The following is a 57,671-nucleotide window of genomic DNA, read 5'->3' as shown; positions in this document are numbered from 1 at the left end:
TAGCTCAAGAATCCTTGCCTGTACCCCAAAAAGCGAAAGAGTCCCATAATCATGATGCAGAACACGATCACAAACATCATACTCACGGGCAGGCAGAGTCAGTTCATGCTCACGTTCATAGCGAAGAATCTTTACGGCGAATTGTCAATCGATTATCACGCATAGAAGGACACATTCGCGGTATCAAAACAATGGTGCAACAAAATAGCCCTTGTCCCGACGTTTTATTACAAATTGCTGCCGTACGGGGTGCATTAGATAAAGTAGCCAGAATTGTTCTCGATGAACATTTAACAGAATGTATTGCTAGAGCTTCTAAAGAAGGCAATATAGAAGAAGAAATTGAGCAACTAAAAGCAGCTTTAGATAGATTTTTACCTTAATTTTTATCTGGATTCCCGACTTTTATGACAAATCGAGAATCGATTTTTGAGTAAGTTAAATTATAGAACTTTTGTACTAATTTAATCTCAAAGTTTTTTAAGTCTTGATACACCAATACTAATCGCACCTCCTTTATCTCGGAGGTGCTGTAGCTTTAAAGTTTGAGTATTCCTGCTGTAGTGTGATGTTATTTATTATAACTATATGTTTCACTGGCTAGCGTGAAGATTCATCTTTTAAGAGAATCTTTTATATCCAGCATACGGAGGTTAAATGTCAGTACTGAAAGCTACTAACAGCATTGAACAACGTTTGCAAATACAGCGTTTGCAAGCACCAACCCGCGTAGTTACATCTACGGCTGGGAGTGATGTGGTAAAGGGATTAACTCAAACACCCAAGACTTTACCCCCTTGTTATTTCTATGATGACAGAGGTTCTGAATTATTTGAGCGTATCTGTGAGTTACCTGAATATTACGTGACACGTACAGAAACGGCTATTTTACGAAGGTTTGCGGGTGAAATTGCTCGAATTACTGGCGCTTGCGAGTTAGTAGAACTGGGAAGCGGTAATTCTACCAAAACTCGTATATTACTGGATGCTTATCAGCAACTAGATTATCCTCTGCGTTATTTACCGATTGATGTTTGTGCAGGGATTTTGGAAAGTAGCGCCAAGCAGTTACTTCAAGACTATCCTTCCCTAGAAATTTATGCGCTAGCGGGAACTTACGAATTAGCGCTTGCACAACTGACTACCAAAAAATTATCTAGTAGGATGATTTGTTTTATTGGTAGTACCTTGGGTAATCTTAACCTACAAGAGTGTGATGTCTTCTTGTCCCAAATTAGAGCAACTTTAAATGTTGGTGAATATTTCTTATTGGGGGTAGATTTGCAAAAGCCAAAGGAGATTTTGGAACCAGCCTATGACGATAGTCAAGGAGTCACCGCAGAGTTTAACCTCAATATGCTGGAACATTTAAACCGAAGTTTTGAGGGAAATTTTGATACGACACAGTTTAAACACTGGGCATTTTATAATGAGAGTGAACAGCGCATTGAGATGCACTTGAAAAGTGAGCGATCGCAAACTGTCCAATTAAAGTCTCTCAATCTCACCGTTAATTTTGCCCAAGGCGAAACTATCCTCACTGAAATTTCTCGCAAATTTAACCTCGAAAGCATTCAGCAGCAACTCGCAGCTAAAGGTTTAATACCTGTCCAGACCTGGACTGATACAAATCAGTGGTTTGGTTTATTGCTATGTCAAGTGCCAGGATAAGTAATTAAGTTAGGAAATGTAAATCAAGTCCGGCTAATTGCTGAAAATATGCTTGGTATTGTCGGTAACAGGTAATTGGTCTTTCCCATTACCTGTTACCGATTACCAACTAATAAGGTGATACGCACCTAAATCAAATATTCTTGCGTCAGGGCTGTCCATAGTCAAGAGTCCAGAGTCAAAGGCTAGCTTGGACTGTGGACTGTGGACTTTTGACAACCTGAGTGCGAAATATACAATTTAAATGCGTAACAGCTTACAGATATTATTAGTGATTAATTTATAGGCATTTGCCAAAATAGAAAAACTGTTTTATCTCTATTTCTGTCATGACATTAATACTTCAACTTCGTGAGTCATACTTGTGGGTTGAGGAATAGGTAACCCATCGACAAGCATTCCTTCTATATGAAATTCAATAGCTTCTGTAATCAGTTGTTTAACTTCTTCTAAAGTTTCACCCACAGCTACACATCCTGGTAAATCAGGTACATAAGCACCATAGCTAGTTTCACCCTTTTCAATTACAACCGCGTAACGCATCAATCTTCCTCCAATTGCGCCTGTCTCCAAATATTTTTCAGAGTACCAATTGGTACATCAACACTCGGCTTGCCAGATACTGTTACTGTACCAGTTTTATCGGGATGCTTGAACTGTCTGTGACTACCTTTAGTTCTAGCTAAATACCAACCATCTGTTTCCAATCTTTTAATAACTTCACTAACTTTCATATTGTGTATACTCTAGATTCACATACTTAGAGAATACTCAAATATGATGCGCCTTCCAAACTAACCAATTACCCAATAGGACGATTACCAGGATTAACTGCATGAATAAACTCACTACCTGAGTTTGGTCTACCGCGTTTATAACTGGCTTCTTCTGGCTTACCCCATCCCAACTGTAAAACTATTTCTAAAAAATTAGAACTTTCCGATTTCCATAAAGTAGCCCATTCTGTTCTTTGGACAATTCTTTCTACATCAGACATAAAAATTAACTGATGTTGTTTATTATTATTAAAGCTTAAATATAAATCCATCCCGGCTGAGGCTTCATACCAAAATTCTAAGATGGAATTTTTAGCAGATTGCAATATTTCTAAATCACTACTTAAAGCAATTAGTTGGGTATCTACTTCTGGATAACGTAATATTTTGCCCTTTATTGAAATTTCTTTCCAAAGAATACCGGAAATTTGATATTCTCTTTGATAGTCATGTATGGCATTTTTAAAATCTTGATAGGCAGTAAATTTTTGTAGCCCATCTGTTCTGATAAACTGGTCAATTATAGGATTACCAGAAACTGTTACTTCTAATTTTAGACGCTCTCCTTTAAGGCAAGCTAGGCGTTCAGCCGCCAAAATTTGAATTAGTTCTTCGGTGGTATAAACCTTTGACATCAGAACACACTTAATTGGTCATTGGTCGTTGGTCATTAGTTCTAGTTTTTGACTGTTGACTATTGACTATTGACTGTTGATATTTCGACATTATCTCTTGGCATGATGGGGAATACAGTAACAGATATCACTAAAAATTTGGGCAGACCAATTTGGTCTACCCCCGAAGTTACTTGGCTAACTCACTACTGAACTCATTGAACGATCGCCTTTTTAATTGTACTGATTCTGTACGTGGTAATAAATCAAATACTTCTCGTAGTCTGTCATCGATTTCTTCAAAAGGAACTTGACCTTTCTTGTTTAAGACTACCTCACCGGACTGATTAAACACTACAACTTGAGGCACGCCTCCAGAATAGTAATATCCTGGTTCGGTGGGTTCGTAAGTCTTTTTGGATGAGATGGTATCCACACTGATGGGGATAATTTCTGCGGCTTTACCGTAGAATTCTTGTACCCGTGAAATTACAATGGCGTATTGTTTGCAATCGCTACTGTCATCCAAGTAGAATGCCAAAAATATTGGTTTATGTTCTGCTAACGATTGGGCTAAAGTAAATCTGGATGGTACTAACGATCCATTACCCGCATAAACCACGAACATATTGCCGTCGTATACATCATCGTTAATACCTGCAAAGGCTGGCTGTATTCCTACAATCAATAGACATATAAGCAAACACAGGCCTTTAAAAACCAACCGTCGCCAGTCAGCAATCTGTCTATGTAAAAAAGAAAACTCTATACTATTCATCAAAATGAACCTTACAAGCTACTGTTTGTCTTCGGTTTGTGCTGAATGAGGCAACCTGGGCTGGATATATAATTACGCCCGTATACTATTTTTTAAGATAGCGCCTAGTGGGATCTGTGGGGAATGTTGACTGTTGACCTTTGACCGTTGACTATGGACTATTGACGTAATTACTAATGACTATTAATAAATTAGGGTATGGATGTGGGAAATAAAATCAAAGTTATAGATAGGCTGCGGTTGGGTTTTGCGGTGTTGGTGGCGAAAAGTGTGACATTTTTAGTGCGATCGCTCCGTCTCGGTGCTGCTAGTGTATTACCAGGGTCTATTGCCCGGCGGATTGAACCCCGATTGCTGCAATTATTGAGTCAGCAGGTGAAAAATGGGGTCATCATCATTGCGGGGACTAACGGCAAAACCACCACAGCACTGCTGTTATGCACTATTTTAGAAAATCAAGGCTACCGTGTCTGTCATAACTCCACCGGTGCAAATCTAGAAAATGGGTTGATGACCGCGTTGCTAGAAAGCACTAACTTGGTGGGGACTCTAGATGTGGACTATGCCATTCTGGAAGTAGATGAGAATATTGTTCCCAGGGTCTTAAAACCACTCCAGCCACGAATTATCCTCTGTTTAAACCTGTTCCGTGACCAACTTGATAGGTATGGGGAAGTAGACACCATCAGCAAGCGGTGGACAAAGGTTATCTCGACCCTTCCCAGAGAAACGGTGGTAATTCCTAATGCTGATGACCCGACTTTATCCCTTCTCGGTCAACAGTTACCCCAAAAGGTTTTATTCTTTGGCTTAAATGAACCAGAACATTATTTAGAAGCCATTCCTCACGCTGTTGATTCTATCTACTGTCCCCAATGTGGACATTCTTTAGATTACCAAGGTGTGTATTTATCCCATTTGGGAGATTTTACTTGTCCCAGTTGCGGATTTACTAAGAGTCAACCCACTTTAGCCAGTAGGGAATGGTCACAAATTCTCGTTGGTTTGTACAACAAATACAACACCTTAGCCGCCACCACCGCCGCTATTGAATTAGGTGTGGATGAAACCACAATCAGAGATACTATTAATAACTTCCAGGCGGCTTTTGGTCGTGCAGAAGATTTAGTTATTGATGGTAAACGTGTGAGAATTTTATTATCAAAAAATCCTGTGGGGACGAATGAAACAATCCGCGTCGTCACTCAAAGCACAGATAAAACCACTTTATTAGTATTAAACGATCGCACACCCGATGGCACAGATGTATCTTGGATTTGGGACGTAGATACAGAAAAATTAGTAGAACGAGGAGGAACTTTAGTCGTGAGTGGCGATCGCGTCTATGATATGGCGCTACGTCTGCGTTATAGTGAAAAATCGGCGCATAGTAATCTCAATTTAATTGTCGAAGCAGATTTACGTCAAGCGATCGCCACAGCCTTAGAACACACCCCAGCCACCGAAACCCTGCACATCCTCCCCACCTATTCCGCCATGCTAGAAGTGCGGGAAGTCCTCACAGGTAGGAAAATTCTGTAACCCAGTCAACAGTCAACAGTCAACAATCCCCACAAATATGAATTCTCCACAATTAGAATTAACTATCGGCTGGCTATATCCTACATTAATGAGTACCTATGGCGATCGCGGTAATGTGATTACTATCGAACGTCGCGCCCAATGGCGGGGATATACGGTGAAAGTATTACCTTTAGACCAAAACGCCACAGCAGAAGATATTAAGTCTGTAGATGTGATAGTTGGTGGTGGCGCACAAGACAGACAGCAAGAAATCGTCATGCGCGATTTGCAAGGCGCGAAAGCTGACGCGATGCGTGAGAAAATCGACAATGGCACACCAGGAGTTTTTACTTGTGGTTCACCCCAATTATTGGGACACTATTACGAACCAGGCTTAGGACAACGTATTGAAGGTTTAGGAATACTTGATTTAGTTTCTATTCATCCCGGTGAAAATACTAAGCGTTGTATCGGTAATTTAGTCATAGAAGTTACAGCTAGTCGTCTAGCAAAAGATTTAGAGGAAATGACGGGAAGCAAAGCCTACTTAGTAGGTTTTGAAAATCACGGCGGACGCACTAAGTTAGGTAAGGTGGAAGCTTTAGGAAAAGTCGTTTATGGCTTAGGCAATAATGGTGAAGATGGTACAGAAGGAGCATTTTATCAAAATGCCATAGCAACCTATTCCCACGGGCCATTATTACCTAAAAACCCCTTTGTGGCTGATTGGTTGATTCAAACAGCATTGCGGTTAAAGTATCAACAACCAATTACTTTACAACCTTTAGATGATACTTTAGCTATGCAGGCACGGGAAGCAATGTTTAAAAAGTTGCAAGTTAACCCACCAAAACCATCTGCGGTAGCTAAAGTCTAATAATGTATTTTAGTGTTTTTTGGAAGTCTCCACTTCTTTTAAAATATTTCTAAACCAATACTCTAGGCGATCGCCCATTGCTTGTTGAGAATATTCTACCTCCGCCTGTTGGCGGCAAGCACGGCGATCAATTTTATCTAAGTTTCTTATCGCATTCACTAACCCATCAACACTATCTGGCTCTACTAAGAAACCCGTCTCACCATCTTTGACAATTTCCGTGAGTCCTCCACGACGATAAGCTATCACTGGTACACCGCACGCTAAAGCCTCAATCGCCACATTACCAAAGGCTTCTACCCAACGAGGCGTGACTAATAACGCCCTACATTGGCCTAATTCTTGTTGCAGTTCCTCTGTAGGCAAAAATCCTCTATATATGATGGGAGCGTCTGCGTATTTTTGACAAATATCCTGCCAGTATTCTTCATTTTGCTTGAATCCGAAAATTTTCAGGGGAATACCCGTAATTTTGGCTGCTGCGACCGCATCCTCTAGCGCTTTTTCTGGGGCGATTCTTCCTACCCAAGCTAAAAAATCACTCGGTTGGGCGCAAAATTGATAAATAGATAAATCCATCCCATTGGCTAGACAACGACATTTATCTGCAAAGGTGAATGTCTGTGCTTGAGAGAGGGTATGTACACCAATAGTTTCGGGAAAATTAGTTGCAACTTGCTCAATGATGGAATCCATTGCATCAGTCAAAGAACCCATACTGATTAAATGAGCGATGGGACAGCTAAAAAATGGAGTTAAATATAAAGGCAGCCAATCATAGGCAAAGTTGACAATCAAATCATAATCAGATTGCACTTGGTGAGCATAGTCCCACATATTCGCCAAGACAGAATTTTTTGGTAGGATAATCGGCTCATCACGAGTCTGGGTTTGCGCTGGTGTTTGCACTTGACCAGCAATTTCTAAAACAGGTACATTTTTCACTATTGACCCTTGAGGAGCAACGATTTTGACACTATGACCGCGCCGAATCATTTCGTGGGCAATATTGCTGAGAGTGAGTTCTACCCCACCACCAATACCTGAACCAATCGCACCCACAGGAGTAGATAACATGAGCAACTTTAGTAAGTCGCTTGGAGATGAAGTCATTTGATTGTAATTAATCGAATTTTTACTGATGTTATTAATAAATTAATTAGATATATCATTACCCATAAATTTTATCTCCATTTACGATAGCATCGAGCAGTAATATTATAAGGCTGAAACAATTCTAAGTATTTGGTTTGCAGAATTTTAAAAAATTGCTCTACTACTTGAGGGTCATCTACATGAAAGGGATACTCTTGATTAAACCCCTTAAAAAAACACCAGTTGAGTATAATCTTTCCTTCGTTGCTTAGAAGTTCGTGGAACTTGATTAATTGCAAACTGGGGTCTGGTAAATGTTCTAAAACATCAAAAGATATGATGGTGTCAAAATTTACTTGTGGCGGTATTTCAAGACAGAAAGTTATTTTTTCATTTAAACCCAATTTTTCGGCTCTATACTTTACAAAATCACGATTAATAGGATTAATATCGCAATAAATTACTTGCTCAACTTGAGGACAAAGAGCAGCACCAATGGCGTGAGTGCCAATACCCCCACCAAAATCTAGCACTCGACCCTGACTATAATCCGCAACCAAACGCAGGGTATCGCCTATATAATCTTGGCTAGTTAAATGCCATGCTCCCAATTCAAATAAATAAGATTCTCGTACTTTGTCACGATAAAAAGCAGTAGCTTTTTCCCAGTCAAAATCTTTGTAGCCCAATTCAGCCATTTGCTGCTGACTAGACTGTAACTTTGTTTCTAGTGTTTCTGCATCTATATTTAAAAACTCCTGTATATGCTGCTTTAAGTTAAATGAATTTTGCCAGTAACCATTTAAAAATGATGGCTTAGGTAGTGTTTGCATAACCTCTGTAATATAATAAATACAACTTACGTATGATACCTTATAAAGGTAAAATTATTTTATGTTTCTTATTTAATTTTTGAAATATATATACTGTCAGCAGTATCGACCCTATAGACTTGGAATTTTTACTTAATAATTGAGAATTAAGTTTACAAAAATCAAATATTATTCCTATATGTAGCGTTTACTAGTTTGCTGAGGTACAAACTTATCTATTTCCATCTGTGTAGCCTGCGGGAAGCAAGCTACATCTGCGGTTAATTATTCTTGCTTGTAACTTACTAGAATGAGAACCGCTATACTATATCAATAATTGAGTAAAATCTCTAAAACAACATGAATTACTCTAATCAATTGTCATGATAAATATTATTTCTGCATCCAGAATAATTAAATATTTTAAATTGGCTACACGCTATTTATTAATAGCATTTATTCTGATCATGTGCCTGATATTATCAGCTTGCCAATCGACAATACAGACACAATCAAGTGTTATCAATCTGACTCTTTGGCATGGTATTAATCCCCCCATTAATCGAGATGTATTTCAACAACTAGTAGACAAATTTAATCAAACTCATCCAGATATCCATATAGAATCTCTCTATGCGGGTCAGCTTGAACAACAAATACCGAAAGTTTTAACAGCAGTTGTGGGTAATGTACCACCAGATATTTTGTTTTTCAACCCACAAATCACTGGTCAATTGGTAGACTTGGCAGCTATTCGACCTTTGGAAGAATGGCTAGATAAATCACCACTCAAGGCAGAAATTATTCCTAATTGCTTTGGCGAGATGCAGTTAGAGGGTCATATTTGGTCAGTCCCTCTTTTTGCTGGGAATGTCGGGATTTTTTATAGACCGGATTTATTTAAGGCGGCGGGAATCACCGAATTACCCAAAACTTGGGAAGAACTCAGACAAGTTGCCAAAAAACTCACTATAGACCGCAATGGCGATCGCATTCCTGATCAGTATGGTATGCTCATGCCCTTGGGTAAAGGAGAATGGACGGTTTTTACATGGTTTCCCTTTTTATTAAGTAGTGATGGGACAATAATCAACGATAATCATCCTCATTTAGTTAATTCAGGGGCGATCGCTGCTTTACAATTTTGGCAAAATCTCATTCAAGACGGTTCAGCCAAATTATCTGCACCAGAACGGGGATACGAAGAAGATGATTTTGTGGCGGGTCGTGTGGCGATGCAGCTAACAGGGCCTTGGACATCCATTATGAAAAGTCAAGTTGATTTTGATGTCCTACCAATTCCTGTTAACCTTCATCCAGCCAGTGTCCTCGCCAGTGGCAATATGTTTGTGATGAAAACCACACCACAAAAAGAACAAGCAGCCTGGAAGTTTTTAGAATATATTCTCAGTGAGCAATTTCAAACGGAGTGGAGTATTGGTTCAGGTTTTTTGCCAGTAAATTTAAAATCCATTCAAAGCCCAGCTTATCAAGAAGCTATTCGGCAAAAACCGGCGCTGAGAGTTTTTCTGGAACAAATGGCTGTATCTGGTTCCCGTCCAATTATTGCTGGGTATAGTCGTCTATCAGAAAATTTGGGTAGAGCTATTGAGGCGACAATGTTAGGTGCATCCCCAGAAAGCGCATTGAAAAAAGCCCAAGCACATCTCGACCTTTTTTGAAAAGTTTAGGAATTGTTGATTTGGTGATTAGTAATAGTAAATATTAATTACTGATGACCCATTACCAACTCCTACAGAAATGAGTAGTGACAACATCATAAAACAAACTGGTATAAATCTTTCCTATGGGCTATTCTGAATTTTGACTTTTGCAAAAATTGCTGATGAAATCGACCATCTTACCTGAACCCCTCAAACCCGGAGATTTGCTGCGAGTTATTGCGCCTAGCGGTGCTTTAAGAGAATTTGCGGCTTTGAAGCAGAGTGTAGAAATTTGGCGATCGCGCGGTTATCGTATAGAAATTAGTTCAGATATTGATCATCATTGGGGATATCTGGCTAATAAAGATGAAGTACGTCGCCATCAGCTAGCTTCTGCTTGGGAAGACCCTAATTGTCGCGGTATTCTCTGCGCCAGAGGTGGTTTTGGTAGCACACGCATCTTAGAAGATTGGCATTGGCAAATCGACTCAGACCCAAAATGGTTGATAGGCTTTTCTGATATTACAGCTTTGCTGTGGAGTCTTTATAACGCAGGTATATCAGGTGTTCACGGCCCTGTACTCACAACCTTGCTAGATGAGCCGGACTGGTCAACTGAGCGCCTATTTAATTTGGTAGAAGGACGAACTATTGCACCCCTTAAAGGCTGTGGTTGGGGCGGTGGTGTGACTACTGGCATTTTGCTTCCTGGTAATCTTACGGTGGCTACCCATCTTTTGAGTACACCGATTCAACCTAACTTTGATGGCGTAATTTTAGCCTTGGAAGATGTCACAGAAGCACCGTACCGTATCGATAGAATGCTGACACAGTGGCGTTTAAGTGGTGTTTTGGCAAAAGTCAAAGGTATTGCTTTAGGAAGCTTTACTCGATGCGAAGCAGCCCCAAATATACCTAGTTTTAACACAGAAGAAGTTCTGCGCGATCGCCTGGCTGATTTGGGTATTCCCATTGTCTCCGACTTACCATTTGGTCATGGTGAACAAAATGCCAGCCTACCTGTAGGTGTACCTGTCACCTTAGATGCCAATCATGGAGTCTTGGATATAGTAACCTTTTAACTCTATTTATTTAAACTATCATTTAACCGAGTACCAGTATAATTGGGAACCCAGCCATCTGCTGCTGTGAAATAACGCACTGCTTTAAAACTTAAAGATGCGGTCAGGCTACACCAGTGTTCTACCCCAGAGGGAATGTGAAGATAATCTTGGGACTGGACTAAAAGCTGTACTTGGCTACCATCGGGTTTGACAAAACCAAAAATCATCTCACCTGCCAAAACGTATAATGCTTCGGGCGCAGTATGAGTATGATACTGGGCGTAGGTAGCTATTAAAGTCTGGAGAGTAGGCGAACCTGGATGGACATTCAGCAAATCACACCAAAGATAGCCATTTTCTTGCTGAATAAACTCAAATACACTGTTGTGTAAATCGACAATGTGACACTTCTCCTTATCTGTCAAAGCATCCTGTGTTAAAAGGTGAGGAAAGAGTATAGATGTACCAGGGTCGTAATGCTTTAAATAAATTCCCAGTGGGGCAAGTTCACGAGCTATTTCATCTAAATTGCTCTCAATTGTGCCGTCTTCCAATAACAAGGTCGCCATGACAGAATAACTAATTAAGTGTTAAGAAGAGTATACTTAACTTTAACTCATCTTAAAGCAATAAGCCACTATTCCCGATAGACATAGTGGAGTTACCCAATCCCCATTTCTCAAAAAATTTGTCAGCAGAATGATGTTCAATAATACTACTAGGTCTAATCTAGTACAAGCGAACTATAAAAATTAGAAAATGTCCGACTTAGTTTTATTTTGGCATCGCCGCGATTTACGTATTGCTGACAATATAGGACTGGCTACCGCTAGACAACGAAGCAATAAAGTAGTGGGGGTATTTTGTCTAGACCCGAATATTTTAGAAAGGGATGATGTTGCCCCTGCTAGAGTTACTTACATGATTGGTAGTTTACAGGAGTTGCAACAGCGATATGTGCAAGCAGGAAGCCAATTATTAATCCTGCATGGCGACCCAGTGCAAGCTATCCCTCACTTAGCAGAGGCATTGAACGCCAAAGCTGTGTTTTGGAATTGGGATGTGGAACCATATTCACAAACACGCGATCGCGCCATTATTGCTACCCTTAAAGATAAAGGTATCCAATGTCTTACCCACAACTGGGATCAAATACTCCATTCCCCAGACGAAATTCGTTCAGGTAGCAACACACCTTACACTGTTTACACCCCCTTTTGGAAAAATTGGGGTAGCAAACCTAAAGCTAAACCAGTAGAAACCCTGCACAATGTCGAAGGACTAACAGAATCTGAACAGGAACTTGCTCAAAAAGCGGGGGTAAAAGCCTTACCCACGGCGAAAGATTTAGGATTTTTCTGGGATGCAGACTTGGTAATTGCCCCAGGGGAAGCAGCAGCCCAAGCCAAGTTAGCAGAATTTACAGCCAAAGCCATCACCGAATATCAAGAACAGCGTAATTTTCCTGCGGTTAACGGCACATCACAGCTAAGTGCAGCTTTAAAATTTGGTGTAATTGGCATTCGCACTGTTTGGCAAGCAACTTTAGAAGCGTTGGAAAATAGCCGCAGTGAAGAAACTACCGCAGCTATCCGCACATGGCAACAAGAACTAGCCTGGCGGGAATTTTATCAACACGCTATGTATAACTTCCCAGAATTAGCTGATGGTGCTTACCGCGAAACCTTCAAGAATTTTCCTTGGGAAACCAACGAAGAACATTTTCAGGCTTGGTGTGAGGGAAAGACCGGTTATCCCATCGTTGATGCAGCCATGCGCCAAATGAACGAAAGCGGCTGGATGCACAACCGTTGTCGAATGATTGTCGCCAGTTTCCTGACCAAAGACCTATTAATTAATCCCCAATTGGGAGAAAAATACTTTATGCAGAAGCTGATTGATGGTGATTTATCTGCCAACAACGGCGGCTGGCAATGGAGTGCTTCTAGCGGCATGGATCCCAAGCCACTACGGATTTTTAACCCCGCCAGCCAATCACAAAAATTTGACCCAGATGCAGAATATATTCGTCAGTGGGTACCTGAATTGAGGTCAATGGATACGGAGTATTTAGTAACGGGTAAGATTACGCCTCTTGAGCGTCATGCTGTGGGTTATGTTAAACCAATCGTGGATCATCAAAAACAGCAGCAACTCTTTAAGCAACGTTATCAACAACAAAAAGCCACCAGTATTTAAACCAATTCGCAATAGCCTGCGGAGAACTCCTTGTGGGATAAGCTCTCTAGCCCTTCCAGTGCAGGCAAGATGCCTACACCACAAAAACTTTTTTATGCACTATTTAAGGGTTGCCATACCACTACAGATACTGAGGGCTTGCTGAAAAAAGAAACACAAGAAGACAATTTCTAGATTTTCAGAGCAAATAAATTTCAGCAAAGGGGCTATTAGCCCCTTTTTTTTTACCTGTTCTTAATCTGACTCATTGATGAGCATAATAGTTATTAATACTACTAATTAGTAAAATAAGTAAGTACATTTACGTGAATCACTGAAAACCCATAGTCTACAGTATTTGATCGATACTTGTGGAAAAAAAACAACCTAACTGAAGAATTAATATGGTATTTTGCTGAATTTTATATATTAAACTAAAATTATCAATTACTGCTAAAAATCAAAATTTCATTGCTAAAGCGCTGAATTGGCATTATCTAGTTTTATTTTCTAAAATGTATCTGATTGTTTCTGAATACAAGTGATTTCAGTATTTAACGAAGGTTTTTCATCATTACCCGAAAGCCGTAGATAAAATGACAGTACATTTACTGACAAAATATCAGCAATTTCATTTGCAGCCTCTAAAACGGATTTTAGTTGTCGAAGATAATGATATCAATAGGATGTTGTTAAGCGATTATCTGAGTTATAGCGGATATCATGTCCAAAGTTTATCTGATGGTTCCAATTTTTTCAAAACAATAGAGAAATTTCAGCCTGAATTGATTTTGTTAGACTTGAAATTACCAGATGTTGATGGATACTATTTACTTGAACAAATCCAGCAACAGCAGGACTTTGCCAGGATACCAGTTATTATTGTTTCAGGTTTTGCTTTTAAAGTTGATCAAGAAAAAGCTATCAAATTGGGCGCTCGTGGTTACTTTGTTAAACCTATAAATCTGAATGCTTTACTTATAAAAATTTCTGAAGAATTAGTTGTTAACTGCATATAGCTTTTATAGATTTATTTCGCTTTTTGTTTATTAATAAAATCTTCCATATTTTCATTTAAATTTTGTACAGAACTACCAATTATGTAAATTTTGCGTTGCACCTGTTCTAATAGCAAAACAGCAGATTGAAGTTCGTTCAGTGCTTCAGCCATAGCATTTTTGTAGTAAGTTTCAAAGTCATTAACATTCATGTAATTGGAACTCCAACAACTCTGTAAATATTTACATTTACAATCATATTCATAATCGAAAAAGATGTGAATCCGTTAATCTGCTTAATTTAAAAATACAAACTCTTAATAAAACCCATGAATATAAAAAGTGAGAATGAACTAAAAACTGGAATAATATCGGTGTCCGATATATTCTTTACTTTGTTAAATAATAGGTTACAGAATTAGACAATCATGAACAAAATAACGTTTTTTATATCGGTTGGATCTTTACTGAAACTGAATAAAAACTAGATTTACATTAGCTGTAAATGCCTTGAGGCAAGACTTACATGGTTGGAATGCTAAATAAAACAGTTTTCTGTAATTTAGTTTATGCAGTCTATGAAAAATACTGAATTGATAAATTTATATATTATGTGACAGTTGAATTAAACTATTTATTTTGCTTATAAAATAAAAAAATTGACGTAAAAGAATATGACATGAGATATAAAATCCAAAAATAATACATCTATAAAGCTTGGTATAAATATAAACTAACAATATAGTAAAGTCTGACTTTATATTTGCTTGATAAAAACCTGTATACTCAGCACAAAGCAGTAATTGTTCTTAAAATAGATATAGGTAAATTTGTAAGATTACCTGCTGGAGATTGTGACAACATCTGCTCAGATACTACCACTGGTGAAAGATCCAGAGCGTTTAGAAGCCCGTCTGTCCGAAATTCCACCGGAACCAGGGGTTTATTTCATGCGGGATGGAAGCGATCGCATAATATATATAGGGAAATCACGGAAATTGCGATCGCGGGTTCGTTCCTACTTCCGCGAAGGGTACAACAAAACTGAACGCATAGCCACGATGGCCAAGTTGGTGACAGAAATTGAGTTTATTGTCACCGATACCGAGGCTGAAGCCTTGGCGTTAGAAGCCAACTTAATCAAGCAGCATCAGCCATACTTTAATGTGCTGCTCAAGGATGATAAAAAGTATCCCTATGTCTGTATTACATGGTCAGAAGACTATCCGCGCATTTTCATTACCCGTAAACGACAACTAGGTAAAGAAAAAGACAAATATTACGGGCCTTATACGGATTCAGGTTTGTTAAGGGAAATATTACGTATATCTAAGCGGATATTTGCCCTCAGACAACGTCCACAGCCATTATTTAAAGACCGTCCTTGCTTAAATTATGATTTAGGTCGGTGTCCTGGTGTGTGTCAACAGCTGATTTCCCCAGAAGAATACCGTAAAACTGTGCAGAAAGTGGCAATGGTGTTTCAAGGACGGACTCAGGAATTGATTGATATCTTGAGTGAACAGATGGAGAAAGCGGCGGAGGCGTTGAATTTTGAAGTAGCAGCACGGATTCGTGATCAAATTGCTGGGTTAAAGTCTCTGACGGCGGAACAGAAAGTGTCCTTACCAGATGATACGGTGTCACGGGATGCCATTGCTCTGGCAGGTGACGCACAACACGCCTGCATCCAATTATTTCAGATTCGCGCCGGACAATTGGTGGGACGTTTGGCTTTCGTTGCTGAATCCCATGCTGAACCAGGAGCAATTTTACAACGGGTATTAGAAGAACACTACCAAACGGCGGAACCTGTAGAAATTCCCGCAGAAATTTTAGTCCAGCATGAGTTACCAGACGCTGAGATATTAGCCGATGTCTTAAGCCAGCGTAAGGGAAGAAAAGTGACAATCTTCACGCCCCAGCGCCAAGTTAAGGCAGAATTAATTGAGATGGTAGAGCGTAACGCCCAGTATGAATTGCAAAGAATGCAGAAATTAGGCGATCGCAATCACCAAGCAACCCAAGATTTAGCTACTATTCTCGATTTACCCGACTTACCCCACCGCATCGAAGGTTACGACATTTCTCACATTCAAGGATCGAATGCGGTAGCGTCCCAAGTCGTGTTCATCGACGGATTACCAGCCAAGCAAAATTATCGCCACTACAAAATTAAAAATCCCACAGTCACCATCGGACATTCAGACGATTTTGCCAGTTTAGCGGAAGTTATTCAAAGACGCTTTCGCAAGTATGCAGAAGATCCGCAATTATCACGGGTGGGAAACCCTGACTGGCCTGATTTGATTATGATTGACGGCGGTAAAGGCCAGTTATCATCGGTAGTTGCTGTTTTGCAAGAGATGAACTTATTAGAAGACTTGCGGGTGATTAGTTTAGCAAAGCGACGCGAAGAGATTTTCTTACCAGGGGAATCCCAACCCTTAAAAACTGATGCTGAACAACCAGGGGTGCAGTTGTTGCGACGACTGCGGGATGAAGCCCACCGCTTTGCTGTGAGCTTCCATCGCCAGCAACGCAGTGATAAACTGAAGCGATCGCGTCTAGATGAAATTCCTGGTTTGGGACACCACCGCCAAAAACAGATGCTAGCTCATTTTCGCTCCGTTGACTACATTCGCCAAGCCACACCCTCACAAATAGCGGAAGTTCCAGGGATAGGCCCACATCTAGCTCAAGCCATTTACGACTATTTCCATCCCACTCACGTTTAGTTCCCAAAATCTATCAAGAAAAAGTTATGGGTGGTGGATAAGCAAAACACTATCGCCCATCACTTATCTTTAATCTCTAGTATGGTCAATTTTGCTTCAACTATCTCCTGAGTGTATTGCTAGTTAAACATTAAGGGAAGCTTAAGAAAAATATTTTGTTACTAAAGATACAGTATTTTCTAGCTTTTGAATTTTGAATACAAGGATACCTTTTTTGTGTATTTTTTATAGATATTCATGATGGAACTCAAAGCATTAATATTGGGGATCAGTCAATATCCATGAAAAATTGTCTCAGTACACTAACTCAATATATCCCAAGTAAGATGGTGGAATTACGAAAATACTAGGATAATGGTTTAAGTCGATAAAACTGTTCAAATGTAAAATTTTAGTTAAATATACAACCATATTTATCTTTGGTTGTTAGGTTAGACAAGCCAAAAAATATTTTGGTTTCATTTAGAAAATAGCATCAAAATAGTTAAAACCAGGGATTTTTCAATGCAAATAATACAAAAAATTTACTGCCCCAATTGTGGTAGTAATGCTGAACGTTATTATATTACAGAGAGTGAGCTAACAAGAACACAATGTGCAAGTTGTGATTACTTGATGATCAGCTGCACCCGCACGGGCAAAGTGATTGAAGCTTATGCACCAGGTATTCATGTACATCGTTAAAGATTAAACTTTGTGGTCAGTTGAGAATAACAATAGACATTTGTTATCTCTTCACTAAAAATTAGGTTTTGCAAATAGAAAAAAGCCTCATGTCTATAATCTGTATCTCAAGGCTGAGTGAAAAAATAGATTGCTAACTTAATTTTACTTTTAGTAGTGCAGAGATTACAATCACTAACGAATATATGAATGTGGTTAAGTTAATTTATGTGGTGTGAAAGACTTAACCGCCCCATTTAAGAGGTTATTTATCAAGCAAAAAGAAAATTATTGGTAGCGACGTGAGGAGCGTCACCTGTTGGCACAGCTTCTCGCAGAGAAGGGAGGTTCCCTCCTTTTTAGCAACTGGCGTTGTCTTAGGTGCTGATTTCCCAGATGATTGGTCACTAAATAACTATCCTCGCGCCTAACTCATCGTCCCTGAGGCGGTGTGTTACAGCTAAATTTTCTTGTCTATCAATCCCAAATCCTTTCATATCTGAAACCAAAATACAGGCGTGCTTAGACTAGAATAGCGCCATAGATTTGGTTGCAGTTAAACGCAGATGCACGCAGAGAAACGCGGATATAAGTTTTGTTATTGCACTATTTTAGCCGTGCCTCGCCACTACAGATACTTACGTTTTTTGAATAATCAAATTAGATACCTATAGACATATTAAAACTTCGCACAAATGATTTAGGATTTCGATAATATTAAAGATACTAAATAGGCTTTTATTGACTAATTTTTTTATTTATAAAATACCGATTGTATTGTTAATTACAAATTAATAATTAATGGAAGTTTCTATTGCACATTTAGATATTTCACATATGCAATATAGTGAAATAGCTAGGAAAGATACATTATAAAATGCTTATCTTTGCTAGTGACAATATTTTTATAAATTTGTTGCAATTACTTTTGACAACTATTAAAAAAATCCTTAAGCTAATAGATAAGTCTCACCAAATAGCCGGACAACAGCAATTTTGTTAGGTAAATTAAAAATCGCTGTTGTAGCGTATCAATATGAACAAATCAATTCACCTCAATCATTGACTATAAATAATAGCCTCACCCAATTTGTTGATAACAGGGCTGATACTGGAGTGGCCGGAGTTCGCTTCGCAAATCTGATAAACAAATTCTGGTCATACGGCCTATTTTTATGTGAGTAATGTCAATCATTGAAGTTTAGCTGCGGTGCAGTAGATATGTCTAGGAGAGTGCAATGTTTGATTTTCTTACATCTTTGAACGACCACAATTTACCTTATCCAGATACGATACATCCCATCGTTGTTCACTTCGTAATTGCGATGGTATTGTTTGCTTTTACTTGTGATGTAATTGGTTATTTAACTGGTAAAACTCGCCTATTTGAAGTGAGTTGGTGGAATATGTTTGTGGCAACGATCGCCATTTTCGTGGCGATTATTTTTGGTCAGTTTGAAGCTGGTTTAGCAAAACCTTACGAAGTAGTTAAATCAGTCTTGAATCTACATACCTTACTTGGCTGGTCACTTTCAGGAATTATCGCCGCCCTAACAGCATGGCGCTACGTCATTCGTCTCCGCAACCCCCTAAAAATCCCCTTTCATTACTTGGTTGCAGGATTGGTATTAACCATGATAGTTGGCGTGCAGGTATATCTCGGTGATCAACTGGTGTGGATATATGGACTGCACACCGTACCAGTTGTTGAAGCGGTAAAGGAAGGACTTCTGCCATGAACTCGGAATTAATTGACCAATTAAACGTCCAACTAGGGGCAAATGGGCTACCTTACACAATCCCCATTCATCCAAACTTAGTGCATTTAACCTTGGGCTTGTTCATCATCGGCATTACCTTTGATATCGTTGGCGTACTCTTCCCTTGGGACAAATGGGTTTTCAAATTTTTGGCGATTACTGTAGAACGGGAAAACTTCTTTGATGTTGGCTGGTACAACATGGTTGGTTCCACCGTCATCACATTTTTCACGGTAGCTGCTGGCTTCTATGAAATGTTCCTCGCCGCACCATCAGCTGATATCAAAAGTACCTGGGGACTACAAGCCATGCAAACAATGCTTTGGCATGGAGTAGGTGGAGTATTTCTCTTAGGTCTCATTGCTGTGATGACCCTATGGCGGGCATGGCAACGCTATGTCTGGTCTGTGGGAGAAGTTACACAAGTGCAGTGGGGTTATTTAGTCGCAGGTGTAGCCATCATGTTTATCATGTACCTCCACGGCACACTAGGAGCGCAATTAGCTGCTGAATTTGGCGTACACAACACAGCAGATAGGTTATTGCGATTAGGCGAAGACCTCAACACTATCCTCAAGTAATTCTAGAGTCTTTGACCACTAACCATGACAATCCGTAAATTTTTCAACATCGTGAAATTGGTAATAGGCGCGATCGCTGTGACTATTACCAGTCTATGGATAGGTAAACTGGCTTACACCTGGTTACCACCCCAAGCGGCGGCTGAGTCCGTCTTGATTGATGATTTGTTCAGTTTCTTGGTAACTCTTGGTGCATTCATCTTCCTTGGTGTTACCTGCACTCTGTTTTACTCCTTACTATTCCATCGGGCGGCAGAAAATGACTACAGCGACGGCCCCCACATTGAAGGTAACATCACCTTAGAAGTAGTTTGGACAGCTATTCCCATTCTCTTAGTATTTTGGATTGCCACCTATAGCTACCAAATCTACGAACAAATGGGCATCCAAGGGCCAACAGCATTAGTACACCTGCATAACCCAATGGGGATGGAGTCAGCTTATGCTGCTACAGAGGATGGTTTAGCTGAACCGGAAGAACAGATTGATGTTCTAGCTAAACAATGGGCGTGGGTATTCCACTATCCCGAAAAGGATGTTACCAGCACCGAGTTACATTTACCAAGCGATCGCCGGGTAAAATTGGCGCTGCATTCTGAAGATGTACTCCACGGCTTCTATATTCCCGCCTTCCGCCTCAAGCAAGACATCATCCCCAACCACAACATCGACTTTGAATTTACCCCCATCCGCAAAGGTAAATATCACCTCACCGACTCTCAATATAGCGGCACATACTTCGCCACCATGCAGGCCAATGTAGTTGTGGAATCCCCTGAAGAGTATCACAAATGGCTGGCCAAAATAGCTACCCACAAACCCGGCACTGCCTACAACCAAGCATCTGCTGAATATGCACAAAGCATCACTCAGCAAGTCAAAACAGGTTGGAAAACCGTAGCACCAGCCCCCGCACCTTTAGTTAATTACCCTGGTTGAAAACCCCCACACCCCTACTAGTTCACCAACCCAAAATTGCTAGGCTAGGGCAAGCAGGGGGAGCAGGGGAAGCGGAGGGAGCAGGGGGAGAAAGAGATTGTTTGTGCTGCTATTAACCTTGCAAAGTTCTCTTGGCAGACTACTACACCCCCACACCCTTACACCCTTACACCCTTAAAACAAAACTTCACCCATGACAAACATCCCCATAGACGGCGTTAAACTCCCTGCGGGGAAGCCTCACCACCCATCTCCTGGAGGCTGGAAGGAATATTTCAGCTTTAGCCACGACCACAAGGTAATTGGTATCCAATACCTTGTAACCTCCTTTATCTTCTTTCTCGTTGGCGGTATCTTCGCCATGATACTGCGAGGAGAACTCATCACCCCCGAATCAGACCTCATCGACCGCACCGTATATAACGGAATGTTCACCATGCACGGCACTGTAATGCTGTTCTTATGGACATTCCCCTCACTCGTTGGACTAGCTAACTATCTAGTACCCTTGATGATTGGGGCGCGGGATATGGCCTTCCCTCGCCTCAACGCCGCCGCCTTCTGGATGGTTCCCGTAGTCGGGATTCTCTTGATGACTAGCTTCTTTGTCCCTGGTGGCCCGGCCCAATCTGGTTGGTGGGCTTATCCCCCGGTAAGTACCCAGAATCCCACCGGTAACTTAATTAATGGTCAAGTAATTTGGCTATTGGCAGTTGCTATTTCCGGTGTGTCCTCAATTATGGGGGCTGTGAACTTTGTGACTACCATCGTCAAGATGCGTGCGCCAGGAATGGGCTTCTTTCGGATGCCTTTGTTTGTTTGGGCAGTATTTAGCGCTCAAATTATCCAATTGTTTGGCTTACCAGCCTTGACAGCAGGCGCAGTGATGTTGTTACTTGACATTACCGTGGGGACTAGCTTTTTTGACCCCAGCAAGGGCGGAAATCCCGTGATGTTTCAACATTACTTCTGGTTTTATTCCCACCCGGCTGTTTACGTCATCATTTTGCCCATCTTCGGTATCTTCTCAGAAATCTTTCCTGTCTACTCTCGTAAACCATTATTTGGTTACAAGGTAGTGGCAATTTCTTCGATGTTAATTGCCGTAGTTAGCGCCATTGTTTGGGTACACCATTTGTATGTCAGTGGTACACCTGCTTGGATGCGGATGTTTTTCATGCTGACAACGATGTTAGTATCTGTTCCCACAGGTATTAAGGTATTTGCTTGGGTTGCAACTATCTGGGGCGGAAAAATTCGACTCAACACCCCCATGTTGTTCGCCTTGGGTGGACTAATTTTATTTGTGTTCGCCGGTATTGTCGGCATTATGCTTTCTTCTGTACCCGTGGATGTCCACGTCAACAACACTTATTTTGTCGTCGGACACTTCCACTACGTCCTCTTCGGAACCGTGACGATGGGTATGTATGCAGCCCTCTATCACTGGTTCCCCAAAATGACCGGCAGAATGTACTACGAAGGCTGGGGTAAACTACACTTCTGGTTGACATTCATCGGTACTAACCTCAACTTCTTCCCCATGCACCCCTTAGGTTTACAAGGGATGCTACGCCGAGTTTCTTCCTACGCACCAGAATATGAAGGCTGGAATATCGTTGCTAGTCTTGGTGCATTCTTGTTAGGTATGTCTACTTTGCCCTTCATCTTCAATATGGTGGTTTCTTGGATGCACGGTGAGAAAGCACCAGATAATCCTTGGCGCGCTATTGGTTTGGAGTGGTTGGTTGCTTCTCCACCACCTGTAGAGAACTTTGAAGAAATCCCCGTCGTAATTTCTGAACCTTATGGTTACGGCAAATCAGAACCATTAATTGCAGAAGCTAATAGTCATCACTAATACTCAGTTCGTAGTAAGGACTTTAGTCCTGATTTCCCTCAACACTAAAGTGTTTACTACAAACTATCGAAACAGATCAATAAAAGATTACACAACTCAGAATCTCGCCAATGGACAGCTATATTGTTTCAGATGAGTCGCAGGAACCCCAACATCATGCAGGTCATGAACACAGTCATGATGAAGAAGGCAATAAAATGTTCGGCTTTATTGTCTTTTTACTATCTGAAAGTGTCATTTTCTTAAGCTTTTTCGCCGGATATATTGTCTACAAAACAACTACTCCTAACTGGCTACCTGTTGGCGTGGAAGGGTTAGAAGTTAAAGACCCGGCAATTAATACAGTGGTGTTAGTTGCTAGTAGTTTTGTGATTTATTTTGCGGAACTTGCCCTAAAACGCAAAAACTTGCGGTTATTTCGCATCTTTTTGTCAGCAACAATGGCGATGGGCAGCTACTTTTTGGTAGGACAAGCCATTGAATGGAGTCACTTAGAGTTTGGCTTTACCTCTGGCGTATACGGAGGAATGTTCTACCTGTTAACAGGGTTCCACGGTTTGCACGTTTTTACAGGGATCTTGTTACAGTTTATTATTCTTGTGCGATCGCTCATTCCTGGTAACTACGATACAGGTCACTTCGGCGTAAACGCAACTTCTTTGTTTTGGCACTTTGTCGATGTCATCTGGATTATTTTATTTATCCTCATCTACATCTGGCAATAGCACTAAACTCAAGCCCTATCAGTACTTACAAAAACGCCTTGGGCAACCAATTCAGCAGAGCCACCCCATACATTGGCTCTGCTTTATGGCTGTCTTGCATATCAAGGGTTTTATCCACCTGCAAAAAATCTCGCCGTCATTCGGGTTTTTTAGTAAACTTGTAGTACAATTGTACTAAGCTGATTTTAAGCCTGGGCGATCGCCTACTAGAAAAACCCTACTGTGAGATCATTACTATGATGACACCAATGCAGGGTGTAGCTGCAACACCAATTAATTTACACAAGTTTGAGCCATACACTCAAGAAAATTCCGAAGCAAACGCAGATTTTTCTTTTCAAACCCTTGCTGATGTCACCAAGGCAATTTTACATCACGCTTTTTGGTTAGCTGAACAGAAACAAAATCTTTCTTTAAAAGAGTATAAAAAACTACTTTATAATCAGGGTTGGCAAGGTGAAGAAAAGAAATACCTCAAGATTGCTGCTACCTTTGGCAAGTTTGAACCACAAGACTTTGCTCAAGTCGAACCGAGAACAATCTATCAGCTAGCAGAAAGAAGTAAACAGTATCAAAAAGTTATAGATAGACTATTAGATTTAAGTGTAATTAACCAAGAAACGGTACGCACATTAATTCAAAAACAGCGTACCCCCAGAGCGGCTAGACCGAAAAAACCCAGTATTTGGCGACGGTTAAAGAATGGTGGGAGATATTGCCAAATTCCCCCAATTCATGAAGCCTCCGAACAAACCGGGACAACTTTGCAAAGGATGATGGATGAGGAAGGATTAACTGCCCAACAAATCGTAGCAGAAGCGATCGCTCTCCGCCAAGCCTATAAAGAAGGGCAACTGACAATTTCCTGAGAACAGATAAGTGCTGAATGGGTGAAAACGCCGCACTCAGCACTTATTACTCACTTACTAGGATTTGCTGGTACTGGTTGAGTCTCAAAAGTAGGGTTGAACTGCGTACCAGGTTGTTGATTTGGTAAAGTTGATGGAGGAGTAAATCCGCTAATGCGATCGCTTCCATCAATACAAGTATCCAGCGCCACATTAGGAGCTAGAGCGATTTCACTACGCAACCCGACAACACACTGAGCAAAACGCACAGGTAATAAACTACGACCGCAGTAGTTCAATACATCTGGATTAACCGCTCCTTCTGTATTTTTACTTACAGCAACTACACAAGTAGCTACATCCTTCGGCTGTCTAGCTCGTCTACAGCCAGAAAGCGCATCTACAGCAGGTATCTGCGTCTTTTTGCTAATATCAACCACACAAGCAGATAAATCTGTTGGACGTAACGCCGTAGCACAGCCTTCGGCTGCCGCTTGGGCAGTCACACCCACACTGACAAGTCTACCCACACAAGCACGATAATCATTGCTGTAAGAAGTAGTAACAGCCACACTGGGAATACTCATCCCCAAAAGCCCAGCTATAGCCAAAACTGGTGTTGTCAACCCCATGAGACGAGTTTTAAGAGCTAATTTGTGTTCTTCCAACCCAAAAACCTGTTTTCTGCACATTGCCGTTCTCCAAACACCCAAAGTTATGCTAACTCAAATGTGCAGCGAATCTTGCGACAATCAGGTAAAACAGCAAATATAAAATAAAATTTTGCTGATTTGATCAATGATTTTTGCATTTGTGATTTCCAGGTACTTATAATAGTATGTCTGGGTAAAATTAAACAGGATTAAATTAAGGAAACTCATGTCCCGATATCGAGGGCCACGTCTTAGAATTGTACGTCGCTTGGGCGATTTGCCAGGATTAACTCGTAAGAGCGCTAGACGCGCTTATCCACCAGGTCAGCATGGTCAGAACCGCAAAAAGCGTTCTGAGTATGCTATCCGTCTAGAAGAAAAGCAAAAACTGCGTTTAAACTACGGCTTGACTGAAAAGCAACTGTTACGCTATGTGCGTCGAGCTAGACGTGTAACTGGTTCCACCGGACAAGTGCTGCTGCAACTGTTAGAAATGCGCTTGGATAATACGGTTTTTCGTTTGGGTATGGCTCCCACAATTCCAGCCGCTCGTCAGCTGGTAAATCATGGTCATGTCACAGTTAACGGTCGTGTGGTCAATATTGCCAGCTACCAATGCCGTCCTGGCGAAGAAATTGCTGTCAGAGACAAAGCACCATCACGGAAATTGGTAGAAAATAACCTACAATATCCGGGTTTAGCTAACCTCCCCAGCCATTTAGAGTTTGATAAAAACAAATTGGTTGGTAAGGTTAACAGTGTTATCGAACGTGAATGGGTGGCGCTGCAAGTTAACGAACTGCTAGTTGTGGAATACTACTCCCGACAAGCGTAACGAACTCCCGCCGCCAACTGCCTTAGCAGCACGGCGCGGGCTTCTCCGATTTATTTCTCACTGGCATATTTTTATCTTGAGGTCTTCATCAGCAACGACCTCAAAATATTTACAGGGCGTTTGCCTACCTGATGATGAAAATAATGCCGCTTATTGGCAATTGTGTGATCATCCTTTGCCAATTTAGCGGCTTGTATAGAAAATCCTCATAAAGTAATACCAATTCAAAATTAATAATCATTACACGACAAGGGTTTGAGGCTGTATATCTACTGCATTCTTTTTTCAAATTGGTATAAATTATCTTAATATTTCTGCACCAACAGCAATAGTTCATCAGCGACTCTGGGCAGAACGCTATCCCCTGCATAATGCTTTTATCTACTGCTATTTTTGAACAAATACAGCATACTGCAAATAAACAAACCATTCAAAATTTCTGAAATGATGATGTATTCATTTTGAATTTTTGTGGTGCAGTTTTCCCTTAGGATATTCCACTTTGCAATACTAGTGTTACGACGGCATTTTTTAAGGGAAAAATATATCTAGCTAATTTCCCAGAAACCACCAAATCCTGAAAATTACTTTGGGCTGTATATGTGAGTTAAATTCTATGAAAAAAGCCATGCAGGGGCTGCTGATTAGTAAAAAAACGTTATTCAGTAGCCAACTTGTTGTTATAACTGCGATCGCCTCTATATTTAATATAGGTTGTAATAATAACATCTCTAGTAAAAATCAGCATCTTGTCAATAAAACTTCATCCCAAGTAGCCACAGATGATATGAGGGTAGTAAGAAGGACAAGGGAAAGACAAGGTACAGTATACGATAATACCTCTTTATCATCTGCCAATAAAAATGATTTACCTAAACTAAAAATCGGCGTACTATCTACCCAAAATTTCACAGAACAACAACAAATCATTAAACCCCTGAATGATTACTTAGAAGCATCCTTGGGACGACAAGTCAATTTTTTTATAGCCAAAGATCACGAAGAAATTATACAATGGCTGACTCAGGACAAACTAGACCTTGCTTATTTAGGCTCTGTAGCTTATCTTGAGGCAGTGGATAGGGGCGCAGAAATTCAACCATTAGTGACTTCCATCGACAAACATACAGGCCAACCTTGGTACCGAGCTTGTATTATTGTCAAAGCTGATAGTTACATCAAAACCTTAAAAGACCTCAAAGGCAAGCGCGTTGCTTTTGTAGATAAATCATCTACCTCTGGATATCTCATGCCACTAGTAGCTCTTAATAAACAAAATATTAATCCTCAAAAGGACTTTAGAACGGTCGTCTACGCCGGTAACCACAGCAAAAGTATAGCAGCATTAGAAAATGGCTCCGTCGATGCAGCTGCAACTAATGTTTCTTCTTACATCAGCTTCAAAAAAAGTGGTAAGCTCACACCACAAGACTATAGATTAATTTGGGAATCTGCACCCATCCCTAATTTTCCTATAGTCATATCCCAAAAATTGGCACCAGAATTGATTCAACAGCTAAAGCAAGTTTTTATTAGTACCCCAGAAGGTATGAGAGATATTTTAGGAGCCGAATCAGCCGGGTATACTCTTGTCAGCCCAGACCACTACGCTCCTATTCAAAAACTCCGTCAAGAACTCAACTTAACATCCATCCCGAAAAAATGAAAATCTCCACCAAGTTTCTCACAGGTTCTACTATATCTGTCGGACTCATAGTGGCTATTCTTATCGGCAATACTGTAGTTGTGCAGCAAATTAGGCAGAATGTCCGCGAAAAAAGTTATCAAACTACTCAAACCATAAAGGCCGTTTTAGAAACAAAAAATACCTTAAATGCGGAAATAATTGTCCTCAAAGATATTGTTTTATTCAAAACTAAAAACACAAGTACAGAAATACTGCACAACGAGTTCCTTGATTCCTTAAATCAAGTAGAACAGTTAATGCCAAACTCACCAGAAATTACTCTAATTCGTCGGCGGCATCAATTGCTTGACAAGATGGCACTACAATTAACCCAACGTAGTCCTAGTCCAACGTATCTAGAAGATTCTCAGCAATATTTTAGAGCAATTAATTCTTTTAATAAAGATATTCAGTTATTTCTGGAACAGATAATTCAACGTGCTTATCAAGAGCGAATTTTATTAGAGCAAGACTTAGAAAATCTCTACCAAGTACAGAGAATCATCTCTATAGTAGTTGTAGCAGTAATTTTAATGCTATTGATTGGGAAATTTATCCTCATTTGGCGACCAACAATCAAATCCATACAAAATTTACAGTTAGGTACGGCAGAAATTGCAGCAGGTAATTTCGACTATCGCTTAAATATTCACACAGGGGATGAAATTGAAGACTTAGCTCAATCATTTAATGATATGGCAGTTAAGTTATCCCAATCGCGGGAAACATTGATGAAAAACACTGAGTTAACTAACATGAATCAGCGTTTGGAATTAGAAATTGCCGAACGCAAACAAGCTGAATTAGAATTGCAAAAAGCTTTACAAGAACTACAGCAAACTCAAGCCCAACTAATTCAAACTGAAAAAATGTCTAGCTTAGGTCAGTTAGTAGCTGGAGTAGCTCATGAAATTAATAATCCAGTTAGTTTTATCTATGGCAATATTACTCATGCCAATGAATATACAGAAAAACTTTTAGAATTAATCCATCTCTATCAACAAGAGTTAACCAATCCAAGTGCAGTAATTCAAGAAAAAATTGCCGAAATAGACCTAGAATTTTTACAAGAAGACCTTCCTAAAATCCTTCGTTCCATGAAAATGGGGTCTCAACGAATTCAACAAATTGTTTTATCTTTACGTAATTTTTCTCGGCTGGATGAAGCCGAGATGAAAGAGGTAGATATTCATGAAGGAATTGAAAGTACTCTGCTGATTTTACAAAATCGATTTAAGGCTAAATCGCAATCTTATAATATTGAAATTATTAAGGAATATGGACAGCTACCTTTAGTAGAGTGTCATGCAGGACAGTTAAATCAGGTATTTATGAATATTATTAATAATGCCGTTGATGCTTTAGAAGGGTCAGTGGTCAGTGGCCAGTGGTCAATTGTAAACGGTAAAACAACGAATAATGAAAGACTGACAACCAACAGCCCCCAAATTACAATTCGTACTGAAATAACTAATAATAACAGAGTGGTAATTAGAATCGCTGATAATGGCCCTGGTATTACTCAACAGGTGATGCAAAAGCTGTTTGACCCATTTTTCACAACCAAGCCGGTTGGTCAAGGTACGGGGTTGGGCTTATCAATTAGTTACCAAATTGTTGTTGACAAACATTCCGGAGTCCTACGGTGTGAGTCGGAAATAGGCAAAGGAACAGAGTTTTGGATTGAAATTCCTTTACGTCAGGTACAACGTGAGAAACCAGAACACGGTTTTAGTACAATGGAAGTCTAAAACTTTCTCTCTAGCGATAATTGATTCATTATTATGAGTACGGTTAATGCTACAGTCTTTAAATTTTAAAAACTGCCCTTGGATGAAGAAATTACCAGAGCAGTAATAAATCAATTCACGTTCAAATTTGATAACTTAAACTTCTTCTGGTTCCAGTTGGGCTACTGTAACCGCATTGACAGCAAAAGCAAATACCAATGGCATAGGACACCGGAGTACAAAGGTTGAAACGACGGCTAAAACTGTGCTAACTACTGCTGATATAGACCATAACCTTTCATCAAATGTTAATCCTTTTTCGGCTTTAATCCCTCTAAGGACATGATTAGGAATAGGTTCGGGCATGACGCAACCAGGAGGAAAAGCCCAATAGTGGTTTCTCCTTTCTTCAAATAATTCTGTCCAGCCGTTTTCTTCGCACCATGCTTCGATCCATTCAATAGAGTAGTGTGTCATAATTGCTGTTACTTATTCGGCTTGTTGAATTTGTTGACGTGGTAAAAATAAAGTTTGAGAGAATATATAGCTAGCTAACAGTTCATTAAGTAATTACGATTAAGAGTACTTGTAGGAGCTGATTAAGCATCAGAAACATATATATAGTATTCATCCTCATTTCATTGCCTAAAGCTCACCTTACTTAACAGACTAACAGTCAATTTTTCCTGGTAAACATAAAAGACAATAAACTTTACCTACAAAAAAACAAAGTAAACAAATGTAAATTGAATAGCGATCATACTCCTCCCTACTGTAAGCAATGAACTCTGGTCTGTCGGAACTCATTGCCTAATCACTAATAAAAATATTTATATCGCAAAAATCGCTTTCAAAAATCAAGAATTGTAAATCAACAAAACATTGATGATTTGAGCATTGACTCAATATTTTATATCTTCGTCTTCAAGTCTTAATTTAGCTAGTACCTCAGGTTATATCTGGTTAACTAGCTGTCAGCATTTAGTCATAAATTTCTGGATATAGGCAGCTAAAATCAGTCTTTTGTGACAAAATATTAAGCAGCAGGTGATTCAAAACAGCTAGAAAATGGGGGAAGAACGGCAAGTGGTGATAAAAAATGCTTTAGTTGTAAATGCAATCATCCAGAAGTTTTACTGGCAAGCAATAACTTTAATTTTGGGGATAGTTGTACTTTGCTTCCCCCATCCAGCTCTAGCCGACTGGACTCATCCCCTATCATTTAGTAATGCCGAGTTATCTAGGCACAACTTTGCTGGTGAAAGTTTGCAAGCTGCTGAGTTTTCCAACGCCAATCTTGAACTAGCTAACTTTGTTGGTGCTGACTTACGTGGTGCAGTCTTAAGTGCTTCTGTGATGACACAAGCAAATCTCCAGGGAGCAGATTTAACGAATGCGATGGTTGATCAGGTAAACTTAACAGGGGCTAATTTAAGTGATGTCGTTCTTAAAGAAGCTCTTTTACTCCGTGCCATATTCACTAACGTGAACATACAAGGCGCAGATTTTACGGATGCAATTTTGGATAAAGCACAAATTAAAGAACTTTGTACCAAAGCTAGCGGAGTAAATACAAAAACTGGTGTAAAAACTCGTGATTCTTTGGGATGTCGATGAAGCGTGTAGGTGTAATTGGTGGCGGACAGCTGGCCTGGATGATGGGAGGTGCAGCGAATAAATTAGGGGTTGAATTGATAGTGCAGACTCCTAGTAGTAATGATCCTGCCGTATCTATTGCTCAGGATATTGTTTTGGCACATATTGATGATGCTCATGCCACAGAAATTTTAGCTCAGAAGAGTGATGTTATTACATTTGAAAACGAATTTGTCAATTTAGAGGCTTTATCGCTGTTAGCAAATCAAGGTGTTTGTTTCCGTCCAAAGTTAGAGGCTTTATCACCTCTATTAGATAAATATCATCAACGTTGTTATTTAAAAGATTTAGGTTTACCTGTGCCGCAATTTTATGCGCTAGAAAACCAAGAAAATCTGATATCCAAAATAGATGATTTGGGTTTTCCCTTAGTGTTGAAATCTCGCCGCCACGGTTATGACGGACAAGGTACTTTTATCATTCGTGATTTATCGACGTTAGAAGAGAAAATAGATTTAAATAACAAGACAAACACTACATATTTAATAGAAGAATTTATTCCCTTTGAACGGGAACTAGCTGTAATTGCCGCCCGTTCTTTAGATGGAGAAATTGTCATCTATCCTGTGGTAGAAACACAGCAAGAACAGCAAGTATGTAGGCGAGTCATAGCACCGGCCGAGATTACACCTGATCAAGCCGCAGTAGCAGAAGCGATCGCCTTTACACTATTAAATAGTCTGGAAGTGGTTGGTGTGTTTGGGATCGAGTTATTTCTCACCGCCGATGGTCGAGTCTTAGTCAATGAAATCGCCCCCCGTACTCACAACTCTGGTCATTTTTCTCTAGATGCGTGCATAACATCCCAATTTGAGCAACACCTGAGAGCCGTTTGTGGACTACCGTTAGGAAACCCTGCATTGCAATGTGCTGGTGCAGTCATGGTCAACCTGTTAGGCTATGAAAACTCCCAAAGTGATTACCAAACCCAGCGCCAACAACTAGCGGCCATCCCCCAAGCTCACGTTCATTGGTACGGCAAAACAGAATCTCGCCCAGGGCGCAAACTCGGACACGTCACAGTTTTGTTAAATAATCATAACCAAAACACAGCCCAAGAGATTGCTCAAACCATAGAATCCATCTGGTATCCCACTTAGGAAAGCAGAGAGAGAAATTTTTGCATTTTGAATTGGTAGAACCTGTTTTTGAAAGCTATAATGAGTGAGTTGCACTGCGACGTTGGTGACTGCCATCAAGTTTTTTGATCTATGTCTTTAAGAAAAAGGGAACCAAACGTCTCTCGTGGCAGTATACCGGGCGTGTACCCGGAAACTTTAAACGAGGAAAATCGGTACCCACCTGGTTTAACCAGGTCATAAACTTAGGTAAAACGGCGTTGCGGTGAACTCAAAATTTTTAGCTCCCAGAGTTTTAACTAAACTTTGGGAGCTTTAACTATTTATTAGTAAAACTTATAAGCAATATAAGTAATTTTTAAGTAAAAATAAATAATCTTCTTGATGGCAGAATTTAAAGCTTGTCAACACAGAAGCAATAAATTCAACCAATATTTAGAGCGTTAGGGGCTACTTTCACCTGCTGATGAATATAGCATTCTGTATAACTTGATGCGAATTTGGCGATCGTTCAGAGTTAAGATCACAAACATCAAAGTTAAATTGTGGTTAAAGATACAAAACCTTGTCAAAACAACAACTTGCCAATCCTGTGTTTCCAGCCTCAGTGTTTCGATTAGACAATGGTTTGACATTTATTCATCAAGAAATTCCCACCACGCCTGTAGTTGTGGCTGATGTTTGGGTGAGAGCTGGAGCGATTCGTGAGCCAGAACCTTGGTTTGGGATGGCACATTTTTTAGAACACATGATTTTTAAAGGTACAGCAACTTTACCCCCAGGAACCTTCGACCATCAAATTGAGAACAGGGGTGGAGTCAGTAATGCAGCTACCAGCTACGATTACGCTAATTATTCCTTGACTACAGCCGCGCCTTACTTGGGAGATACCCTACCTTACTTAGCAGATTTACTATTGAATGCGGCAATCCCAGATGATGAGTTTAGCCGAGAACGAGATGTAGTATTAGAAGAAATTCGTGCCTGCTATGATGATCCTGACTGGGTAGGATTTCAATGTCTGTCGCAAAGCATCTACCAAGACCATCCTTATGGGCGTTCAGTTCTGGGTACAGAGGAAGAACTGATGCAGCAATCACCAGAAGCGATGCGCCGTTTTCATCGCGCTCACTACCAACCAGAAAATATGACAGTAGTGATTGCTGGAGGTATTGCCCAACAAGCAGCCTGGGATCTGGTAAACCGTTCATTTGACAATTTTTCTGAGCCTGTTGAATGTCCAAAAATCAACCCAACACCCAAGCCAATAATTAGGGGAATTCAACGTCAAGAATTGAGTCTACCACGCATAGAGCAAGCCCGATTGTTGATGGCCTGGGTTGTACCAGGAGTAGAACAACTCCGCACAGCCTACGGTTTAGATTTGTTGTCAGTGGTATTAGCAGAAGGACGGACTTCTCGCCTAGTCAGAGATTTGCGAGAAGAACTACAATTAGTCCAAGGAATTTGTAGTAATTTTTCTCTGCAATGTGAATCGAGCTTATTTACAGTTACTGCTTGGTTGGAACCGGAAAACCTAGAACAAGTTGAGGATTTAATTCTGAGTCATTTAGATAATATCCAAACCAGTGGTGTTAGCGAACAAGAAATAGCCCGTACCCGCAGACTTTTATGCAACGAGTACGCCTTCTCTACAGAAACCCCCAACCAGCTAACAGGGCTTTATGGATATTACAACACCATCGCTCAAGCAGAATTAGCAGTCATATATCCACACCAAATTCAATCATTTGATACCCAAGAACTGCAACAATTAGCTAAACAGCATCTTTCTCCCCAGAATTACGCTGTTACCATCCTTAAACCTCTGTAGTCGAAAGTCCACAGTCCAGAGTCCACAGTAAGAAACCAATGACTATTGACTATTGACTATTGACTATTGACTATTGACTAATAACAAATGACCCAAACTGTGAAACCATCCCTCGCTCAATCTCCTATTCATCGCACCGTACTGGACAATGGCATTGTCTTGCTGGTAGCAGAAAATCCAGCCGCAGATATTATTGCTGGGCGAATTTTTATCCGTGCTGGTAGTTGCTACGAAAAGCGAGAACAGGCGGGGTTAGCTCATTTGCTGGCTGCTGTGATGACTAAGGGATGTGAGGGACTTTCCAGTTTGGAAATAGCCGAACAAGTAGAATCTGTGGGCGCAAGTTTGAGTGCAGATACTTCTACTGATTACTTTCTCGTGTCGTTGAAGACAGTAACATCAGATTTTCCCGAAATTTTAGCATTGGCAGGGCGGATATTGCGATCGCCTACATTCCCCGAAACTCAAATTGAACTAGAACGACGTTTAGCACTCCAAGATATTCGCTCCCAAAAAGAGCAACCCTTCACCCTGGCCTTCGAGCAAATGCGGCAGGTAATGTATCAAAATCATCCCTATGCTATGTCAGTGCTAGGAGATGAAACCACCCTCAACAGCATCACCAGAACAGATTTAGTAGAATATCACCAAACTTATTTCCGTCCAGATAACTTAGTCATCAGTGTTGCTGGTCGCATCACCCTACAAGAAGTGGTAGCTTTAGTAGAACAAATATTTGGAGATTGGCAAGCACCAAGCGTAGCCCCAACAGTAGTTAACTTACCAGAAATTTCAGCCAACCCCCAGCACCGCTTAAAGCCTGTACAAACCCAGCAATCTATCGTCATGTTGGGTTATTTAGGCCCATCAGTAAGTTCTCCTGATTATGCCTCCCTCAAATTACTTTCTACTTATTTAGGTAATGGTCTTTCTAGCCGCTTGTTTGTAGAATTGCGAGAAAAGCGGGGGTTAGCCTATGAAGTCTCGGCATTCTACCCCACAAGGCTTTATCCAGCATCATTTGTAGTCTACATGGGTACAGCGCCAGAAAATACCAGCATCGCCTTAGAAGGATTGCGGACAGAAGTAGAGCTACTCTGTAGCGAAGAAGTATCTACAACCAGTTTACAGGCTGCTAAAAACAAGATATTGGGACAATATGCCTTAGGTAAACAAACTAACGGACAGATTGCTCAAATCTACGGTTGGTATGAAATTTTGGGTTTAGGAATTGACTTTGACAGAGAATTTCAAGAACTGATTGCTGCTGTGACTGCTCAAGACGCTTTAACATCGGCGCAGCAGTATTTACAGCAACCCTATGTGTCTTTAGTCGGGCAAGAAGAGGCAATTAATCGAGCAATTAATTAAGTAAGTAGATATTGACAAAGAAGTGGAAAGCGACGGCTTTAGGAGGCACTGCGTTGGGCAGATCTGCCGACTTGTTCGCGGAGCATTCTCGTAGGGTAGCAAGTGCCGTCCTCACTCGGAACAACTTCTTAGAATCCCACAGCATTTACGCAGGGGAGAGTCAACCTTGATTCAGCAATATCCTTTTTTTTCTTCGCCATAACAAGCCCATACCAAACAATAATAGACCTGCGATCGCAGTTGGTTCTGAGATACGTACTATTGTTGTTCCAACTCGCTGGTCAGTTAAATAGGTCAATGTGAATAGTTGATCTACAGGACTTCCAGAATTATTGAAACATTTAATATAAACACGAGTACCACTGCCACCATCACTATCCCAAGAGTTCACTGTGCAGTATTCGCCTGTAGTGCCATAGGCAGTGACTTGAGCAATAGTACGGTTAGATGGTTTGAGATATGCAAATCTGACTGTATATGTACCAGCTGCGGTACGAGTAATACTGTGACCTCCACCAGTATTATTAAATCGATAAGTGATGAGAGGAGTATAAGAACTTGCAGTGGCATTATTCGCCCAGATGTAACCACCATAATGTGGGCCTAGTGAAACTTCCAGACCTACTACAACATCTGTCATGTAACTCAAATTGTATGTTGTATCTACAGGGCTGCCACTGCTATTAAAGCAGTTCACATTGACTGACGTATTGCTACCGGAGGAAGACCAACCAACAACTTTACAACTTTCTGAACCAGAGCCATAAGCAGTTACTAATACGGTTCCACCCACAACATTCAAACTGGGCAAAATAGCTCGGTATCTACCTACACCCAAACGATTGACTGTGTTTGTTGCTCCCTTAGAATTCCACTGGTAAATAGTATTAGGTGTGTAAGATGCGGTTGTAGGTTGGTTAGCCCAAAGGTACGCAGCCGTTCGGTTTGGACTAGGGGAGGCTTCTTTGTAGAAAAGGACATTAAACCGACCATCCACAGCAGCCCCATTTGGGGTAAAACAGTTGACCCTGACCTGTTGGGCAGTCCCACTTGAACCCCAGTTGACAACCTTGCAGTGGTGGTTGCCACCATAGCTAGATACATGGACAGTACCACCAGTGGTTGCCAAACCAGGAAAATTTATTCTGTACTGACCAACTCCAAGACGAGTAGCTTGGTTGGTCGCACCTGTGGAGTTATATTGATAGGCTAAAGCAGGTGTATATGTAGTGGTAGTAGTAGGACGGTCTGCCCATACCCATGCTTTAGCCCGTGTTACCTGAGCTTGTGCTGCACCTGAAGTTAGACATAAGTTCAATGCAAAGCCGGATACACCTACTAACAAAAGTTGAGAGGCACGGTAACTTTTTTGAGTAAGCTTCATAATTATTTTTTATTGGCAGAATGACATAGCAGAAGGCAGTTGGCATATCCCTTACCCCCAAAGGGGTAAAGTCTTACTTTTCTAACGTTCAATCTTTAAAAGTGTCTTAACTTATGCGACTACGGTTATAACCAAAAATCTGTAAGCTTAAGTGACAAACATCTCGGCTTATTACCTCTTTAATATCAGCTTTCAAAAGTGCTGACAGGTCAAAAGACTGTGCAAATAAGTACAAAGAAACCTTAATTGATTCTTGTTTTGTGGTGGGTATGGTTAGTATTTAAGATTAGTTCCTTACCATAACAAATCCCGATACTATACCGTTTGTATAGTTTGCACTACCAGCTACAACACCTCTTTCATGATTTAAGTGACGACCTAAAAGTTGACCATCACCAGATTCCAACGTTGATTCAGGATTTCCTAAAATTGCGCGAATGCGAATCCTAATTTCATTGGGATTAACTGTACTTACAAGAGCTTGTGCTGGGTAAGTTGTCGTGCCAATTTGGAATGTACCTACAAGACCTGAATATTGACTGCTTTCTGTTAGAGATAGGAAGCTGTTATCCATACGAGAAAGTGTTAAAGTGCCTTGCACATTGTTGAATCGGGTATTCCAACTCGCTAGATAAGAACGTGCTTGAATGGGTCTAGGAGTTTGAGCCATTGACGATAATAAGCCTTGCTTTTTGGCGTAACCGCCATAAAGTCTACCATCTGGGTCTTTGTGACTACCAGCCATCAGCGTGCCAGAGTTATCAACCATTGTGTAAGAAAATTCTCGGTCATTACCAATTTGATCCCAACGCGCATTTGGATTTTTCCCATCAATATAAAAGCGAATTGTTTGCCCGGTTATTGACCCATTAACTTTAAAGGCTTTACCAGTGGTATCGTAAAATGTACCAATTCTTCGGTCTATGGTAGTTACACCAAATTTTGAGAATATCCACTGGGCATAACCAGGTAGATGATAGATATCTAGAGTACCTTTCCAGCCATCGAAATTCATATCCCAGCGTCCAACAAACGCTAGTTCATACCAACGTTGCGGAGGTTTAATTGCTTCGATATAACCAGCATCATAACCATACTGAAGATAGCCATAGGAAATTTTGGTATAACCCCCACCCCAACTATTTTTAACTAAGAAGTAATGTTTTGTGGGGTCGGGATCACGTCTGTCATAACCAATAATCAACATGGAGTGTGCGCCATTAGGGCAATTCGCTTGACCAGGGCTACAGGGTTGCCAGATAGGACTGGCTGTATTGGCGAGTATTGTATCCCAAACAACTTCCTTACCCTGTGCTAGAGCCGATTCAATTTCTATAACACTCTTGGGATTAATTCTTTTAAAAGATTGTGCTGTGTAATATTTATTGGCATTTAGGGCAGCGAGGGGAAGAAAACGCGGATCTAAGTTAAAATCACTCATCCGTCGCTGCTTGTTCCAAAATGTGCTATTCCAAGCATAAAACAGGTGAGGATGATCCGCACTGGTGTATTCAGTTAAGCGATAGGGCATTAAAGATTCAACTGGTACTTTAAATCCTCTGGCGAGATTTTCAATGTAACCGACACCACCACCTCCACCAAAAGCACCGACTTGGGTTTCGCTACCATCTTCGCCTTTTGCTAGAATTTCATTCCACCGGGGATGAAGCCAAAAAGTTTTACCAATATGGTTGAGAAATTGCTCACTCAAATCGAGGTCGCCATAACCAGCGCGCTTGTAGGCAGCTTCCAAAGCAGCGATCGCACTAAATGTAATACAAGTAGTACGGCTTCCCTGATTCTTAATAGTTGTTTGATAGGGACTGAGGTCTACATAATTAGGGCGAGTCTGTGCCAAACTCACTTTTGGAGTAATGACAGAACTTGTACCCAAAGTAATTATTGTCCCTATTACTATAGATTTTATTGATTGTTTAATCATAAGTAATCAAAATTTTGCACAAAGAATGCGTAAGAAAACCTGAATAGAATCTTGTTTTTTCAGGATATGGTACATAAAATGTCAAAATTTTGATGAACAGACAATACGACGATCGCCGTAGTTAATTGTGAAGCATAAATTATTTATTTGTAGAAAAATATGCAGCGCTTAAAACACAGTGATTGGCAGCGTATGCTTGAGTTTTTGCGATCGCTTTACGTGCCTTGCAGTCTTGATCAATTTCCCACACAAATACTGACTGCTTTACCAAAATTAGTAGGTGCAGAAACATTTTCTATAGGCAGTTTCAATATGGGATCTGCACCCTTCTCAACACGGTTCTACACGTTTCCCCGTTACGAAGTAGGGATGGCTGCGGAATCATTCACATCTCAACGTCAAAATTTTTTCGCTCATCCAGTTGCACAACATTATTTGCAAACACTAGATGAACAAGCATTAGCAATTTCCGATTTTTTTAGTGAGCAAGAATTTCAACGTCGAGAAGCTTTTTATGCTTTTTTTCAGTCCTTTGGGTTGGCAGATCAGATGAGTGTTTTCTTTAAGCTTCCCTCCATCAGGAATGCTGATCAGTTTCACCAAGGACAAAACCACTTAGTTTTATCAATCAGCCGCGATCGCCGTAACTTTACAGAACGCGATCGCCTAATCCTCAATCTCATTCGTCCTCATCTCCAACAAGCATACGAAAATATAGCTGCTTTTAACCAGTTACAGTCTCAACTTGTCGAACAACACCAAGCAACAGAACAAGTAGCAGTCATTTCACTATCTATTAACGGCAAGGTGAAGTGGATGACTCAAAAAGCAGGAGAAATACTACATCACTACTTTCCACCATCGAATGCAAAATTTTTTTTGCCTGATATTTTGCAAAGATGGATAAATCACCAAGTATTCGAGTTAGTCCAATCAACGGAAACTTTTACTTCTCCTTGCCCTCTGCGCTTAGAATTAGATGGACGCAGACTGACAATTCGTTTGAATTACAATGCACAATTGGAGCAGGTTTACTTGCTGTTAGAAGAAACTCAAGCAATCGAGTTTTCAGTTGAAGCGCTGCAAATGATGGGGTTAACCAAACGAGAAGCGGAAGTATTGTTTTGGGTGGCAAAGGATCAAAGTACAAACGAGGTGGCAAAGCATTTAGGAATAAGCGATCGCACTGTCAAGAAACATTTAGAAAACGTTTATGAGAAGTTTGGTGTGCAAACTCGCCTTGCTGCGGTGATGTACGTACTAAATCATTTAGGAATTATTACTCAATAGCATTATCACTTACTACTCAATACTGAAAAAAGACTACTCAATTACCTCACACGGCAGTAATATTAGCATCAGAAGATTCTGAGAGCAATTTCTATGAAAGGCTGCTTGAGAGCAAGTATCAGTTACTTAAAACCACAAAAGGCATTTTGCTATTTCAGCACAAGCAAGTTTTATTGGCTACTTATGCTACCCTCTGCGACTATGTTTGTTGACTCATTGGCTGTAGTAGCGATCGCCGCACCACAACAAATTGCCCAACAAGTTGTTATCAACCGTCCTACCCTCAGGGTTGGTAGTCAAGGTGAACGTGTCTCGGAACTTCAAGCAGCACTGAGGCTTTTGGGCTTTTACTCAGGTGCGATCGATGGAGTCTACAACGAGAATACTGCTAATGCTGTGTCTGGGTTCAAACAAGCGGCTGGCTTAACTCCAGATGGTATTGTTGATGCTGCTACCTGGCAAAGGTTGTTTCCTAATCAAGCAATAGGTGCGCCAACTACCTCTTTACCAAACTCAACACCCAATCCACCAGCCAGGTCAACAACTGGTTTCCCTGTCCCCACTCAACCCGTTACCACTCCCACTGTTAACTCCAGACCAACAACACCCAATCCACCAGCTAACACCAGACCTGAACCTAGACTGGCTAATCCTAGACCTACGCCTCCCAGACCAACAACACCAACCCCAAGACAACAAACCCCTCAACGACCATCTTCCACCCCACGTTTCGCCCCTACACCATCTGCTCAAAGAATTTCTGGCATACAATACACCTCCGAAGGCTGGCCGATTTTGCGTGTAGGAATGAAAAATTCCGAAGTTACCAAGCTACAGCAAAGATTGAGTCAGCTTGGTTTTTTAAAGGGTGGTGTGGATGGATACTTTGGGGTTCAGACTGAGGAAGCGCTCAAAGCTGCTCAAAGACGCTATGGTATAGAACCCGATGGCGTGGCTGGTGGCGCTACTTGGGAGGCGTTATTGCGGCGCTCATCTCCTCAACGACGATAGACTGAAACAAGTTAGCAGTAGTGTGGTGTTGAGCAGAGTTTTGAATCCTCAATGGCTATACTTAACTCGGCGTTGATTTTGTTCCTGACGACGAGGACAACGAAGTTATACCAATTTGAAAAAAGAATGTGACAGATGTACGACCCCAAACGCTTGTCCTCTCTTGATTCTTAATTTTGAATTTTGTACTCCTGCGGAGAACCCGAAGGGTATTTTGAATTTTGAATTGGTATTAGTTTTATCTAATTCTTCTTCCAGTGATTGCTGATTTTTGCCAAACAACAACTAATGAAACACTTTTTATTGACATGGCTGGCTACTGCGGTAGCTTTGCTAATTACTGCCCATATTGTCCCTGGATTCATTGTTAAGAGTTTTGTAGCGGCTCTAGTTGCCGTGATAGTGATTGGGTTAGTCAATGCCTTAGTCAGACCAATTCTCAGCATTTTGTCATTTCCCGTTACCTTACTGACTTTTGGCTTATTCACATTTGTCATTAATGCTTTAACCCTATGGTTAGCCAGCGCTCTCACACCTGGTTCTGGTTTCCAGATTGAGGGCTTTTTCGCTGCTTTCTTGGGATCAATTGTGCTGTCTATTGTGTCCAGCCTCATTAATTATCTTCTGCGAGCAGTCGAATAAAGGTCATTAATGCCAGATTGATTTTATGTTCGTAGTGAGCGATAAATTGGTCTGTGAAGTAATTTTTCAGGGTGAGAGCCACTTACTACGAACTTTAGCTTGATGATCATGATCATGCTTGGGCAACTGCGATCGCCACTACTCCTGGTTGTCCCGATAAGCGAAAAATCCTTTTAGGAACCAACAACTTCACACCCCACTCCTGCTTTTGATGAGCTGAAGCTGCAAGAATAGCCGCCGCCTCGGCAACACTAGCAGTTCCCACTTTTTCGGCAATCACTCCGCTAGGGTTGGGAACCGCGACATTAGCCAGCATTTCTGCCGGGAAAGTTTTTAACGGTAATTGAAACAATCGACAAAATTCCACTAAACCCAGTTCTGAAACTTTTGTATCAATAGTGGCAATACCTAAAATTGTTTTTTGATCAAGTTGGTTTTCTAGAAAAATTTGGTTGATTGCTGCGGTAATTAAGTGATGAGAAATACCTGATTGACAACCAAGCCCTAACCACAAATTTCCCTGAAGTAAGGGTTGTTGAGTAATTTCGAGTTTCACTACTAAAGTGCTATAGGTGGAGCTTGAGACTTTTAATTTCTCAGTACTGAAAAAGTTGATATTCTATACTATTTTGGCGTTTACTAAGATACCCATAAACTGATAGTTATAATACTGTTCTCAGAAATGAAAAACTATATATTGAGCATATCTAGCACAGTAGGAAACGCCGGGGGGAGGACGAGGTAAAAGTAGAAAGTATATTTACTTCTTAATTTTTGCTTTTTTGATATCTTGAAAGCAAAAATATTTTACCTGGTCTACTTCGGTGTTTCAATTTCTTCATATTTTCGACGATGACTACGTCAAAAAGTTTCCACCTAAACTTATATCTTTAGTTTTTCATTTCTGAGATGGTTTTTGATACCTCCTTACCTTAGTATTTAATTAAATAACGTTATTTTTACTGCTTGTCAAGATGTATATCAAGGGTTTTGAACAATAAGTAAATTTAAGTCAAAATTCCCTAAAAATCTTGAATTTTGTAGCTTGCTTCCCGCAGGGTATTTTGAATTGATACCGCGCGTGTGACTGCACTCACCGCCCACGAGACTGGATTAGGAATTGTGGGTGGCTGTCTTTAATTTTGAATTTTGAATTTTGAATTTTGAATTTTGAATTGATTTATTACTCCTGCGCCCCAGCCTGCTTGAGAATCTGGACTATACTCCTAAAGCCGTTAAACTCAGCAATCATCAAAGCTGTGTAACCACCCCGGTTTTTTAAATTTGTATCAGCCCCGCCTTCCAGTAATATTTGCACCACCTTGTTATAGCCCCCAGAAGCAGCCCAGATTAAAGCTGTAGCCCCCACAGAGTCTTGGTAATTGACATTCGCACCTTTTGCCAGCAATAACTGTATTACCCCTGGATGGTTACGTTCAGTGGCTTTAATCAAGGCTGTTTTACCGTCACTGGCGGGGATATTGGCATTAGCGCCGTAGTCTAACAATATCCTGACGGTTGCTGTGTGGCCTTGGGATGCGGCTAGGGTTAAAGGTGTCTCACCTAAATTATCTCCATGTGCATTTGCGCCATACTTTAATAGTGTTTCGACTATTTGCTCATGTCCCTGTAATGCTGCTACCAATAAGGGCGTATCGCCGAGTTTGTTTTTAATTTGGGTATTTGCGCCTTGATTCAGTAGCAGTTGTACCACATCAACGTAACCTTCCACTGTGGCCAAGTGTAGGGCTGATTCACCATCTTGGTCTTGGTGATTTACGTCAGCCCCTCTATCTAGTAAAATTTTGGCGATCGCTCCATTTCCTGCTGCTACAGCTGCTAACAATGCTGTACCACCGTCTTGGTTTTGTTGGTTAACATCAACCCCAGCTGCCAATAACACTTGTACCACATCCCCATGACCTGAGTCGGCTGCTAACATTAACAGGGTTTCGCCTTCTTCATCTTCACAATTAGCGTCTGCACCACTTTGTAAAATCAACTGCACTACAGCCGCTTGTCCTCGCTTTACAGCTAGTTTTAAAGCAGTATCATCATCTTTATCGGTGATATTGACATCAGCACCAGCCGCTAACAAAACCCGCGCCACTTCTACATTACCTTTCAAGGCGGCTGCCATTAAAGCCGTACTACCATCTTCATTGGTAGCATTAACAGCTGCACCTCTAGAAATTAACAGCTGCACAATATCAACTTGATTAGCACTAGCTGCTAACATCAAAGCCGTCAAACCATAGCGTTTTCTGGCTAAATTAACATTAGCCCCCGCATCTAAAAGCGATCGCACAATTTCCGTGTACCCTAGATTAGCAGCAAACATCAGCGCTGTAGTTCCGTCGCGATCGCATACATCCACCCCAACACCAGCAGCCAGTAGCGCACCCAGTCCCTTGATATCGCCACTCTTCGCCACCTTTAGCAGCAAAACATCGTTATTAGTCATTAGTTATTAGTCAAAAGTCAACAGTCAATATTATTTTCTCAGCAAGTTGCTCAACGCCCCGCTACCGCTCTAAGTTGCTCCTCTTGGGTTAAGCGCAGCTATGCTCACAGGGCTTAACAATCATCTTCACACTCTGTGGCCTCAATCACGTAACTTAGAGTTATGCTAATTTTTATTAAGATTTAAGGATTGGGGAAAACACGATGAATCTGGAATTGTCTGCCTCGACTAAATATTGGCTAAACTTCTTTCACCCATTGATGATGTGGGTATTATTAGCTTTATCCCTCTATGCGGCTTACTTAGGACTACAGCTACAGCGTACCAGGAATGCTCAAGGGGAGCAAAAGAAAGAACTGATTAAAGGTAGATACAATGTCAGACACTACCAAATAGGCTCGATACTTTTAGCCTTGATGGTAGCAGGTGCGATCGGTGGGATGGCTGTTACCTATATTAATAACGGTAAATTATTTGTCGGCCCTCACCTACTAGCGGGCTTAGGTATGACAGGTTTAATTGCATTTTCCGCAGCTCTATCTCCTTATATGCAGAAAGGAGCAAACTGGGCGCGGGTGAGTCATATTTTAATCAACTTCGTGATTTTAGGACTCTTTACTTGGCAGGCTATCACTGGCGTGCAGATTGTTCAAAGAATTCTGACTCAAGCTTAGTCATTAGTCAATAGTCATTAGTCATCGGTTATTGACTATTGACTATTAACTTACCGCTTTTTCTGATAATTACCAGGAAAGGAAACTCCAACAGATTGGTGAAAATCTTCTTGAACTTTGCGAGTTAGGCGGCGGGAAACTTGGCGAACAATTTGGTTGAGTAAGCGATCGCCTGTAGACTGAATTAAAGATTTAGGTAAACGCTGAATAAACCGAGGAAAGTGGAGACAAACAGTTAAATCCAATTCCCATTCAACCTTTGTCAGCGTATGTTCACCAAAATCTTCTCTTAACTGAAGCGCAGCTCGATAATCTACATCATAACCAGGTGGTTGATAGTCAGGAATGGGAATTGTCCTGATGCAATAAATACCCTCTTGTGGCGGTAACAATTCCAAACCAATCTTTGGTTCGACTTCATAACCAAAAGAGCCAAAACGACCAATAGTTAGAGCATAACCATGTTCTCCTAGAGGTTGCACTTTCATTGGTTCGGCACAGCGTGTAAACCAAGAAGCGTGACTATTAAGATATTCAGCAACTTTTTGTGCTGGAGCATACATTTCCATCGAGTCGCTATAGCGACCGTAAAATTTACTTAGTGTACCAGCACTCAATCCTGTGTCTGCATCCTCAGTTTCTGGGAAATTGGGAACAACAGGCACAGTTGTTTCTGTGATATCTAAAGATTGATATTCGCCGTTTGTTGAAAGCATCAATGCGTTCCCCTCTAATTTGGCGTTTGTCTGTATTAATAATTCCCAGGCTGTGTGGGTGGTTTAGCACTAAATTCCTATTTTGACCGAAACCTTATGAATCTGTCATGAACTTCATGGAATCACTACAATATACAGAGCAGTTATACATTAGTTACCCAGGATAGCGTTAATCATGAAAGCATTTGTAGCAGGAGCAACAGGTGAAACAGGTCGCCGCATCGTCCAAGAGTTGATAGCGCGGAATATTCCTGTACGTGCTTTGGTACGAGATGAACAAACAGCTAGAGCTATTTTGCCTCCTGATGCAGAATTAGTGGTGGGTGACGTGTTAAACCCAGCTAGTCTAACTGCGGCCTTGGGTGATAGTACTGTAGTATTGTGTGCGACTGGTGCAAAACCAAGTTTTGACCCTAGCGGGCCTTATAAAGTAGATTTTGAAGGCACTAAAAATCTAGTGGATGTGGCAAAAGCCAAGGGAATTGAAAATTTTGTCTTAGTAACTTCTTTGTGTGTCTCCCAGTTTTTCCATCCATTAAACTTATTTTGGCTAATTCTGGTGTGGAAGAAACAAGCGGAAGAGTATCTGCAAAAAAGCGGACTTACTTATACGATAGTTCGTCCCGGTGGTTTAAAGAATGAGGATAACTCAGATGCGATCGTTATGCAAAGTCCTGATACTTTATTTGATGGTAGTATTCCTCGGCAAAAAGTAGCCCAAGTCTGCGTCGAATCCTTGTTTGAGCCAGGCGCACGCAATAAAATAGTCGAGATTGTCGCTAAACCAGAAGCTAGTTCCAAAACTTTTACAGAATTATTTCAACAGTGTTAATTAATAGTCCATAGCCAATGACTAATGACCATTTTTGAACTTTACCGGAATTGCTGCGTCTATTTTTGTTGTTAGATTAAAGAGCGAATTTGCAAGGAGTGAGAATCTGAAAGGCTTTGAACTCAAAGGGGCAGAAAAATTCATTGGCCCTATAGCCGCACTTCTCGGCTTTGTGTATTTATTTCAATGGTATATATTTGGAGAATTGCGATCGCCTTCTGATCCCATCTTTGGAAATAACTTACCACCTTTGGTAATGAAAGGCGGTGATCCCCATATTCGCGCTTTAATGCGAACAATCTCCGCGAGTGAAGCCAATGGAAACCGTCCATACTCTTTGTTATACGGTGGACAACAGGTAACTGACCTGAGCAAGCATCCTGAGATATGTGTCACTATCGTCACAGGCCCAAACACAGGTAATTGTTCCACTGCGGCGGGAAGGTATCAAATCATCAACACTACTTGGTTTGAAATAGCCCCCCGCTATCATCCCAAACCATCACAAATGATGTTTTGGTCTTCCTACAGTTTTGAGCCAGAATATCAAGATTTGGTTGTTTACCGTTGGCTAAATGATTCGCGGGTTTGGGGGGTGGATATTTCTCAACTACTGCGCCAAGGCAAAATCAATGACGTTTTACGGCGACTCTCCCCCACTTGGACAAGTTTAGGTTACGGCATAGAAACAAATTCTATTAGTCGTTCTCTGCCTAGAATTTATCAGAAAATGTTGCAAGAGGAATTAACTACGGCAAGTCAATAGTTATCAGTTAAACCTTATGTAAAGAAATTATTGAGTTGCTGCACAAATTCTAAGGTATTCTCAAAGTGAATATTATGGGCAGCATTACTAATTGTTTTAAGTTGAGATGCTGGGGCTATCTTCGACATATTTACATTGATATCTATAAATTTTTCATCATGTTCACCAACAAGTAAAAGTAAAGGAATTTGATTATTTTGCAGTTTTCCCCATAAAGAGGGCTGGCTACCAGTTCCCATAAATTGTAATGATTTAACTAACTCATGGGGATGATTTTGCAATCGACTTTCTATCATCCTGGCAAACTCCGGATGATTTTTTATATTGCCAAAAATAGTCTGACTATACCAATTGATTAAAAAAGCTGTGAAATCGTTTTTTTCTAAACTTCTCCCTAATTTCTTAGCTATTTGGGCATCACGTTTAATTCTATCGAATCGTTCTGCTTCCGTACCTAAACCTGGAGAGGCTGACTCTAAAACTACTTGATAAAAACGTTCAGGAAAATGTAGAATCAGATATAAGCCTAACCTTCCGCCCATCGAATAGCCGACCAAAAAACATTTAACGATTTCTAATTTATCTAATAAATTAATTAAGCCTTGAGCAGTATTTGCCATTAAGTAATATTCGTCTCCACCCAATACTTGAGTTTTTCCATGCCCAGGTAAGTCAAGTTTGAGATATGAAAAATCATCGCCTAGTAATTCGATAACTGCGTCAAATTCATCAATATTCCCCATGAAGCCGTGGAGTAAAAGAATCACAGGTTTATCAGCATTGCCAGTTAGCGAATAGTTAAATTGGTAATTCTCTATAGTCAAGTCGCTTCGCTCCAATTCAAAATTTAAAATACCCTTTGCTACGCAACGCTACCGCCTAGCTTGCCTCCCCGTAGGGGTACGGGTTCTCCGCAGGAGTACAAAATTCGCGCATTAAAGACAATTAGTGGGGGCTTGTTGGCGTAGCCTTAGAGTAGGGTACCCACCACTAATTTAAGACCGCTAAATTTTCAATGTTTAGGGGGCTGGAAACCCAAAATTAATTAATTCAAAATTATTCTTATTATTCATTTTGAATTTTGAATTTTGCATTTTGAATTCAAAAAAGGTCATACCCCTATTCTGTAACTTCCCGGAATATGTAGCTTCTCCTAACGGAGAGGCTACACAAACACCAACACAATAGCTCAACTTTTCATGATGAATTTTGAATTGATTCGTCCCTAATCCCTCGCACAACGAAACCCAGCAAAAATCTGACGAACCTGGGGATGATACCAATTGCGGAAACTAGGACGCAGTACCCAAGGACGCGTTGCCCAACTACCACCTTTTAACACACGATGTTTTTGGTCAAAATAAACTTGCGCGTAACCTTTGTATGGGTAACTTTGAAAACCCTTGTAACCATCAAACCAAGACGCTGTCCACTCCCAAACATTTCCTAAAGTGTCATATACACCATAGGCACTTTGCCCAGCCGGGTAAGCATTGACTGGGGTGGTTGTATCGCCTAAGCCTCGTCTTAGTCCATCACAATTACATTTTTGGGGTGTTGGGATATCTTCCCCCCAAGGATAGGTGTGGCGACAGCTAGCTTTGTCATTCCAACTTGCGGCTTTTTCCCATTCAGCTTCTGTGGGTAAACGCTTACCAACGAACCGTGCATAAGCTTCGGCTTCATACCAACTAACACCATATACTGGGTGATGCTCTGTGGCAGCACTGAAGTGATTCCAGTAAAGTGGTTGTATTACTGGCTCCGTTTGTAACCATTCCCAACCTGCGACTGACCACCATTCAGGGTTTTGATACCCTCCAGCCTCCATAAATACCTCATATTCACCACAAGTCACGGGGTAGCGGTCAATCCAGTAAGTATCTAAATAAACTCTATGTGCTGGACGCTCATTATCTAAAGCATCAATAGAATCGTTACCCAACTCAAACTCACCTGCGGGAATTTCCACCATTTCCCCCACAGAACTTAAGTTTTGACCATTGACTATTGACTTTTGACCATTGACTATTGACTGCTGACTATCAAGTAATTCCAACACCATAGTTATGATTTCGCAGTGTTGGCTTTCGTGCTGAATTAAAAAGCGCCAAAGTCGTTCTTGCTGTTGGATATCAGCTGCTTCTAGATATTCCAGAGTCTTTGCTCTCACTGTATCTAAGTAATAAACGATTTCTGCTATTTCTGGTAATTGGACTCGTTGTTTTTTCGGTAAACCATCAGCTGCGAATAACTGACGATATTGGGGAAATAAGCATGGTAAATCAGCACTATGTTCTAATACCCACAGAGATTCTATATAGGCAATATGTCCCAAATGCCAACCCACAGGACTAAAATCAGCATGAGGTTGACAACAGAATGTAGCTGCATCCATACCTACAAATAAACTTAGGGTTTTAGTGCGACATTCCTCCAAAGCAAAAGCAATCAACTCTTTCACACTAGATGCTTTCAATTTTGATATCACAATCCGCTCCCACACTGATAATGCTATTTTCTGGACAAGCAGTCCAATTAGCTGCAAATAATGGTTCAGATGCAATAATGACAGAATTAGGGAAAGTTAAATCATCTTTGAGCCAATACAGTGATGGGGGTGATGAAGATGAAGCAAAGCGGGAGGCGATGAGGCGATGACCATCACTAAAAACTACATTCGCCGAAGCATTAACTTGATGACGTTTTGCCATCTCCCATAACATTAGTAAAGTGTTACGTAAAACCGACTCTACAGAACGATGTTTATTACTTTGTATTTGTGAAAGTAGTAATGCAAAAATATGCTCAGAATCAGTACTACCATTGATATGTTCGTAAAAATCTGGGGTTAAAGTACTGCGGAGTTTGCGATGTAAGGTCTTGCGAAAATTCTCAATGTACCCATTATGAATAAAGAGGGACTGCTTATAATGAAATGGCTGACAGTTGGCAAAATCTAGAGCTTGTCCGGCTGTCGCACTCCGCACATAAGCTAAAACACATTTAGATTCTACATAACGACTCAGACTCGGCAAATTAATATCATTCCAAATAGGGAGAGTATTTTTATAGGTAAAAGGTTCAGTATCTTTTTGGCTATGATACCAACCCACACCAAAGCCGTCTGCATTTACCACCCCAGAAGTCATTTCGCGGGGTTGGTAACTTTGAACTATCAACGAATGTTCTGGTTTATACAAGAGATATTCCAGAGAAACAGGCGCACCAAGGTAGGCAAGTAGACGGCACATAATTAAAGAATTTGCTCCTAATTCCTGTATAGAATAAACTGTGTTGAGCATTATTGATGCAATACCACATCAATTTCAGTCATTCGTCATCTTTAAGTATTTGTATTATTTGTAGGGTTGTCATTGCCAAAGACATTCAGGGTTGTGCGAGCAATGCCCCATAAAACTTGCCTTAAGCCCCTATATAGTTCAGAAATAAAACAGTAGCCCTATAGTTTAAAAACAAATGGGGCGCAGATTATCAACACTGTAAATTTGCTCTTATTATGAAACCCGCCTCTACTTTCATTCAAAAGCATGAGCGAGTTTGCTCTTTATTTTATGGGTCGCCCGGGATTCGAACCCGGAACTAATCGGTTAAAAGCCGAGTACTCTACCGTTGAGTTAGCGACCCTTGCGGTTTGTTTCGCAACTTTGCCATCATAGCATAAACATCCATAGACTTGTAAAGGGGTTTTAGAAAAAACTTGCCGATAATCTTACAGATGCTTTGTAGTTAGCGCCTGGCTCTAGCACCGTCAGCTTTTCACCAGTATTCAGGGAGTTACGAGGAGCGCTCCAAGGTTCTAGACAATAGAATTCTTTACCCTTCAGCGTCCAAAATACCAACATTGAAAAAATATCATCAGCATCCAAAGTTAGTTTAAACTGCCGATTACGGTCGATGACACTAGCAGACTGACTGGTGATGTGACCAAAGGCAAAATCGATTTCATCACGGTTAAAGTCAAAATTGCCATTAAAAGGATAAACTTCCTTTGTTTGCTGGTTCTGATACTCCTGGGAGGGAATGTCAAACTCCAGTTGATTTTTATCCCCAGTCAAGAAGTAAGGATGGAATCCAGCAGAGAAGGGCAATTGGGTAGATGACAGATTGTGGTATTCCTGGCGAATTTCTAGAGTATTTCCTTGTAGTACGTAAGTGAATACTAGTTGGAAATCGAAAGGATAAACCGCCTTTGTCTGTTCGTTGCTGCGGAGAACTAACGTCAGTGTAGCTGTGTCCTTAGTGGTCTGCTCAACTACTTCCCAGGGCAAATCACGAGCAAACCCATGTTGTTTGAGTGTGTACTGCTGACCGTTGAGGGTGTAAGAATTATCTGGTAAGTTGCCGCAGATGGGAAAGAGAATTGGTACTCCACCTCTGACGCTCAAATCTGGATGAGTGAAGCGTTCAGCGTCTAGGTAGAGAATTTCCTCTCCCTTCACACGCCAACGGGTAATAATACCGCCACGTTCTGGTACAACTTCCAGTTGAGAACCAGCCGTTTCATCAGAAAGGATATAGGTTTTGTACTGTTGCTGTTGAATGGCAATACTAAACACAAGTTGAGTCCTCAGAGGCTAGGGGCTAGAGGTGAGGCGTTGGGGTTCAGAGGCTGAATATATAATTCCTACTCCCTCATCCCCAATCCCCAGTCCTCAATTTATTCGTCTTCTGCGAAGACAAAGCGATATAATTCGCTGGGGTCTGGTTCAGGGCTACTTTCTGCGAACTTCACCGCATCGTCAATCACGTCCTGAATCTTGCGCTCAATGGCTTTGAGTTCTGCCTCATCTGCCAAGTTCTGCTCTATTAGATAAGCTGCTAGCTTCTTAATCGGGTCACGGGAAAACCAAAATTCTTTCTCAGCTTTGCTACGCATTTCATCTGGGTCTGCCAAGGAGTGACCACGGAAACGGTAGGTTAGGGCTTCTATTAAAGTCGGGCCTTCACCAGCACGCGCACGGGCTACAGCTTCTTGAGCGACTGCACGCACCGCCAGCACATCCATGCCATCTACTTCTACGCCAACCATGTTAAAGACGCTGGCTTTTTTGTAAATCTCTGGGTCAGAAGTTGCTCGGTCGTGAGCCATACCAATAGCCCACTTATTATTTTCTACCACGAAAATAATTGGCAGTTTCCAAAGAGCAGCCATATTCAGAGTTTCAAAAAACTGCCCATTGTTAGCAGCACCATCACCGAAGAAACAAGCCGTTACTTGGTCGGCGTTGGGGTCTCCTAACACTTCGCGGCGGTATTTACTTTGAAAAGCTGCACCAGCTGCTACAGGAATTCCTTCCGCGACGAAAGCATAGCCGCCTAATAAGCCATGTTCGGCAGAAAACATGTGCATGGAACCACCACGCCCTTTACTGCAACCTGTGGCTTTGCCAAATAACTCCGCCATGACTTCTCTAGCTGGGACTCCAGCACTCAAAGCATGAACGTGGTCGCGGTAGGTACTGCTAACAAAATCTTCCCCTGGTCGCATCGCTTGAATTACGCCAGTAGAAACTGCTTCTTGTCCGTTGTACAAGTGGACAAAACCAAACATTTTGCCCCTGTAGTACATTTCGGCACATTTGTCTTCAAAAAAACGCCCCAAAGTCATGTCTTCGTATAAGAGCAATCCTTCTTCTTTGGTGATTTTGGCGTTGGCAGTATTAAATTGAGGTATTGTGCGTTCTTGAACCATTATTTTTTAGTATTCCTGTCTAAAATCGAAATTTACCATTTTAAATAGGTTGTTTTCTGAGTAATTTTATTTTCCCCAGCAGGGTTTACTAGAGTGAACAACCAACTTTTCTACACCACGAAGAATTATGGGAAATAGTAGAGAGTAAATGCTGGAATCTTGTGTTTCTGAGATATTTATCTGGGAATATCTCACTGTAACAACAATATTCTTTCTCTCAGTCTGACTCATCCCTATTTCAGTTCATAGACTATCACCCAGAATAGCTCGGTTTCTGCATACCGATGAACAATTTCCAGGAAATAAGAGTGACGACTCCTCAATGTATATGAGGATTCAGTTTTGATTTTCATTCGTGTAAAGTGGTGTAGCCATAATTATTTTCCCAGTTAGAAGACAAAGGAGAAGGGAAATTAAGATGTAGGTAATTTTTCTGCCCAGGCTATGCCAATAGTGATTACATCGGATTCCTATATTTGTGTAGTTGCCATAAAAATATAGTTATGATATTATCTTGTTCTTTCTGTTATCCGCATCTACCATTAGCAGTGGTGCATATTTAACTCCTGAATCAGAAAATTTTCTGATAGAGGATTAATTGTACTTATGTGTAAGCACAACATTCGTACTCAAAAACAATGATTCTTATGTTGGTTTTACAGTAACTTAATTATTGATAACAGTTATTTTCAGCAGAAATACTAAGAATTAAGACAAAACATCAACATTTCCTAGCCAAGGAATAGAATATGACACAAATTTTTGGGAAGATACAAAAGTAATTGTTGCAATATACACTTATAGTGTAAGTTCACCACGGTATTATTCACCGTACGATTATGGCACGGTTTTACAAGCCTGGAATGGTCTAGGTGAATTATGTTGATCACGGTGCAGGGGAAGTACGCTGTGCGAATTCCGCTAGATTACTACCGAATTTTAGGGCTACCGTTAGCGGCAAGTGATGAACAACTGCGACAAGCATACAGCGATCGCATTGTCCAATTGCCGCGACGGGAGTATTCTCAAGCAGCAATTGCTTCCCGTAAACAACTTATAGAAGAAGCTTACGTGGTTTTATCAGATCCAAAGGAACGCAGCAGTTATGACCAGCTGTATCTTGCTCACGCCTACGACCCAGACAACGCGGCTACAACCAAAGTGGCAGTGGAAAATTGTGGGGACAGCAATAATGGTCATTTCGATGTCCAAAGCCTGAGCATCGAAGTTTCCTCCGAGGAATTAATTGGTGCTTTATTAATTTTGCAAGAGTTGGGAGAGTATGAACTCGTACTCAAGCTAGGTCGTAATTACTTAGGTAATCAAAACGGCAAAGCACCCACCAGAAATGGCAATCATCGCACGTCTGAAGAATTTCTCGATAGTTCTGAACGTCCAGATATTCTCCTAACTGTGGCTTTGGCCTCTTTGGAATTAGGCCGGGAACAATGGCAACAAGGCCACTATGAAAACGCTGCTCTGTCTTTAGAGACTGGACAAGAAGTTTTGTTTAGTGAAGGCATCTTCCCTAGCGTCCAAGCAGAAATCCAGGCTGATCTTTACAAATTGCGCCCTTATAGAATTTTAGAATTACTTGCCTTACCCCAAGAAAAAACCATTGAACGCCACCAAGGGCTGGATCTATTACAAAGCATCTTAGACGATCGCGGTGGTATTGATGGTACAGGCAATGATCAATCAGGCTTAAACATTGATGATTTTCTCCGATTCATCCAGCAATTACGCCATCATTTAACAGTATCTGAACAACATAAGTTGTTTGATGGCGAAAGTAAGCGCCCCTCGGCTGTGGCTACATACTTAGCTGTTTATGCTTCCATCGCCAGAGGATTCACCCAACGCCAGCCTGCTTTAATTCGTCATGCCAAGCAAATGCTGATGCGTTTGTCTAAGCGACAAGATGTGCATTTGGAGCAGTCCCTGTGTGCGTTATTACTAGGGCAAACTGAAGAAGCCACACGAGTTTTAGAACTGAGCCAAGAATACGAAGCTTTAGCTTTAATTCGAGAAAAATCTCAAGATTCACCCGATTTGCTGCCTGGTTTGTGCTTATATGCCGAACAATGGCTGCAAAATGAAGTTTTCCCCCATTTCCGCGATTTGTCCAGACAACAAGCTTCCCTGAAAGATTACTTTGCTAATCAACAAGTACAAGCCTACCTAGAAGCCTTGCCCAACGACGCGGAAACAACTAATGAATGGGCTGTAATTAACCGCCAATCTTTTTCTCAACCCAGGGGTAATTCTTACTCTGGAGGAACGCCAGTCGCCAAACGTACCCCAGGGAGGGCAAACAGGCCAGGAGATGCGTCCACAAGACAGATGCCACAACGTAGTCATCCATCAGAGGTAAATCGACAGTTTCATCAAAACAGAAGCCCTGATCCCGAATTACCAGAAACTTCAAACCACAGAAGACCAGAGTCTTCCAATTTTACAACCGCAAGAGAAAATATATCTTCCACAGCTGCTTACACTGATAATTATCCACCAGAGGTACCTGTGGAACGCGCCAGCAGACCTGTTCAGCAGGGTATAAGTGGTTATACTCAATCGACACCTCCACGGCAAACTTCTAAACGCAGAAGACGCAAGAAGCCACAGGAAGTTGTCAACAGAGGACACAGTATTCATCAGCAACGCCAACCCTCCCCTAGCACTCTAGGCCGGAAAACAAGATTACTTTGGATAGTCTTGGGTTCGTTAGGCGGAATATTCGTGTTCTGGCTGATAGTCTCAACGACTTTTGGCTGGTTAAAGAATGTATTCTTCCCAGCACCGTCTTTGCAAGGTGAGCAATTATCGATTCAGATTAGTCAACCACCTTTAGAGATTCCTGACAAAAATGCCGAGATACAAGTCCCAGAGGAGGGTCTGGCAGAAGAAACGGCTAAGAAAATCATTGAAAATTGGTTGGCTACCAAAGCTAGTGCTTTAGGGGCTGAACATAAAATAGAGAGTTTAAACGAGATTTTAACTGGTTCAGCTCTATCTCAATGGCGGCTAATTGCCTTGCAAGATAAAGCCGACAATCGTCATCGAGAATACAGTCATAGTGTCAAAGTGGACTCCATCAGTAAGTCTGATATAGATCCCAATCGTGCCAGCGTAGGGGCTACAGTCAGAGAGTTGACCCAATTTTATGAGAATGGGCAAAAAGGGAAGTCTTCTGACGAAAGATTGCGTGTGCGCTATGAATTGATTCGACAAGATGATATTTGGCGGATTCAGAGGATGTCAGCCGCAATAAATTAACTATGAATTTTTATATCTAAATCAACTAAACTCAAGTTGTTTGTCTCTAGTGACAATTGGTAATTCAGAATGAACAAAGTCAGGTTTATCTGGGTTTTGGCATTTTGAATTGCTCTAAGGCGCGTGCTTGAGACTAATGACTTTGCTTAATCCCTATGATGATTCATGACAGAAACTTTGTTTCAGGCTTATACACCCCTGATTCTGTGGATAGGTTTGGGTTTATTGATATTTAGATTTTTACCTACGTGGTTACCGCAATTTTTGGGTCGTGGTCTTTACTGGGTAGGAGTACCGTTGGAACTGGTGGCATTAGCTCGGAAAGGCAGCCAGAGTGAAATTGTTGGTGCTGGGAGTACTCCCATACTAGCATCATTAATTACCTTTATGGCATTGTTGCTGGGTTTATTTGCCGCGTTGCTGGTGTGGTGGGGATGGCAACAAATCTCACCTCATTTGTTTAAGCCTGACTTAAGTGAGTCAGTTTCTCGCCCTTGGCTGGACTCTTCTACTAAAGGTAGTTTTTTGCTGGCGGCTGTTTTAGGCAATACTGGTTTTGTGGGTTTGGCGATCGCACCATCTTTAATCCATGTTGATAGTCTCAATTGGGTTGTTCTCTTCAGCATTACCCACAATGTCATCGGCCCCTACGGTATAGGTGTCTTAATCGCCAGCTACTTCAGCCATACCAAGTCTAATAATCGCTGGTGGATGCAGCTGTGGGATCTTCTTACTGTACCGCCTCTATGGGCGTTTCTCATTGGGACTCTCACACAATCAATAAAGTTACCGGACTTTGTGGAATCGGGATTACAGGGTTCTGTTGATGTTGTTATTGCTTGTGCTTTTCTCTTGACTGGTATTCGCTTGGCACAACTACAAAGATGGCAAAGTTTCCAACTGGCGCTGATCCCCACTGTGTTGCGGGTTGTTATTACACCCTTACTGGTAGGTTTAGTGACAACCGTGTTTTTGGGTTTGTCAGGCGATCGCCGTTTAGCAATGGTGTTAATGTCGGGAATGCCCTCAGCTTTTGCTGGTCTCATTTTGGCAGAAGAGTACAACCTCAACCGTGATTTAATCGCCAGCAGCATCATGCTCTCAACTCTTCTATTACTGCTGATCCTGCCCTTGTGGATTCAAGTTTTTGGGTGAGTCCGGTGTATTGTTATGAAATCTTGATATAAAATTGGGGATCACCAATGTGAATATCAAGATTTCATGACAATATGATCCCCCCAGAGCTAATAAGTTCGTCAATTAGGTAAAAAAGCCTGTTGACACCTCTTGATCCCAGACAAGAGTTAGTAGTTAATATTTAGTTAACAAACTTAATAAATTGACTCCTCCAATCCTAAAGTGCTGATTTTGGCACAAGTAAGGAGTTGAAAGGGAGTGTCCCCTCTTTTAACAAAAGACTAAAAACACACACTTAGCAAAACCAGGAGTCAGGAATAAGAAATTCATCTGGAAGGGATGATCTTTTATCAAGCATTCTATAACCAGGGGAAATCATTTACCTTTCAAACTACTGGAGGCCAAACAAATGGCGAAAGAACGCCCACCGCTAGAAGAGATGACATTAAGGCAACTACGAAGAGTTGCCAGCGAATTCAGCATCTCTCGCTACAGCCGAATGCGTAAATCACAACTGCTGGCAGCAATTCAAGAAGTCCAGCGAAATAAAGCTTTGCTTAACCCATCTCGTTCACTGGAGGCACAGGAAACCGTGGAAGCCGCGAAATTTGAATTAGGACAAGAAGATCGTACTGGTGGCTCTCTGGCTGATGTTGATGAAGGACTAGCAGACCTACCTGGTGGTTACGGTGACAGCCGGATTGTCCTTCTACCACGCGATCCTCAGTGGGCTTATGCTTACTGGGATATTCCTAACGATCATAAAGAAGAATTGCGCCGTCAAGGGGGACAACAACTAGCCCTGCGGAT

The 57,671-nt window shown here is 41.1% G+C and carries 53 protein-coding genes, 1 tRNA gene and 1 other RNA gene (2 of these 55 cut by a window edge); 34 read left to right on the top strand and 21 right to left on the bottom strand.

The genetic code is table 11. From position 1 onward, the window contains the following. Positions 1-383 carry the 3' portion of a metal-sensing transcriptional repressor gene (locus H6G14_RS14055; RefSeq protein WP_190567993.1) on the top strand. Its footprint begins 19 nt before the window's first position, so 383 of the gene's 402 nt are visible here — the last part of the coding sequence; its start codon lies beyond the left edge, outside the window; the stop codon is at positions 381-383. Positions 384-657: 274 nt separating this feature from the next. Further along, positions 658-1,671, top strand: a complete 1,014-nt coding sequence (gene egtD, locus H6G14_RS14050) for an L-histidine N(alpha)-methyltransferase (RefSeq protein WP_190567992.1) — start codon at positions 658-660, stop codon at positions 1,669-1,671. Positions 1,672-1,998: 327 nt separating this feature from the next. Here egtD and H6G14_RS14045 read toward each other — a convergent pair whose 3' ends face one another. The 4 genes from H6G14_RS14045 to H6G14_RS14030 form a co-directional block, all read right to left on the bottom strand. Further along, the gene (locus tag H6G14_RS14045) at positions 1,999-2,214 is read right to left on the bottom strand and encodes a type II toxin-antitoxin system HicB family antitoxin (RefSeq protein ID WP_190567991.1); all 216 of its coding nucleotides are present in this window, start codon (positions 2,212-2,214) and stop codon (positions 1,999-2,001) included. Then, positions 2,214-2,405 carry a type II toxin-antitoxin system HicA family toxin gene (locus H6G14_RS14040; protein WP_010996867.1) on the bottom strand — a complete coding sequence of 64 codons (192 nt, stop codon included), beginning with the start codon at positions 2,403-2,405 and terminating at the stop codon, positions 2,214-2,216. Before H6G14_RS14040 ends, H6G14_RS14045 begins: the two co-directional genes overlap by 1 nt. 68 nt (positions 2,406-2,473) lie before the next feature. Then, entirely contained in the window at positions 2,474-3,082 is a 609-nt protein-coding gene (locus tag H6G14_RS14035; protein ID WP_190567990.1) for a hypothetical protein, read from the bottom strand. 169 nt (positions 3,083-3,251) lie between these two features. Beyond that, positions 3,252-3,839, bottom strand: a complete 588-nt coding sequence (locus H6G14_RS14030) for a thylakoid membrane photosystem I accumulation factor (RefSeq protein ID WP_190567989.1) — start codon at positions 3,837-3,839, stop codon at positions 3,252-3,254. 198 nt (positions 3,840-4,037) lie between these two features. On the opposite strand from H6G14_RS14030, the gene H6G14_RS14025 reads away from it, so the two are divergent. Further along, positions 4,038-5,381 carry a Mur ligase family protein gene (locus H6G14_RS14025; RefSeq protein ID WP_190567988.1) on the top strand — a complete coding sequence of 448 codons (1,344 nt, stop codon included), beginning with the start codon at positions 4,038-4,040 and terminating at the stop codon, positions 5,379-5,381. Between the two features lie 37 nt (positions 5,382-5,418). Next, positions 5,419-6,240: a type 1 glutamine amidotransferase gene (locus tag H6G14_RS14020; RefSeq protein ID WP_190567987.1), complete on the top strand. Its 822-nt coding sequence runs from the start codon at positions 5,419-5,421 to the stop codon at positions 6,238-6,240. A gap of 9 nt (positions 6,241-6,249) precedes the next feature. Here H6G14_RS14020 and H6G14_RS14015 read toward each other — a convergent pair whose 3' ends face one another. Together H6G14_RS14015 and H6G14_RS14010 are read right to left on the bottom strand one after the other, a co-directional pair. Beyond that, positions 6,250-7,353 (bottom strand): glycosyltransferase family 4 protein, encoded by a 1,104-nt coding sequence (locus H6G14_RS14015; protein WP_190567986.1) that lies wholly within the window; start codon positions 7,351-7,353, stop codon positions 6,250-6,252. Positions 7,354-7,424: 71 nt separating this feature from the next. Next, entirely contained in the window at positions 7,425-8,168 is a 744-nt protein-coding gene (locus H6G14_RS14010; protein ID WP_190567985.1) for a class I SAM-dependent methyltransferase, read from the bottom strand. Positions 8,169-8,530: 362 nt separating this feature from the next. Between H6G14_RS14010 and H6G14_RS14005 the strand changes: the two genes are divergently transcribed. Together H6G14_RS14005 and H6G14_RS14000 are read left to right on the top strand one after the other, a co-directional pair. Beyond that, positions 8,531-9,829, top strand: a complete 1,299-nt coding sequence (locus H6G14_RS14005) for an ABC transporter substrate-binding protein (protein WP_190567984.1) — start codon at positions 8,531-8,533, stop codon at positions 9,827-9,829. A 164-nt stretch (positions 9,830-9,993) separates the two neighbouring features. Continuing rightward, complete coding sequence (locus H6G14_RS14000) at positions 9,994-10,893, top strand: S66 peptidase family protein (RefSeq protein ID WP_190567983.1); 900 nt, start codon at positions 9,994-9,996, stop codon at positions 10,891-10,893. 2 nt (positions 10,894-10,895) lie between these two features. Here the strand turns inward: H6G14_RS14000 and H6G14_RS13995 are convergent, their stop codons facing one another. Further along, entirely contained in the window at positions 10,896-11,444 is a 549-nt protein-coding gene (locus H6G14_RS13995) for a 1,2-dihydroxy-3-keto-5-methylthiopentene dioxygenase (protein ID WP_190567982.1), read from the bottom strand. Positions 11,445-11,634: 190 nt separating this feature from the next. On the opposite strand from H6G14_RS13995, the gene H6G14_RS13990 reads away from it, so the two are divergent. Both H6G14_RS13990 and H6G14_RS13985 read left to right on the top strand, forming a co-directional pair. Next, positions 11,635-13,074 carry a deoxyribodipyrimidine photo-lyase, 8-HDF type gene (locus tag H6G14_RS13990; RefSeq protein WP_190567981.1) on the top strand — a complete coding sequence of 480 codons (1,440 nt, stop codon included), beginning with the start codon at positions 11,635-11,637 and terminating at the stop codon, positions 13,072-13,074. 575 nt (positions 13,075-13,649) lie between these two features. After that, complete coding sequence (locus tag H6G14_RS13985) at positions 13,650-14,072, top strand: response regulator (protein ID WP_190567980.1); 423 nt, start codon at positions 13,650-13,652, stop codon at positions 14,070-14,072. Positions 14,073-14,083: 11 nt separating this feature from the next. On the opposite strand, the gene H6G14_RS13980 is transcribed toward H6G14_RS13985, so the two are convergent. Continuing rightward, positions 14,084-14,263: a hypothetical protein gene (locus H6G14_RS13980; protein WP_190567979.1), complete on the bottom strand. Its 180-nt coding sequence runs from the start codon at positions 14,261-14,263 to the stop codon at positions 14,084-14,086. Positions 14,264-14,905: 642 nt separating this feature from the next. Between H6G14_RS13980 and uvrC the strand changes: the two genes are divergently transcribed. From uvrC to H6G14_RS13945, 8 genes are all read left to right on the top strand, one after another. Beyond that, positions 14,906-16,789: an excinuclease ABC subunit UvrC gene (gene uvrC, locus H6G14_RS13975; protein ID WP_190567978.1), complete on the top strand. Its 1,884-nt coding sequence runs from the start codon at positions 14,906-14,908 to the stop codon at positions 16,787-16,789. A 504-nt stretch (positions 16,790-17,293) separates the two neighbouring features. Then, positions 17,294-17,473 carry a replication restart DNA helicase PriA gene (locus H6G14_RS33605; protein ID WP_242053425.1) on the top strand — a complete coding sequence of 60 codons (180 nt, stop codon included), beginning with the start codon at positions 17,294-17,296 and terminating at the stop codon, positions 17,471-17,473. 1,217 nt (positions 17,474-18,690) lie between these two features. After that, on the top strand, positions 18,691-19,191 hold the full coding sequence (locus tag H6G14_RS13970) for a DUF2231 domain-containing protein (protein WP_190567977.1): 501 nt from the start codon (positions 18,691-18,693) through the stop codon (positions 19,189-19,191). After that, a complete protein-coding gene (locus H6G14_RS13965) occupies positions 19,188-19,793 on the top strand; it encodes a DUF2231 domain-containing protein (protein ID WP_190567976.1) in 606 nt (201 codons plus the stop codon). Before H6G14_RS13970 ends, H6G14_RS13965 begins: the two co-directional genes overlap by 4 nt. 24 nt (positions 19,794-19,817) lie before the next feature. Continuing rightward, on the top strand, positions 19,818-20,732 hold the full coding sequence (locus H6G14_RS13960; protein ID WP_190567975.1) for a cytochrome c oxidase subunit II: 915 nt from the start codon (positions 19,818-19,820) through the stop codon (positions 20,730-20,732). A 193-nt stretch (positions 20,733-20,925) separates the two neighbouring features. Beyond that, the gene (ctaD, locus tag H6G14_RS13955; protein ID WP_190567974.1) at positions 20,926-22,593 is read left to right on the top strand and encodes a cytochrome c oxidase subunit I; all 1,668 of its coding nucleotides are present in this window, start codon (positions 20,926-20,928) and stop codon (positions 22,591-22,593) included. Between the two features lie 110 nt (positions 22,594-22,703). Continuing rightward, positions 22,704-23,318, top strand: a complete 615-nt coding sequence (locus H6G14_RS13950; RefSeq protein WP_190567973.1) for a cytochrome c oxidase subunit 3 — start codon at positions 22,704-22,706, stop codon at positions 23,316-23,318. Positions 23,319-23,554: 236 nt separating this feature from the next. Then, complete coding sequence (locus H6G14_RS13945; protein WP_190567972.1) at positions 23,555-24,187, top strand: hypothetical protein; 633 nt, start codon at positions 23,555-23,557, stop codon at positions 24,185-24,187. Positions 24,188-24,237: 50 nt separating this feature from the next. On the opposite strand, the gene H6G14_RS13940 is transcribed toward H6G14_RS13945, so the two are convergent. After that, a complete protein-coding gene (locus H6G14_RS13940) occupies positions 24,238-24,858 on the bottom strand; it encodes a hypothetical protein (RefSeq protein ID WP_190567971.1) in 621 nt (206 codons plus the stop codon). Positions 24,859-25,045: 187 nt separating this feature from the next. Between H6G14_RS13940 and rpsD the strand changes: the two genes are divergently transcribed. The 4 genes from rpsD (at position 25,046) to H6G14_RS13920 (ending at position 29,092) form a co-directional block, all read left to right on the top strand. After that, positions 25,046-25,654, top strand: coding sequence for a 30S ribosomal protein S4 (gene rpsD, locus H6G14_RS13935; protein WP_010996890.1), 609 nt, complete (start codon positions 25,046-25,048; stop codon positions 25,652-25,654). Continuing rightward, positions 25,626-25,841 (top strand): hypothetical protein, encoded by a 216-nt coding sequence (locus tag H6G14_RS13930; protein ID WP_190567970.1) that lies wholly within the window; start codon positions 25,626-25,628, stop codon positions 25,839-25,841. The genes rpsD and H6G14_RS13930 overlap by 29 nt, the downstream gene beginning before the upstream one ends. Positions 25,842-26,270: 429 nt before the next feature. Further along, a complete protein-coding gene (locus H6G14_RS13925; protein ID WP_190567969.1) occupies positions 26,271-27,320 on the top strand; it encodes a substrate-binding domain-containing protein in 1,050 nt (349 codons plus the stop codon). Then, the gene (locus H6G14_RS13920; protein WP_190567968.1) at positions 27,317-29,092 is read left to right on the top strand and encodes an ATP-binding protein; all 1,776 of its coding nucleotides are present in this window, start codon (positions 27,317-27,319) and stop codon (positions 29,090-29,092) included. The genes H6G14_RS13925 and H6G14_RS13920 overlap by 4 nt, the downstream gene beginning before the upstream one ends. A 135-nt stretch (positions 29,093-29,227) precedes the next feature. Here the strand turns inward: H6G14_RS13920 and H6G14_RS13915 are convergent, their stop codons facing one another. Then, on the bottom strand, positions 29,228-29,551 hold the full coding sequence (locus H6G14_RS13915; RefSeq protein ID WP_479684946.1) for a slr1957 family protein: 324 nt from the start codon (positions 29,549-29,551) through the stop codon (positions 29,228-29,230). Between the two features lie 588 nt (positions 29,552-30,139). Between H6G14_RS13915 and H6G14_RS13910 the strand changes: the two genes are divergently transcribed. From H6G14_RS13910 to H6G14_RS13890, 5 genes are all read left to right on the top strand, one after another. Continuing rightward, positions 30,140-30,688, top strand: coding sequence for a pentapeptide repeat-containing protein (locus H6G14_RS13910; RefSeq protein ID WP_190567966.1), 549 nt, complete (start codon positions 30,140-30,142; stop codon positions 30,686-30,688). After that, positions 30,685-31,827 (top strand): 5-(carboxyamino)imidazole ribonucleotide synthase, encoded by a 1,143-nt coding sequence (locus H6G14_RS13905; protein WP_190568010.1) that lies wholly within the window; start codon positions 30,685-30,687, stop codon positions 31,825-31,827. The genes H6G14_RS13910 and H6G14_RS13905 overlap by 4 nt, the downstream gene beginning before the upstream one ends. Positions 31,828-31,895: 68 nt before the next feature. Then, positions 31,896-32,079: non-coding RNA, 6S RNA (gene ssrS, locus H6G14_RS13900), on the top strand. 319 nt (positions 32,080-32,398) lie between these two features. Then, entirely contained in the window at positions 32,399-33,640 is a 1,242-nt protein-coding gene (locus H6G14_RS13895; protein ID WP_190568009.1) for an insulinase family protein, read from the top strand. Between the two features lie 87 nt (positions 33,641-33,727). Further along, positions 33,728-35,011: a M16 family metallopeptidase gene (locus H6G14_RS13890; protein WP_190567965.1), complete on the top strand. Its 1,284-nt coding sequence runs from the start codon at positions 33,728-33,730 to the stop codon at positions 35,009-35,011. A gap of 160 nt (positions 35,012-35,171) precedes the next feature. On the opposite strand, the gene H6G14_RS13885 is transcribed toward H6G14_RS13890, so the two are convergent. Together H6G14_RS13885 and H6G14_RS13880 are read right to left on the bottom strand one after the other, a co-directional pair. Next, on the bottom strand, positions 35,172-36,395 hold the full coding sequence (locus H6G14_RS13885; protein ID WP_190567964.1) for a PEP-CTERM sorting domain-containing protein: 1,224 nt from the start codon (positions 36,393-36,395) through the stop codon (positions 35,172-35,174). A 286-nt stretch (positions 36,396-36,681) separates the two neighbouring features. Further along, entirely contained in the window at positions 36,682-38,289 is a 1,608-nt protein-coding gene (locus H6G14_RS13880) for a C1 family peptidase (RefSeq protein ID WP_190567963.1), read from the bottom strand. 207 nt (positions 38,290-38,496) lie between these two features. Here H6G14_RS13880 and H6G14_RS13875 point away from each other — a divergent pair, with 207 nt between their 5' ends. The 3 genes from H6G14_RS13875 (at position 38,497) to H6G14_RS13865 (ending at position 41,280) form a co-directional block, all read left to right on the top strand. Continuing rightward, positions 38,497-39,627, top strand: coding sequence for a helix-turn-helix domain-containing protein (locus H6G14_RS13875; protein WP_190567962.1), 1,131 nt, complete (start codon positions 38,497-38,499; stop codon positions 39,625-39,627). A gap of 93 nt (positions 39,628-39,720) precedes the next feature. Beyond that, positions 39,721-40,638 carry a peptidoglycan-binding domain-containing protein gene (locus H6G14_RS13870; RefSeq protein ID WP_190567961.1) on the top strand — a complete coding sequence of 306 codons (918 nt, stop codon included), beginning with the start codon at positions 39,721-39,723 and terminating at the stop codon, positions 40,636-40,638. A 288-nt stretch (positions 40,639-40,926) separates the two neighbouring features. Beyond that, positions 40,927-41,280 carry a phage holin family protein gene (locus H6G14_RS13865; protein ID WP_190567960.1) on the top strand — a complete coding sequence of 118 codons (354 nt, stop codon included), beginning with the start codon at positions 40,927-40,929 and terminating at the stop codon, positions 41,278-41,280. Positions 41,281-41,392: 112 nt separating this feature from the next. On the opposite strand, the gene H6G14_RS13860 is transcribed toward H6G14_RS13865, so the two are convergent. Together H6G14_RS13860 and H6G14_RS13855 are read right to left on the bottom strand one after the other, a co-directional pair. Then, positions 41,393-41,836 (bottom strand): cobalamin biosynthesis protein, encoded by a 444-nt coding sequence (locus H6G14_RS13860; RefSeq protein ID WP_190567959.1) that lies wholly within the window; start codon positions 41,834-41,836, stop codon positions 41,393-41,395. 627 nt (positions 41,837-42,463) lie between these two features. After that, complete coding sequence (locus H6G14_RS13855; RefSeq protein WP_190567958.1) at positions 42,464-43,744, bottom strand: ankyrin repeat domain-containing protein; 1,281 nt, start codon at positions 43,742-43,744, stop codon at positions 42,464-42,466. A 203-nt stretch (positions 43,745-43,947) separates the two neighbouring features. Between H6G14_RS13855 and H6G14_RS13850 the strand changes: the two genes are divergently transcribed. Next, a complete protein-coding gene (locus H6G14_RS13850; RefSeq protein ID WP_190567957.1) occupies positions 43,948-44,418 on the top strand; it encodes a DUF4079 domain-containing protein in 471 nt (156 codons plus the stop codon). Positions 44,419-44,468: 50 nt separating this feature from the next. Here the strand turns inward: H6G14_RS13850 and H6G14_RS13845 are convergent, their stop codons facing one another. Continuing rightward, the gene (locus H6G14_RS13845; RefSeq protein WP_190567956.1) at positions 44,469-45,134 is read right to left on the bottom strand and encodes a DUF1997 domain-containing protein; all 666 of its coding nucleotides are present in this window, start codon (positions 45,132-45,134) and stop codon (positions 44,469-44,471) included. Between the two features lie 175 nt (positions 45,135-45,309). On the opposite strand from H6G14_RS13845, the gene H6G14_RS13840 reads away from it, so the two are divergent. Beyond that, a complete protein-coding gene (locus H6G14_RS13840; RefSeq protein WP_190567955.1) occupies positions 45,310-45,966 on the top strand; it encodes an SDR family oxidoreductase in 657 nt (218 codons plus the stop codon). Positions 45,967-46,108: 142 nt separating this feature from the next. Beyond that, a complete protein-coding gene (locus H6G14_RS13835) occupies positions 46,109-46,732 on the top strand; it encodes a glycoside hydrolase family 24 protein (protein WP_338421193.1) in 624 nt (207 codons plus the stop codon). A 14-nt stretch (positions 46,733-46,746) separates the two neighbouring features. On the opposite strand, the gene menH is transcribed toward H6G14_RS13835, so the two are convergent. The 6 genes from menH to pdhA form a co-directional block, all read right to left on the bottom strand. Further along, positions 46,747-47,556: a 2-succinyl-6-hydroxy-2,4-cyclohexadiene-1-carboxylate synthase gene (gene menH, locus H6G14_RS13830; protein WP_190567954.1), complete on the bottom strand. Its 810-nt coding sequence runs from the start codon at positions 47,554-47,556 to the stop codon at positions 46,747-46,749. Positions 47,557-47,957: 401 nt separating this feature from the next. Then, on the bottom strand, positions 47,958-49,223 hold the full coding sequence (egtB, locus tag H6G14_RS13825; RefSeq protein WP_190567953.1) for an ergothioneine biosynthesis protein EgtB: 1,266 nt from the start codon (positions 49,221-49,223) through the stop codon (positions 47,958-47,960). Then, positions 49,198-49,986, bottom strand: coding sequence for an ergothioneine biosynthesis protein EgtC (egtC, locus tag H6G14_RS13820; protein ID WP_190568007.1), 789 nt, complete (start codon positions 49,984-49,986; stop codon positions 49,198-49,200). The genes egtB and egtC overlap by 26 nt, the downstream gene beginning before the upstream one ends. Before the next feature lie 322 nt (positions 49,987-50,308). Next, positions 50,309-50,380: transfer RNA gene (locus H6G14_RS13815), tRNA-Lys, on the bottom strand. A gap of 62 nt (positions 50,381-50,442) precedes the next feature. After that, positions 50,443-51,312 carry an aldose epimerase family protein gene (locus H6G14_RS13810; RefSeq protein WP_190567952.1) on the bottom strand — a complete coding sequence of 290 codons (870 nt, stop codon included), beginning with the start codon at positions 51,310-51,312 and terminating at the stop codon, positions 50,443-50,445. 101 nt (positions 51,313-51,413) lie between these two features. Then, positions 51,414-52,448 carry a pyruvate dehydrogenase (acetyl-transferring) E1 component subunit alpha gene (gene pdhA, locus H6G14_RS13805; protein ID WP_190567951.1) on the bottom strand — a complete coding sequence of 345 codons (1,035 nt, stop codon included), beginning with the start codon at positions 52,446-52,448 and terminating at the stop codon, positions 51,414-51,416. An 879-nt stretch (positions 52,449-53,327) separates the two neighbouring features. On the opposite strand from pdhA, the gene H6G14_RS13800 reads away from it, so the two are divergent. From H6G14_RS13800 to H6G14_RS13790, 3 genes are all read left to right on the top strand, one after another. Then, positions 53,328-55,724, top strand: a complete 2,397-nt coding sequence (locus tag H6G14_RS13800; RefSeq protein ID WP_190567950.1) for an IMS domain-containing protein — start codon at positions 53,328-53,330, stop codon at positions 55,722-55,724. Positions 55,725-55,889: 165 nt separating this feature from the next. Further along, positions 55,890-56,879 (top strand): AEC family transporter, encoded by a 990-nt coding sequence (locus H6G14_RS13795; protein ID WP_190567949.1) that lies wholly within the window; start codon positions 55,890-55,892, stop codon positions 56,877-56,879. 391 nt (positions 56,880-57,270) lie between these two features. After that, positions 57,271-57,671, top strand: the beginning of a protein-coding gene (locus H6G14_RS13790; protein WP_190567948.1) for a DUF4912 domain-containing protein. It continues 850 nt past the right edge of the window; only the first 401 of its 1,251 coding nucleotides appear in the window; the start codon lies at positions 57,271-57,273; its stop codon lies beyond the right edge, outside the window.

This window comes from Nostoc parmelioides FACHB-3921, from assembly GCF_014696625.1.
GTDB lineage: Bacteria > Cyanobacteriota > Cyanobacteriia > Cyanobacteriales > Nostocaceae > Trichormus > Trichormus parmelioides.
The sequence above is the reverse complement of the archived record's forward strand: the minus strand, read 5'-3'. Positions and strand labels throughout refer to the sequence as shown.

Coding starts and splice junctions, on each gene's coding strand:
- egtD (WP_190567992.1), top strand. CDS start 658: ATGTCAGTACTGAAAGCTACTAACAGCATTGAACAACGTTTGCAAATA.
- H6G14_RS14045 (WP_190567991.1), bottom strand. CDS start 2,214: ATGCGTTACGCGGTTGTAATTGAAAAGGGTGAAACTAGCTATGGTGCT.
- H6G14_RS14040 (WP_010996867.1), bottom strand. CDS start 2,405: ATGAAAGTTAGTGAAGTTATTAAAAGATTGGAAACAGATGGTTGGTAT.
- H6G14_RS14035 (WP_190567990.1), bottom strand. CDS start 3,082: ATGTCAAAGGTTTATACCACCGAAGAACTAATTCAAATTTTGGCGGCT.
- H6G14_RS14030 (WP_190567989.1), bottom strand. CDS start 3,839: ATGAATAGTATAGAGTTTTCTTTTTTACATAGACAGATTGCTGACTGG.
- H6G14_RS14025 (WP_190567988.1), top strand. CDS start 4,038: ATGGATGTGGGAAATAAAATCAAAGTTATAGATAGGCTGCGGTTGGGT.
- H6G14_RS14020 (WP_190567987.1), top strand. CDS start 5,419: ATGAATTCTCCACAATTAGAATTAACTATCGGCTGGCTATATCCTACA.
- H6G14_RS14015 (WP_190567986.1), bottom strand. CDS start 7,353: ATGACTTCATCTCCAAGCGACTTACTAAAGTTGCTCATGTTATCTACT.
- H6G14_RS14010 (WP_190567985.1), bottom strand. CDS start 8,168: ATGCAAACACTACCTAAGCCATCATTTTTAAATGGTTACTGGCAAAAT.
- H6G14_RS14005 (WP_190567984.1), top strand. CDS start 8,531: ATGATAAATATTATTTCTGCATCCAGAATAATTAAATATTTTAAATTG.
- H6G14_RS14000 (WP_190567983.1), top strand. CDS start 9,994: ATGAAATCGACCATCTTACCTGAACCCCTCAAACCCGGAGATTTGCTG.
- H6G14_RS13995 (WP_190567982.1), bottom strand. CDS start 11,444: ATGGCGACCTTGTTATTGGAAGACGGCACAATTGAGAGCAATTTAGAT.
- H6G14_RS13990 (WP_190567981.1), top strand. CDS start 11,635: ATGTCCGACTTAGTTTTATTTTGGCATCGCCGCGATTTACGTATTGCT.
- H6G14_RS13985 (WP_190567980.1), top strand. CDS start 13,650: ATGACAGTACATTTACTGACAAAATATCAGCAATTTCATTTGCAGCCT.
- H6G14_RS13980 (WP_190567979.1), bottom strand. CDS start 14,263: ATGAATGTTAATGACTTTGAAACTTACTACAAAAATGCTATGGCTGAA.
- H6G14_RS33605 (WP_242053425.1), top strand. CDS start 17,294: ATGCAAATAATACAAAAAATTTACTGCCCCAATTGTGGTAGTAATGCT.
- H6G14_RS13970 (WP_190567977.1), top strand. CDS start 18,691: ATGTTTGATTTTCTTACATCTTTGAACGACCACAATTTACCTTATCCA.
- H6G14_RS13965 (WP_190567976.1), top strand. CDS start 19,188: ATGAACTCGGAATTAATTGACCAATTAAACGTCCAACTAGGGGCAAAT.
- H6G14_RS13960 (WP_190567975.1), top strand. CDS start 19,818: ATGACAATCCGTAAATTTTTCAACATCGTGAAATTGGTAATAGGCGCG.
- ctaD (WP_190567974.1), top strand. CDS start 20,926: ATGACAAACATCCCCATAGACGGCGTTAAACTCCCTGCGGGGAAGCCT.
- H6G14_RS13950 (WP_190567973.1), top strand. CDS start 22,704: ATGGACAGCTATATTGTTTCAGATGAGTCGCAGGAACCCCAACATCAT.
- H6G14_RS13945 (WP_190567972.1), top strand. CDS start 23,555: ATGATGACACCAATGCAGGGTGTAGCTGCAACACCAATTAATTTACAC.
- H6G14_RS13940 (WP_190567971.1), bottom strand. CDS start 24,858: ATGTGCAGAAAACAGGTTTTTGGGTTGGAAGAACACAAATTAGCTCTT.
- rpsD (WP_010996890.1), top strand. CDS start 25,046: ATGTCCCGATATCGAGGGCCACGTCTTAGAATTGTACGTCGCTTGGGC.
- H6G14_RS13925 (WP_190567969.1), top strand. CDS start 26,271: ATGAAAAAAGCCATGCAGGGGCTGCTGATTAGTAAAAAAACGTTATTC.
- H6G14_RS13920 (WP_190567968.1), top strand. CDS start 27,317: ATGAAAATCTCCACCAAGTTTCTCACAGGTTCTACTATATCTGTCGGA.
- H6G14_RS13910 (WP_190567966.1), top strand. CDS start 30,140: ATGGGGGAAGAACGGCAAGTGGTGATAAAAAATGCTTTAGTTGTAAAT.
- H6G14_RS13905 (WP_190568010.1), top strand. CDS start 30,685: ATGAAGCGTGTAGGTGTAATTGGTGGCGGACAGCTGGCCTGGATGATG.
- H6G14_RS13890 (WP_190567965.1), top strand. CDS start 33,728: ATGACCCAAACTGTGAAACCATCCCTCGCTCAATCTCCTATTCATCGC.
- H6G14_RS13885 (WP_190567964.1), bottom strand. CDS start 36,395: ATGAAGCTTACTCAAAAAAGTTACCGTGCCTCTCAACTTTTGTTAGTA.
- H6G14_RS13875 (WP_190567962.1), top strand. CDS start 38,497: ATGCAGCGCTTAAAACACAGTGATTGGCAGCGTATGCTTGAGTTTTTG.
- H6G14_RS13870 (WP_190567961.1), top strand. CDS start 39,721: ATGAAAGGCTGCTTGAGAGCAAGTATCAGTTACTTAAAACCACAAAAG.
- H6G14_RS13865 (WP_190567960.1), top strand. CDS start 40,927: ATGAAACACTTTTTATTGACATGGCTGGCTACTGCGGTAGCTTTGCTA.
- H6G14_RS13855 (WP_190567958.1), bottom strand. CDS start 43,744: ATGACTAATAACGATGTTTTGCTGCTAAAGGTGGCGAAGAGTGGCGAT.
- H6G14_RS13850 (WP_190567957.1), top strand. CDS start 43,948: ATGAATCTGGAATTGTCTGCCTCGACTAAATATTGGCTAAACTTCTTT.
- H6G14_RS13845 (WP_190567956.1), bottom strand. CDS start 45,134: ATGCTTTCAACAAACGGCGAATATCAATCTTTAGATATCACAGAAACA.
- H6G14_RS13840 (WP_190567955.1), top strand. CDS start 45,310: ATGAAAGCATTTGTAGCAGGAGCAACAGGTGAAACAGGTCGCCGCATC.
- egtC (WP_190568007.1), bottom strand. CDS start 49,986: ATGTGCCGTCTACTTGCCTACCTTGGTGCGCCTGTTTCTCTGGAATAT.
- pdhA (WP_190567951.1), bottom strand. CDS start 52,448: ATGGTTCAAGAACGCACAATACCTCAATTTAATACTGCCAACGCCAAA.
- H6G14_RS13800 (WP_190567950.1), top strand. CDS start 53,328: ATGTTGATCACGGTGCAGGGGAAGTACGCTGTGCGAATTCCGCTAGAT.
- H6G14_RS13795 (WP_190567949.1), top strand. CDS start 55,890: ATGACAGAAACTTTGTTTCAGGCTTATACACCCCTGATTCTGTGGATA.